Below are 57,179 nucleotides of genomic sequence, written 5' to 3'. Positions count from 1 at the left end.
GTCAGCGCGGACTCCCTGGGCATCGGCGCGGACGACGCCGCGCGCATCGCCTTCGCCTCCTGCGGCCTGTGGTGGGCGGGGTTCACCGTCCTGGCGCTCAAGCCGCTGCGCAACCGCTACGGCGCCCTGGCCGCGCGCGGCCGGGGCCGTCCGGGGGTGGGGCGGTCGCTGCGCCAGTTCGGGCACACGCTCAAGGACATGCGCAGGTACCCGAACACCATCCTCTTCCTCCTGGCCTTCATCCTGTTCAACGACGGCGTGCAGGCGGCCATCCGCTACGCCGCGCCGTTCGCCACGCAGGACCTGGGGCTGGAGCAGGACGTCCTGATCCTGACCATCCTCATCATCCAGTTCGTGGCCTTCGGCGGCGCCTTCCTGACGGGCCGGGTGGCCCGCCACCTGGGTTCGAAGAACACCGTGCTGGTCACGCTCGGGATATGGAGTGCGCTGGTGGCGTCGGCCTACTTCCTCCCGGCCGGGAACGTGCCGCTGTTCGTCACCATGGGCGTGGGCATCGGCCTGGTGCTGGGCGGCACCCAGTCCCTGGCCCGGTCTCTGTACTCCCAGCTCATCCCCAGGGGCCGTGAGGCGGAGTACTTCAGCCTGTACCAGATCTCGGACAAGGGATCGAGCTTCCTGGGATCGCTGACCGTGACCGTGGCCGTCTCGCTCACCGGCGGCTACCGCGCGGCGATCCTGTCGCTGATCGTGTTCTTCGTCATCGGCGGTCTGCTGCTGTGGCGCACGCGCATGCGCGAGGGCATCGTCGCCGTGGGCAACGAGGTGCCGCGCAACCTCTAGGGCGTGTACGGCGAGCACCCGCCCCGCTGCGCGAGGCCCCAGCGGCACCCACCGCACACGGCCCTAGCGCGGGCCCCTGGCACGCCCGCCCCCGTTGATCTTGCTCTTGGTGGCACTGTGGGGCGCCGACAGTGCCACCAAGAGCAAGATCAACGGTGAGGGGGCCCGGCGCGTCCCCAGGCTCCGGGCACCCGTGACGGGCTGTCGTCGGCTCCGGCCATACTGGGGCCCATGGTCGGCGAGGACACGGGAGGCGCGGTGCGGGTTCTGCACGGTGTGTGGACCGGGGACGCGCTGGCGGTGTGGGCCGAGACCGACCCCTCCCCCGCCTCCCCGCCGAAGGACGCGCACGGCCGGCCCCGGCCGCACCCCTTCGCTCTGGACGCCCGCGGTCTGCACGCCCTGCTGCGGACCCCGGGACCCGGACCCGTCACCGCGAGGGCCGGACACCTGGACCTGACCCTGCCGGGCGAGGTCCACGCCCCGTTCGCCTCCACCGGGGCCCCCGGCTCCGCCCCGGCGGCCCTCCATCCCTGGAGCGTGCCCGCGCTGCGGCTGGACGCCGCCTCCGCCGAGGCCCTCCTGGCCTCCGCCCCTCCCCCGCGGGCCCGGCTCGGCCCCTCCCTGGCCCACCTGCGGGCGGTCCGCGACTTCGCCGAGCGGGTGGCCGCCTCCGGGTGCGTGCTGCCCGACCTGGTGGGCGACCCGCCCCGGGCGCGCTGGCGGCCCGCGCCCCTGGACTGGGCCGAGGAGCACCTGTCCGCGCTCACCGCCGCCCTGCCGCCCTCCGCGCGCGCCCACCTGCCCGGGGAGCCCCCGGACGCGGTCGCCCGCGCCTGCGTGCTCGCCCCCCTGGAGCTGCTCACCGACGCGGTGGCCCGCCGCCTGGCACGCGGTCCCCGCCGCGGCGCGGCCCCGGGACCCGACGGAGCCGAGGAGGCCGCCCCCGGCCGGCGGCTGGCCGCCGCGCTCACCGGCGACCGTTCCCGGGTCGACGCCGACACCGCGGCCCGGCTGCGCGGTCCGCTGCGCGAGTGGCGCTCCCGGGTGCGCGGCGCGGGACGGGCGGCGCTGCTGTTCCTGCTGCGCGAACCCGACCGCGACGGGCCGTGGACGGTCGAGTTCTGGGTGCGCTCGGTCACCGACCCCGGCCTGCGCCTGCCCCTGGAACAGGTGTGGCGGGGCGAGGGCGCCGCCTGGCTGCCCGCCGACGTGGGCACCACCGCCCTGGCCGACCTGCGCCGGGCCGCACGCCACCACCCGCCGCTGCGCCGCGCGCTGCGCGACCTGGCCCCGACCCGGATGCTGCTCAGCACCGAGGGCGCCCAGGAGTTCGTGGCCGAGGCGGCGCCCCGGCTGAGCGGGGCGGGCTTCTCGGTGGTCCTGCCCGAGTGGCGGACCCGACCGGCCCTGGGCCTGCGCGTGACGGTCGAGGAGGCCCCCCGCAGGCGCGGAAGCGGCGGTGTGGGCCCCTCGGACCTGGTCAACGTGTCCTTCGAGGCGCTCCTGCGGGGCGGGGAGGACGGGTCCGCGGAGCCGCTCACCGAGGACGAACTGGCCGAACTCGCCGAACTCGCCCGCCTCAAGCGCTCCCTGGTGCGGGTGCGCGGCCGGTGGATGGAGGTGGACCCCGGCCAGGTCAGCGCCGCCCTGGACCTGCTCGAACGGCGCGGCGGCCACTGGATGCGCACCGAAGAGGCGCTGCGTACGGCCATCGGCGCTCAGGACACGGCGCCCCTGCCCGTCACCGACGTGGTCGCCTCCGGGCCGCTGGGCGCCCTGCTGGACGGGGGCGCCAAGGCCGAGCCGCGTCCCCTGGGAAGCCCGCCGGGGTTCCGGGGCACGCTGCGCCCCTACCAGGACCGGGGCGCGGCGTGGCTGCGCTTCCTGGGCGAACTGGGCCTGGGCGCGGTGCTGGCCGACGACATGGGGCTGGGCAAGACCGTGCAGCTGCTGGCCCTGCTCACCGAGGAGCGCGCCGGGAGCACCCCGCCGGGGCCGACCCTGCTGGTGTGCCCGGTCTCGCTGGTGGGCAACTGGCGGCGCGAGGCCGAGAGGTTCGCGCCCTCGCTGAGGGTGCACGTCCAGCACGGCCCGGACCGGCCCACCGGCAACGCGCTGGCCCGCCTGGTGGGGGCGTGCGACCTGGTGGTGACCACCTACGGGGTGGTCGCCCGCGACGCCGGGGAGCTGTCGGGCATGCCCTGGCACCGGGTGGTGTGCGACGAGGCCCAGGCGCTCAAGAACCACGGCACGCGCCAGGCGCGGGCGGTGCGGTCGCTGCCCGCGACCACCCGGATCGCGCTCACCGGCACACCGGTGGAGAACAACCTGGGTGAGCTGTGGTCGATCATGGACTTCGCCAACCCCGGGCTTCTGGGCACGGCACCGGCCTTCGAGCAGGCGGTCAGCGGCGAGGAGGGCCCCGACACCGGCCTCGTGCGCCGCATGACCGGGCCGTTCGTGCTGCGCCGCCTCAAGACCGACCGGTCGATCATCTCCGACCTGCCCGAGAAGCTGGAGATGCGCACCTGGTGCACGCTCACCCCCGAACAGGCCTCGCTGTACAAGGCGGTGGTGGACGACATGGGCGAGCGCATGGCCGAGGCCACCGAGAAGGAGCGCAAGGGGCTGGTGCTGGCGACGATGACGCGGCTCAAGCAGATCTGCAACCACCCGGCCCAGTTCCTGGGTGACGGCTCGGCGCTGTCGGGGCGCTCGGGCAAGCTGGAGCGGCTGGAGGCGATCCTGGGCGAGGCCGCCGCCGAGGGGGACAAGGCCCTGTGCTTCACCCAGTACGCGCGCTTCGGCGAGCGGCTGGCCCCCTACCTGCGCTCACGGCTGGGAGTGCCGGTGCTGTGGCTGCACGGGGGCACCTCGCGGGCGGAGCGGGAGGAGATGACCCAGCGCTTCCAGACCCTGGAGGGCCCGGCGGTGTTCCTGCTCTCGCTCAAGGCCGCGGGGACGGGGCTGAACCTGACCGCGGCCAACCACGTGGTGCACGTGGACCGCTGGTGGAACCCGGCGGTGGAGGACCAGGCCACCGACCGCGCCTTCCGGATCGGCCAGCGGCGGGACGTGCAGGTGCGCAAGATGGTGTGCGTGGGCACGGTCGAGGAGCGGGTGGACGAGATGATCGAACGCAAGAGCGCGCTGGCCGACAGCGCCGTGGCCACCGGCGAGACGTGGCTGACCGGGCTGTCGGTGGAGGACCTGCGCGAGGTCGTGCGGCTGTCCCCGGAGGCGGTGGCCGGATGAGTACGTGGTCCTCCCTGGTCGCCGGGGCCCTGGGAGGGCCCGGCCGGGCGCCGGGGGCCGTCCGTGTCGAGCGGCTGACAGTGCGCCCGGGCGAGGTCGCGGGGCGTGTGCGCGGCCCGGGCGTGCACGAGGTGAGCCTGATCCGCACGGTCGTCCCCGAAGCCGAGTGGGAGCGCCTGTGCGCGGCGCTGGCCTCACAGCCGGTGTTCCGTGCCCGGGTGCTGGCCGGTGAGCTGCCGGTGGCGGCGGCCGAAGTGTTCTCGCTGCTGGGGTGGGACCTGGTGCCGCGCGGATGGGACGATCTGGTGGCGACGTGCTCCTGCGACCGGTGGGACTCCAGGTGTGCGCACCTGGCGGCGGCGGTGGCGGAGCTGGGCGCCGAGGCCGACCGCGACCCGTTCGCGCTGACCCGCTGGCTGGGCCGGGAACGGCGTGCGCTCATGGCGCAGGTCAGAGCGCTTTCCGCGACCGCGGCAAAAGGATCCTCGGTCGAAGAGACGACATTCGGCGAAAACGGTGATGACGCGGTATTCGAAACCGATACCGCTCCCCCTTCGCCACCCGGCGCGGCCCCGTCCTCGGCCGCGGCGTTCTGGTCCTCACCGCCCCTTCCCGCGCCGCCGAGTCCGCCCGACGGAGCCGGAGAGCGCGTCAGAGCCGCGGCTCCCGGGGCGGTGGTCGATGACCTGCCCGGTTTCGGACACCCGTGACCAGGACTCTAATGCGAACATGAGGCAACCGAATACGCACTCTGGACTTTGTTATCGAAAACTCCGGTAAGAGTGCGTGAACACGGTTACCATTCGGCCAGAGAAAGCTCCTCGCCACTTCCTCAGATGGGTGCCCCTCTATGACCGATCACTTTCCTCCCAACATCGACATGGAAACCCCCAGTATCGCACGCATGTACGATTTCCTGTTGGGGGGCAAGGACAATTTCGAGGCGGACCGCAAGGCCTGTGAGGCGCTCGCGGACGGCATACCCGAACTGGTCTCCTTCGCCAACGACAACCGCGCCTACCTCTCACGCGCGGTCGAGCACGTCGCCGCACAGGGGGTGGAGCAGTTCCTCGACCTGGGGGCCGGCCTGCCCACCGCCAACAACACCCACCACGCGGCCCAGCGGGCCAACCCCCGCGCCCGGGTCCTCTACGTCGACCACGACCCCATCGTGCTCGCGCACGGGCGTGCGCTGATCAGCGACAGCGCCGAGACCGCCTTCCTGCTGGCCGACATCCGTGACACCGACGAGATCCTGGGGGCCCCCGAGACCACCAGGCTCATCGACATGGACCAGCCCGTGTGCGTGATGCTGGTGTCGCTCCTGCACTGCCTGCCCGACGACAGCGACCCGTTCGGCATGGTGCGCTCGCTCATGGGCCGCCTCGCACCGGGCTCGTGCGTCATCTTCTCCCACATCGTCTCCGACGACCCGGACTCCGCCACCTGGATGACCGACAAGATCCTGTCCTTCGGCACCCCCTGGGGACGCGTGCGCAGTCCCGAGGAGGCCTCCGTGGTCTTCGAGGGCCTGGAGCTGTCCAGCCCCTGGCTCGACGGGCGCGACGAGGGTCCCCGCGCGGTGGACTGCGCCACCTGGCGGATGCCCGGCTCCGAGCCCCGGTTCCGCCCGGAGAGCCCCGAGGTGAAGCTGTGGGAGCTGGCGGGCGTCGCCTTCAAGCGCTGACCCGGCACCTCCCGGGTGCCCGGCCCGAGTCCCCGGCCGGGCACCGACGCGACGGCCTCAGGCCTGCTCGGTGAAGACCTCCTGGGCGATGCCGAACGCCTTGTTCGCGGCGGGCACCCCGCAGTAGACCGCCGCCTGCAGGAACACCTCGCCGATCTCGTCCTGGCTCAGCCCGTTGCGCAGCGCCGCGCGCACGTGCATGGCCAGCTCGGCCCAGTGGCCGTGTGCGACCAGCGCGGTGAGCACCATGCAGCTGCGGGTGCGCCGGTCCAGCCCCGGGCGGGTCCAGACCTCCCCCCACGCGTAGCGGGTGATGAGGTCCTGGAACGGCTCGGTGAACGCGCTCTTGCGCGCCTCGGCCCGGTCCACGTGCTCGTCGCCCAGCACGGCGCGGCGCACCCGCATCCCCGAGGCGTGGCGGTCCGCGGACGCGAAGTGCTGGGTGAGCAGTGTGTTCACCTTCGCGCTCTGCTGCCAGGACAGCAGGTGCGCGGCGTCCTCCAGCACCGCCAGGCGCGCTCCGGGGACGCGTTCGGCGATCAGCTCGGCGTTCCCGGCGGGCGGCGTGGCCGGGTCGTCGGCCCCGGCGACCACCAGCGTGGGAGCCGTGATCCGGTGCAGGTCCTCGCGCACGTCGTAGGTCTCGATGGCACCGCAGCAGCCCGCGTACCCCTCCGGCGCCGTGGAGGCGATCTGCTCGCGCAGCAGGGAGACCTCCCGGGGGTGGCCCTCGGCGAAGTCCGGGGTGAACCAGCGCTCCACCACCGAGTCCGCCACGGCGCCGGTGCCCTCGGCGCGCACCAGGGCGGCGCGGTCCCGCCAGTTCCGGGGCGGGCCCATGTACGGGGCGGTGGCCAGCAGGGCCAGGCGGTCGATGCGCTCGGGGTGGTGGATGGCGAGCCACTGGCCGACCATGCCGCCGATGGACAGCCCCGCGTAGTGGGCGCGCTCGATGCCCAGCCGGTCCATCAGCGCGATGACGTCGCTGCCCAGGTCGGCCATGGTGTAGGGGCCCTCGGGGACGGGCGACCGCCCGTGTCCGCGGTGGTCGAGGCGGATCACCCGGAAGACGGTCGAGAGCGCCTCGACCTGTGGTTCCCACATCCGCGTGGTGGTGCCCAGGGAGCCTCCGAGCAGCAGGGGCGGCGCGTCGGCCGGTCCGCTCTCGGTGTGGTGGAGGTCAACGCTCATGAGGTGTCCGTACTCCTTCTTCGCTGTCGGTGGGTTCCGCGCGGCCGGTCCTACCCGTTCCCGCCCCGGTGACCCGGTCGGTGAAGGCCGCGGCCGAGCCCAGGTATCCCGCCGGGTCGAGCAGGCCGCGGATCCGCTCACGGTCGCGGACGCCGTCGAGGCGTTCGGTGAGGACCTCGACGAGGTCCCGTCCGGAGCCGGCGGCCTCCCGGCAGGCGTCGGTGACCAGGCTGTGGGCGTCCATGCGGCCGAGCTCGGGGGCCAGGTCGGTGGTGACGCGCTCGGACAGGGCCAGGCCGCCGGTGGCGTCCAGGTTGGCCCGCATCCGCCCGGTGTCCACGCGCAGCCGGGCGGCGCTGGTGCGCAGCCAGGCCACGGCGGAGCCGGTGCGGCGCAGCAGGTCGGTCAGGGGCAGCCACTCGGCGTGCCAGCTCCCGGCGGCCCGCTGGTGCTCCTGGATCTGTGCGGCGAACAGGTTCGCGACGAGTCCCGGGGCCTGGCGTGCGCAGGCCAGGGCGCTGACGGCGGCGACGGGGTTGCGCTTGTGCGGCATGGTGGAGGAGCCGCCGACACCGGGGCCGCCCTCCTCGACCAGTTCGCCGACCTCGGTCTGGGCCAGCAGCACGATGTCCTGGGCGGCGGTGCCGACGGCGCCGCAGATCCGTCCCAGGACGGCGGCCAGTTCGGCGATCCGGCCGCGCTCGGTGTGCCAGGGCAGGACGGGCTCGGCCAGGCGCAGGCGCGCGGCCAGGGCCGCGGTGACGGCGGGGCCGTCCGGGCCGAGGGAGGCCAGGGTGCCGACGGCGCCGCCGAACTGGACGGCCAGGCGCCCGCGCAGCACGTGGTCGAGCTGGTCGGCGGCCTCCGAGAGTCCGTTGGCCCATCCTGCTGCGACCGCCCCGAAGGTGGTGGGCAGGGCCTGCTGGAGCAGGGTGCGGCCGGGCATGGGCGTGGTGCGGTGCGTTGCGGCCAGGTCGCGCAGGTGGTCGGCGAGGGCGCGCAGTTCCGACCGCAGGGCGCCGCCCGCGCGCTGGGCCAGCAGCATGGCGCCGGTGTCCATGACGTCCTGGCTGGTGGCTCCCCGGTGCACGTGGCGTGCCGCTTCGGGGTCGGTCTCGCGTACCCGCGCGGTGAGCTCCCCGACCAGGGGGATGACCGGGTTCGCGCCGCCCGCCGCGGCCCGGCCCAGCTCGGCCGGGTCGTAGCGGTCGGCGGCACAGGCGGCGGCGATGGACTCGGCCCGCTCCGGTGGCAGGGACCCCGTGTCGGCGAGGGCGCGCGCCAGTGCGGCCTCCACGTCGAGCAGGGCCTGGAGCCAGGCGGTGTCGTCGGTGAGTCCGGCTACGGGGCCGTGGTCGAAGACACCGTCGAACAGGCCGGTCATGGGTTCCCCTCCGTGTCGTGGGCCGCCGGGCCGGTCCGTCCCGGCGTGATCCCGTACTCGTGGCGCCTCTCGAAGGGCCGACCCCGCCACAGGTACGGGATCACCGCGGAGGAAGCCCCCTGGTTCACACCGGCGACGTTTCCGGCACGTCCTCTAGATGTCGAAGAAGACGGTCTCCCCCTCGCCCTGGAGACGGACGTCGAAACGGTACCCGTCCCCCTCGCGTCGGGCGACGAGGGTGGCGCGGGCCTGCGGGTCCTCGATGCCGACCAGTACCGGGTCGGCGGCGTTGGCGGCCTCCTCCTCGGGAAAGTACAGGCGGGTGACGACCCGGTTCAGCATGCCGCGCGCGAACACCGAGATGTCGATGTGCGGAGCCTGGTCGCCGTGCGGGCCCGGAACGGCGCCGGGCTTGAGGGTGAGGATCCCGTAGCCGCCGTCGGCGTCGGTGGGGCAGCGGCCGAAGGCGCGAAAGCCCGGGTAGCTCCTGGCCCCGCGCGGGTCGTCGGGGTGGTCGAAGCGCCCGTCGGGGTCGGCCTGCCAGGTCTCGATGACGGCGTCGGGGACGACCTCGCCCGCGCCGTCGTAGACGGTGCCGCGGATCCACACGGCGCCCGGCGTGCCCTCGGCCACGGCGTAGGGGCCGTCGGGCCAGGGCAGGCCGATGTGCAGGTAGGGGCCGACCGTCTGGGCCGGGGTGGTGGGGTACGTGCTCACTCGTCGTCCTCCAGGATCTCTTCCTCGGACTCGAACGGGGTCTGTTCGCGTCCGCGCAGCACGATGTCCCAGCGGTAGGCCAGCGCCCACGAGGGTTCGGTGGTGTCGTGGTCGTAGCTGGACAGCATGCGCTCGCGGGCCCTGGGGTCGGGCACCGAGTTCCACATGGGGTCCTGGAAGAACAGCGGGTCGTCGGGGAAGTACATCTGGGTGACGAGCCGCTGGGTGAAGGCCCTCCCGAACAGGGAGAAGTGGATGTGCGCGGGCCGCCAGGCGTTGGGGTGGTTGCCCCAGGGGTAGGCGCCCGGGCGGATGGTGACGAACCGGTAGCGCCCCTCGGCGTCGGTCATGGTGCGGCCGACCCCGGTGAAGTGGGGGTCGAGCGGGGCGGGCCAGTTGTCGCGGGCGTGGCGGTAGCGCCCGCCCGCGTTGGCCTGCCAGACCTCCACCAGGGTGCTGGGGACGGGCTTGCCGCCGCTGTCGCGGACCTGGCCGTGCACGATGATGCGCTGGCCCTGGGGCTCCTCCTCGTGCTGGCGGGTGAGGTCGTGGTCGAGTTCGCCGACCCGGTCCTGGCCCAGGACCGGCGAGGTGACCTCGGTGAGCATGTGCGGGAGCAGGGTGAGCGGGCGCTTGGGGTGGCGCAGGGCCGTGCTCTTGTAGCCGGGGAAGTCCAGCGGGGGGTGGGTGTCGTGGTCACGGACGTAGCCGGGCACGTACAGACCGGACTGCGTGTGCGCCGCGTCGGGTGGAGTGGACATGACGGTTTCCTTCGTTCGTGCGGTACCGGCTTCCGGTGGCCTGGGGCGTGTTCTCCGCACCGCTCCGGGCTCGTGGGCCCCTGGTCCGGGCGGCCCCGGACCCTCAGGCCTTCAGGACGACGGCCAGGCCCTGGCCGACCCCGATGCACAGCGCGGCCAGTCCCCAGCCCCCGCCGCGCCGTCGCAGCTCGTGGGCGAGTGAACCGAGGATACGGGCACCGGAGGCGCCCAGCGGGTGGCCGATGGCGATGGCGCCGCCGTTGGGGTTGACGATGTCGGGGTCCAGCCCCTTCCAACTGCGGACGCAGGCCAGGGACTGGGCGGCGAAGGCCTCGTTGAGCTCGACGACGGACAGGTCGCCCCAGCCGATCCCGGCGCGTTCGAGGGCGATCTCGGCGGCGCAGACGGGACCGATGCCGAACACGTCGGGGTCCACTCCGGCGGCGCCGCGTCCGGCGATGCGGGCGATGGGCTCCAGCCCGGCGGCCTCGGCGGCGGCGCGGTCGCCCAGCAGCAGGGCGGCGGCGCCGTCGTTGAGGGGTGAGGCGTTCCCGGCGGTGATGGTGCCCTCGGAGCGGAACGCGGGCTTGAGCCCGGCGAGCTTGTCGGCGGAGGGCTCGCGGATGGACTCGTCGCGCTCCAGGTGCGCGCCGGGGACCTGGACGATCTCGTCGTCGAAGACCCCCTTGGCCCAGGCCTCGGCTGCCTTGGCGTGGCTGGCCAGGGCGAAGGCGTCCTGGTCGGCGCGGGTGATCCCGTGCTGTTCGGCCAGTCCCTCGGTGCCCTCGCCCAGGGAGACGGTCCACCTCCCGGGCATGCGGGGGTTGACCATGCGCCAGCCCAGGGTGGTGGAGTGCAGGGTGGCGTCGGTGGCGGGGAAGCCCTTGGCCGGTTTGGGCATCACCCAGGGGGCCCGGCTCATGGACTCCACTCCCCCGGCCACGGCCAGGGAGGCGTCGCCGACCTGGATGGCGCGGCTGGCCTGGATGGCGGCCTCCATGCCGGAGCCGCAGAGCCGGTTGACGGTGACACCGGGCACCGAGGTGGGCAGCCCGGCCAGCAGGGCGGCCATGCGGGCGACGTTGCGGTTCTCCTCGCCCGCGCCGTTGGCGTTGCCGAGGGCGACCTCGTCGACGGTGGCGGGATCCAGGCCGGGTGCGCGTTCGACGAGGGAGCCGACGACGTGGGCGGCCAGGTCGTCGGGGCGGACCTTGGACAGGCCGCCGCCGTACTTGCCGAAGGGTGTGCGGACGGCGTCGAGGATGTGGACGTCGGTCACCGTGGGCCTCCTGGGTGTGGTGCTGCCGGGACGGGTCCGGCCGTGGACGAACGTGAACCTAACAACGTCAGGCAACGGTGGGGCGCGGGTCTCCCCGCACCCTCAGGAGCCCCCGGTCAGGGACCGCACCACCGACAGCTCGGCGTCGGTGGGCTCGGGGGTGACGGCGAGGTCCCCGGCCACCGCGAGGTCCCATCCGGTCGCCTCCCGGACCGCGTCCGGCTCCACCCCCGGGTGCACGCCGGTCAGGACGAGCTCGCGGGTGAGGGGGTCGGGTTCGAGCACGCCGAGGTCGGTGATCACCCGCATCGGACCGGCACCGCGCAGGCCCAGGCGCTCGCGGTCGCCGGGGCCCGAGCCGTGGCCCACCGAGGTGACGAAGTCGACCCGGTCGACGAAGGCGCGGCGGCTGTGCCGCATGATCACGGTGACCTCGCGGCAGGAGGCGGCGATCTCGGGGGCGCCTCCCGCCCCGGGCAGACGCACCTCGGGGTCGGCGTAGTCGCCGATGACGGTGGTGTTGATGTTGGCGTACCGGTCGATCTGGGCCGCGCCGAGGAAGCCGACGTCGATCCGTCCCGCCTGGAGCCAGTAGTTGAAGACCTCGGGGACCGAGACCACGGTGTCGGCGGTGTCTGCGAGGATCCCGTCGCCGATGGACAGCGGCAGGTGGCCCGGGACGGTGCCCAGGGTGCCGGACTCGTAGATCATCCACAGCCCCGGCGCGTGCGTGCGGCGGGCCACGTTGGCGGCGGTGCTGGGCAGTCCGATACCGACGAAGCACGACATCCGGTCACGCAGCGAGCGGGCCGCGGTGACGGTCATGATCTCGTCGGAGGTCCAGGTCACGGTGGTCACAGGCCCCTCCCGGCGGGCTCGGGGGTGGTGGGGGCGGCGATGAGCTCCTCCAGCCAGGCGGTGAAGGCCTCGCGGTCGCGGCCGACGGCGTCCCAGGCGCGGTAGGCCTCGTTGTCGCGCTCGTAGTAGCCGTGGGCGTAGGAGGGCGCCGCGCCGCCGGGGGCGACGCTGACCCGGTCCACGACGCGCTCGGGCAGGATCACCTGGCCGGGGACGGGGTCGAGCGTGTCCACGACCTCCTCGACGGTGACCAGGGCGCGGTCGGCGGCCAGGACCGCCTCCTTCTGGATGCCGGTGATGCCCCACAGCTGCACGTTGCCGTCACGGTCGGCGCGCTGGGCGTGCACGACGGTGACGTCGGGGTTGAGCGCGGGCACGGCCGCCAGTTCCTGTCCGGTGAAGGGGCAGGTGACGGTCCTGATGTTGGGGTTGTTCTCGACCAGGTCGGTGCCGCTGTAGCCGCGCAGGATGGCGAAGGGCAGGCCGGAGGCGCCCGCGACGTAGCGGTTGGCCATTCCGGCGTGGCTGTGCTCCTCGATCTCCAGGGGTACGGGCCAGGAGGAGGTGACGGCGTCGCGGAAGCGGTGCAGCGAGCCGACACCCGGGTTGCCGCCCCAGGAGAAGACGAGCTTGCCGGCGCACCCGGCGCCGATGAGCTGGTCGTAGACGATGTCGGGCGTCATGCGCACCAGGGTGAGGTCGCGCAGGCCCTGGCGGATGATCTCGTGCCCCGCCGCCACGGGGATGAGATGGGTGAACCCCTCCAGGGCGATGGTGTCACCGTCGTGGACGAGTTCGCGTACCGCCTCGTCCAGGGGCACGATCATGGGGCACTCCCGTTCGGATAGCGAATGCATGTTCTCACAGCGAACATCTTGGCTATGACGTTAGCGCCGATCACAGACAGGGTCAAGAGATCGCATGTGCGACCGCTTCTGTTCGGTATGAGAACATCCCTGTGAGTTCTGGCACCGCCCCCCACACCCGAACCAGGAAGGCCCCATGCCCACCGAAGAAGAAACGGCACGCGGCGCCCACTTCGTGCAGTCCCTGGAGCGCGGTCTGACGGTCATCCGCGCCTTCTCCGCGGAACGGCGCTCCATGACGCTGAGCGAGGTCGCGCGCGAGACCGGCCTCACCCGCGCCGCGGCCCGCCGCTTCCTGCTCACCCTGGTCGACCTGGGCTACGTGCGCACCGACGGCAGGCTGTTCTCGCTCACTCCGCGCGTACTGGACCTGGGCTACGCCTACGTCGCCTCCGCCGGGCTGCCGGAGGTGGCCCAGCCCCACCTGGAGGACCTGTCCGCACGGGTGCACGAGTCCGCCTCGGTGTCGGTGCTGGAGGGCGACGACGTGCTCTACGTGGCGCGCGTGGCGACCTCGCGCATCATGGCGGTGTCCATCAGCGTGGGGACGCGCTTCCCCGCCTCGGCCACCTCGATGGGCCGCGTGCTGCTGGCCTGGCGCGACGACCGCGACATCGACGCCTACCTGGAGCGGGTGGAGCTCCGACCGCTGACCAGGTTCACCATCACCGATCCGGCCGAGCTGCGCGCCGAACTGGAGCGGGTGCGCGAACAGGGGTACGCCATCGTCGACCAGGAACTGGAGGAGGGGCTGCGCTCACTGGCCGCCCCCGTCCGAGACGGGTCGGGCAGGGTGATCGCGGCCGCGAACGTGTCCGCCCAGGCCAACCGGTCCTCGATAGAGGACGTGCGACGCGACCTGCTCCCCGCCCTGGTGGAGACCACCGCGTGCATCGAGGCCGACCTGGCCTCCGTGGCACGCCGCGACGCGGGCGCGTGAGGCACCGCGGCGCCACTCGCCCGGCGGGCGCGGCCGCTGCCGAGGGCGCCCTCGGCAGCGTTTCCGCGGAGCCGGAAGCGCCGTGGGCCCCGTGGCGTCTTGCGAGCGCACGCGCCTCCTGAGATCCTGCCCGCGACACCGCCGCGTGTGCGGATCCGCGTACGCGGGGACCACGCGGCGGAGCTCCTCCACCCACACGTTCTGAGCATGCGGCCCCAGCGCCGCCCGGAAGGGCCATCGTGACCGACCTGCACGCCACACCGCGCATCGCCGAACTGTCGGGGACCTTCTCCATCGGCGCGGACCTGCCGGTCCACCGCCTGGGCTTCGGGGCGATGCGCATCGTCGGCGAGGGGGTGTGGGGCCCGCCCCGCGACCGGGACGAGGCGCTGGCGGTACTGCGGCGCGCGATCGAGCTGGGCGTGAACTTCATCGACACCGCCGACTCCTACGGGCCGCAGATCAGCGAGCAGCTGATCCGGGAGGCGCTCTACCCCTACACCGACGACCTGGTCATCGGCACCAAGGCGGGCTTCGCGCGCACCGGCCCGGCCCAGTGGCACAAGCTGGGCCGACCCGAGTACCTCAAGCAGCAGGTGGAGCTGAGCCTGCGCAACCTGGGGCTGGAGCGGATCGACCTGCTCCAGCTGCACCGCATCGACCCGGCGGTACCGCTGGCCGACCAGCTCGGCGCCCTGGTGGAGCTGCGCGAGGAGGGCAAGATCCGGCACATCGGGCTGAGCGAGGTGACGGTGGACGAGTTGTCCGCCGCCCGCGCGATCACCCCGGTGGCGTCGGTGCAGAACCAGTACGCGCCCTCCTTCCGCCAGTCCGAGGACGTGCTGGAGCAGTGCGAGAGGGACGGGATCGCGTTCTTGCCGTGGGCTCCGGTCGGACGCGGTGAGATGGCGGGCCCGGACTCGCCGCTGGCCGCGATGGCCGCCGAGCACGGGATCACCCCGGTGCAGCTGTCCCTGGCGTGGCTGCTGCACCGCTCGCCGGTGATGCTGCCGATCCCGGGCACGTCACGGGTGGCGCACCTGGAGGAGAACACGGCCGCCGCGGCGGTGCGCCTGTCGGAGGAGGAGACCGAGCGCATCAGCCAGTTCCTCGGCACCTGAGACCGGCGGGGGTTCCTCGGCGCCGCGGCCGGCACAGGCCGCGGCGCCCGCCGGGGCGGGGCGTCGACACCGCCGGCCAGGCGCGGCGCACGGTCGGCATCGGGACAGGAGGGGTTCGCGCGGCTCAGCCCGCCGCTGTTCACGGCCGGTCGGGCCACGTAGCCGTGGTCCCCGGCGCACGGACGGGCCGGTCAGGTCGGACGCATCCGGAAGACCTGTAGGCGCATGTCGTAGTACTTCTCGGTCTCGCCGACCCACTCCATGCCCAGCCTGCGTGCCACGGCGATCGCCCGCTTGTTGTTGGGGCGCGCGACCGCGAAGACCTCCTCGATCCCCTGCTTGAACGCCCAGTCGATGACGGCCTGGCTCGCCTCCGTGGCGTACCCCTGGCCCCACACGTCCGGGCGCAGCGCCCAGGTCAGCTCGAAGTCCTCCTCGAAGGGCGGGAGCAGCTTCAACGACAGGCCTCCCACCAGCTCTTCGTCCTCCTTGCGGACGATGGCCCAGCGGCCCGCGGGAGGGACGAGGTTGGGTCCGGCCTCGATCCAGGCGTGCAGCACCGCTCGCATCGCGTCGGTGTCGTTCACCGGACGCCATTCCGGTGTCAGCCAGTGCGCGACCTCGTCGGCCCCGTAGATCCTCTGGGCCGCCTCGGCGTCGTCCAGCTGCCACTCCCGGATGAGGAGTCGATCGGTCGGCAACTCAAGGCTCATCTCTCCACGGTAACCCGGGACAAATCGCCTGGACAGGGGGGAAGGTCAACAGTCTGACCGCCCTGCGAAACAGACGCCCCGGCCCCATCAGCAGCACGTTCCGGCGGACACGGGGGTGCCGGTCCCTCGGGGACGAGCCTGGTCGGGCCGCCTCCCGGGCCGGCGAACCGTCCTCCGGCCCGGACCCGTCAGTGGCGCAGACGGGTGTTGAGCCGGGCGGCCTGGCGCGTCAGGTGGTCGCGCTCGGCGAGGTCGGGCGCCCTGTGGGCCGCCTCGGCGTACAGCCGTGCCGCCGTCGCCAGGTCGCCGTCGCGCTCGTGGAGGTACGCCGCCACCGCGGCGTGGCGGGGCAGTGAGTCGTCCAGCACCATGAGCTCCGCCAGGCCGGCGCGCGGCCCGTCGGCCTCGCCGACGGCCACCGCGCGGTTGAGCCGGACGACCGGGCTGCCGGTCAGGCGTACGAGTTCGTCGTACCACTCGACGATCTGCACCCAGTCGGTCTCCTCAGCGGTGGGCGCGTCAGCGTGGAGCGCCGCGACGGCGGCCTGGGCCTGGTACTCGCCCAGCCGGTCACGGGCGAGGGCCGCCTGCAGGATCCCCACACCCTCGGCGATCGACCCGGTGTCCCACCGGCCGCGGTCCTGCTCGGCGAGCGGCACCAGGCTGCCGTCGGGTGCGGTCCGGGCGGCGCGCCGGGCGTGGTGGAGCAGCATGAGGGCGAGCAGCCCCGCCGCCTCGGGGTGGTCGATCGCGGCCGCGAGCCGCCGGGTGAGCCGGATGGCCTCGGCGGCGAGGTCGACGTCGCCGGAGTAGCCCTCGTTGAAGACCAGGTAGAGGACGCGCAGCACGGTGGCGACGTCACCGGGCTGGTCGAACCGCACTCCGGAGACGGTGCGCTTGGCCCGGCTGACGCGCTGCGCCATGGTCGCCTCGGGCACCAGGTAGGCCCGGGCGATCTGGCGGGTGGTCAGCCCGCCGACGGCGCGCAGGGTGAGCGCGACCGCGGACGGGGGCGTCAGCGACGGATGGGCGCACAGGAAGTAGAGCTGGAGCGTGTCGTCCACCGCGGGCGCGGGCCCGGGCGCCGGCTCCTCGTCGACGAGGCCCTCACGCCGGCGTCGGGCGGAGTCCGCCCGGGCCGCGTCGAGGAAGCGGCGCCAGGCCACGGTGACCAGCCAGCCCTTCGGGTCCCGCGGAGGGTCGGCCGGCCAGGCGCGGACCGCCTCGACCAGCGCGTCCTGCACGGCGTCCTCGGCCGCCGCGAAGTCGGCTCCGCGGCGGACGAGGATCCCGAGCACGCTCGGTGTGAGGCTCCGGAGCAGGGTTTCGTCCACCTCGGAGGTCACTCCGTGATGGTGGCCGGCGCGGTCAGGAACGGGCGCACCTCGAGCCACTCGTGGATCGGCTTCCCGCCCGCTCCGGGGGCGGCCGACAGCTCCCCGGCCAGCTCGACGGCGCGCTCGTAGCCGTCGACGTCGATCACCATCCAGCCGGCGATGAGGTCCTTGGTCTCGGCGAACGGACCGTCGGTGACCGGCGGGCGGCCCTCGCCGTCGTACCGGACGAACGTCCCCTCGGGGGCGAGCGCCTGGCCGTCGACGAACTCGCCGGTCCCCTCGAGCCGGGCCGCGAAGTCGTTCATGTACCGCATGTGGGCCGAGACCTCCTCCGGCGTCCACTGGTCCATGGGCACGTCGTTGACCGGGGCCGGGGCGCCGCGGTAGTGCTTGAGCAGCAGGTACTTGGCCATCGTGTCTCTCCTCGGTGCTGGTACGACCCATTGTGGTCGCGTTCACCGCTGGGACGGAACCGGTTGCGGATCCTCGACATCACCGTCCGGGTTTTTTCCGGTTCTTCTGGAACCGCCGACCACGGGACCGCCGTGAGGGGTCCTGAGCCGCTTCGCACGCGCCCGCCCCGAGGCCGCCGGACCGGGGGACGTTCACCGTTGCCGGTGCGACGGCCCGCCGCCGGTACCGCCATGGCAGAGTGGTCGCGTTCCACTTCCACGGATCGGTGGCGCACGGGTGAGCATGTTCAAGGCGGTACTGGTGGACTGGCGCGGCACCCTGGCCGTGACTCTGACCGAGGAGCAGTGGATCGCCACCGCTCTGAACCGGCTCGACCGACCGGCGTCCCCCTCGGACGTCACGGTGGTCCGTACCCGCCTCGAGGAGGTGGACGCCGGCGAACGCCTGCTCACACCGGGGATGGACGCGGACCCGGACCTGCACCGGCGCGTCTTCGCGAAGGTCCTCTCGGACGCGGGTCTCGACCCGGATCTGTCCGAGGTGCTGTACCAGGTGGAGTCCGAACCCGCCCACGACCTCTTCGCCGACGACGCCCTCCCGTTTTTGGCCCGGGCCCGTGAGGCCGGCGTCCGGGTCGCGATCGTCAGCGACGTCCACGTCGACATCCGGCCCGGGTTCGACTCCGCCGGCCTCGGCGGCCATGTCGACGCCTACGCCCTGTCCTACGAGCACGGTGTGGAAAAGCCCGACCCTCGCCTGTTCGAGGCCGCTCTCGACATGGTCGGCGTGCGCCCGGAGGAGGCCCTGATGGTCGGCGACCGGCACACCCACGACGGTGGGGCCGCGGCCCTCGGCGTCACCACCCTCATCCTGCCTCCGCTGCGCGCCCGGGCCGACCGCCGCCTCCACTTCGCGGAGGCCCTTCTCCACGCAGCCGAGGGGCCGCTTCCCGCAGGGGATCGCTGAGCCCGGACCACGCGGAGCCGGAAGGGGTACCGGCGCTCTCCACCGGACCTCCCGCACGCTTTCGGAGCAGGTCCCGCACGGCGCGGACCCCGGGCCGGGCCGGCGGAAAAGGATTCGCGGCGCCCGGCTCCCGTTGCGATACTGGCCGCCCCGGGCCGGGCCCCGCCACTCCACGGCGGGGCCCGGCCACGCGTTCGGACCGTCAGCCCGAGGAGCCGCCCAGTGAAGTTCGTCCACGATCCCCACCACGACGGATCGCCCGACCACGTCGGCGTCGAGGACGGACGGGCGAGGCTGCGCGTGCGCGTTCCCGGGGGCGCCGACGCGGTGTACGCCCGCGTGGTGGAGGACGGCGAGGCCGTCATGCTCCCGGCCGATCCGGTACGGACCGCGGGCGACGTGGTCTGGTTCGAGGCGGCCGTGCCGCAGCGGCCGGTGGTGACCGACTACCGGTTCGCGATCGTGCGCGGCAACCGGTACACGTGGCTCGACCAGGAGGGCGCCCACGGGCACGAGGTGACCGACGCCGGGGACTTCCGCCTGATCACCGGCCCCCAGCCGCCCGCGTGGGTCGCGGGCACAAGCGTCTACCAGGTCTTCCCGGACCGCTTCGCCCGTGACGACGACTCCGTCGGGCCTCCGGCCGAACACCCCGACTGGGCTCTGCCCCGCTCCTGGGACGACGAGCCCGCCGGCTTCGGCGAGACCGCGGCCCGCGAGTACTTCGGCGGCACGCTGGACGGAGTGCGCCGCCGCCTGGACCACCTGGCCGGACTGGGCGTGGAGGTGGTCTACCTGACCCCGGTCTTCCCCGCGCGCTCCACTCACCGCTACGACGCCTCCACGTTCTCGGAGGTGGACCCGCTGCTGGGCGGCGACCGGGCGCTGCGCGCACTGGCGCGGGCCGCGCACGAGCGCGGCATGCGGGTGATGGGCGACCTGACCACCAACCACACCGGGGACGCGCACGAGTGGTTCGTGACCGCGCGCGAGGACCCCGGCTCCGCCGAGGCCGGGTTCTACCTCTTCACCGACCACCCGGACGGCTACGTGAGCTGGATGGGCGTGCCCAGCCTGCCCAAGCTGGACTACTCCTCGGCCGAGCTGCGGCGCAGGGTCTACGGCGCCGACGACTCGGTGCTCGTGGACTGGCTGACCGGGCCCGACCCCCTGGACGGCTGGCGCGTCGACGTGGCGAACATGACCGGGCGCCACGGCGCGCAGGACCTGAACCGGGAGGTCTCGGGGGAGATCGCCGCACGGATGCGCGAGGTGGACGCCCAGCGCGGCGGCGACGGGTCGTGGCTGCTGGCCGAGCACTTCCACGACGCGGGGCCCGACACCCACCACGACGGGTGGCACGGGGTGATGAACTACGCGGGGTTCACCCGGCCGGTGTGGACCTGGCTGAACACCGCGCCCGAGGGGGTGCGGTACATGCGCACCGACTCGCCGCTGCCCCGGACCGGGGCCGAGGAGGCGGTGCGGGCGATGCGCGCGACCAACGCCGGACTGCCCTGGCGGGTGCTGACGCACAGCGTGAACGCGCTGAGCACACACGACTCGGCCAGGTTCCGCAGCGTGGTGGGCGACGCCGGGCGGCAGCGGGTCGGGGTGGCGGCCCAGGTGACGCTGCCCGGCGTGCCGTTCCTGTTCGCCGGTGACGAGATCGGCTTGGAGGGCCTGGACGGGGAGAACGCCCGCAGACCGATGCCCTGGCACCGGCCCGAGACGTGGGACCGGGAGACGCTGGACGCCCACACGCGGCTGCTGTCCCTGCGCCGTGAGCTGCCCGCGCTCCAGACCGGGGGCCTGCGCTGGCTGGACGCGGGGCCGCACCACATGACGTTCCTACGGACGCTCGGCGGCCAGGTGGTGCTGGTGCACCTGGCCGACGGCCCGCACGAGACGCTGTCCGCGGCCTGCGCCGACCTGGACGTCTCCGTCGTGGAGGTGCTCCTGCGAGGAGGCCGCGCGAGCGCGCGGACGGACGGGAAGGTGGAGCTGGACGCGGACGGGCCCGGCTACGTCATCGTGGTGGGGCGCTGATCGGAACCCGGACCGTCCACGGTTCCGTCGCCCCAACGACCAGAGACAAGGGACACCTCTTGACCGACTCCACCAGCCGACACAGGACCTATCTGGAGGAGCTGTTCGGGATCACCGGCCGTCGCGCGCTTGTGACGGGAGGAAGCTCGGGCATCGGCCGCGGTGTCGCGGAGGCCCTCGGACGCGCCGGAGCGAGCGTCCACCTGGTGGCCCGCGACACCGGACGCCTGGCCGAGACCGCCGAGGCGTTCGCCGCGCAGGGCATCGTGGTCGGTACCACCTCGGCCGACGTTGCCGACCGTGACGCGCTCGACGAGCTCTGTGCGAGTGAACCGGTGCTCGACGCGGACATCCTGGTGACCGCCGCCGGGGTCAACCACCGGCCGCCGTTCGGCGAGACGTCGGAGGAGGTCTGGGCCGAGACCCTGGCGGTCAACCTCACCGCACCGTACCTGCTGGGCCAGGCGTGCGGGCCGCGGATGGCCGGGCGGGGCTGGGGCCGGATCCTCAACATCGGTTCCCAGCAGTCGTGGAGCGCGTTCGGCGACTCCGGGGCGTACGGCGTCAGCAAGGCCGCCGTCGGCGGGCTCTCCCGTTCCCAGGCCGAGGCATGGTCACCCCACGGCGTCACCGCCAACACCATCGTGCCCGGCTTCGTGGTCACGCCGATGACGCTGCCCACGGCCGCGGTGCCCGGCCGCGAGGAGGAGCTCGCGGCCCGCACCATGGTCGGCCGCAACGGCCTTCCCCGTGACTTCGCCGGACTGGCGGTCTTCCTCGCCTCGGACGCCAGCGGCTTCGTCACCGGGCAGATGCTGGCCGTCGACGGCGGTTTCAGCGTGCACTGACCAGCACCGCGGCGAACCGCCGGGGACAGAGGACATCCCCTGGTGCCGCCGAGACGGTCATCGCACTCGCCTGGACGGATGTCGCCCATGGCCTCCCCGCCCCGACCCGACGACCTGACGTCGCTGGTCCTGCGTACCGACTTGGCGGCGACACGGCATGGGCCGCGCTGGAAGCGCAGATCGACGGCTTCGAGGCCGACGGCGCGGTCTACGTCAGCGATCCCGCGTACGCGGGCGTGGGCTTCCAGGCGCTGGTCGACGCGGACGCCGCCGGCGAGGGCGACAGGCTGACCTACCTGTTCCTCGCCGATACGACCACCATGGCCGACGGGGGACTCCCCCTGCTCGCCCTCGACCTGTACGTCGGACCCGGTCGTACGTTCCGGGTGCCGCCTCGCTGGTACGCCGACGTCTCCGCCAACCTGAGCATCGGGAACATGGGCTTCGAAGAGTCCGCCGACGCCGTGGACGGGTCCGGCACGTACCGCGGTTTCGGCCAGGAGTGCCCCGAATGCTCAGGCCTGGTCCGCACTGCCGGGACCGGGATGCCCCGGTCCCCGAGCCGGTTGCGCGTCCCGGGACAGCGCGGCGTGGACGTCCTTGGTGATGCGGGTGGCCACGTCGCCGGTCCGGCCGACGAAGTAGAAGTGCCCGCCGGGCAGCAGGTGGCGCTCGACCGGCCCCTCGGCGTGGTCCTCCCACGCGGCGAGGCGCTCCGGCGGGAAACCGGGGTCGTCCTGCCCGCCGAAGACCGACAGCGGCGCCCGCAGCGGCGGAGCGGCGGGATCCGGGCGCCAGGTGTCGACCAGTCCCAGGTCGGCGCGAAACAGCGGCTCCACGGTGCGCCACTGGTCGGGGTCGGCCAGGGAGCTGGCCGGGATGCCGCCCATGCGGGCGACGCCCTCGCGCAGGCGCTCCGAGGACAGCAGGTGGCGGGGCTCGTCCCGCTCGGGCCCGGGCGCCGGGCTCCACGCCGACACCCCGAGCCAGGAGGGCCGGGACGGACCCTCGGCGGCCAGCAGGTTGGTCAGCTCGTAGGCCAGGAGGGCGCCCATGCTGTGGCCGAAGAACCCGAAGGGGCGGTCCAGTTCGGGGGCGAGGTCCTCGCGCAGGTGGCGGGTCAGTGCGCGGGCCTCACGGAAGGGTTCGGACCGCTTCGCACGCCCTCGCCCGGGCGCCTCCACCAGGCACACCTCCCAGTCGGACGGGAAGTGGCGCATCCACGGACGGTAGCCCCGGGACGACCCGCCCGCGTGGTGCAGCAGGAAGAGCCGGAAACGGGCGTGGGGGACGGGTCGGGGCCGGAGGAGGACGCCCTCGTGCACTGCTTCTCTTCCTCACTGTCCGTATCCGGCGGGGGCCGTGGGGCCACCAGGTCAGGGCAAACTTACCAGTCGGTACTACTGGCGGGTAACAAGGGTCCTCGCCTCCACCACCGCGCCGGAAAACCCCTCGCCGCATCCGGCGGAGCACCGGCACACTGGGAGCGTTTCGCCCGCGGAGGAGGTCCCGATCGGTTCACGTGTGCCCCCTCCATCTCTACGTCACCGGGGGTTCCGCTTCTTCCTCGGGGGCGGGGGCGCCGGCGAACTCGGCTCGGAGATGCTCCCCGTCGCCATGGTGGGCCTGGTCCTGGCCGAACACGGCCCTCTCGTCCTCGGCCTGGTCCTGGGAGCGCGCGGTGCCGCGGGATCCCTGTGCGCCCTGCTCTCGGGCGCCCTGCTCAGCAGGGTCCGCAAGTCCACCGCGCTGGCCGCCGACGGCCTGGTCCAGTGCGCGTCCGTGCTCGGATTCGCCCTCGGCCCCGACACGGCCGCCTGGTTCCTCGGCCTGGCGCTGATCGGCGGCGCCGCCGGTTCGGTGAGCGAGCCCGCCGCCGTGTCGGTCACGCCGCTGCTGGTCCCCGGCCAACGCCTCCAGGAGGCCAACGCCCTGCGCAGCGTCGTGGGGCGCACCATGGGCGTCACCGGCCCCGCGGCGGCCGGGGTGCTGCTCGCCGTCCTGGACGCGCGGACGGCCTTCCTGGTCGTCGCCGGCGCCTTCGCCCTCGGTGCCGCCGCGCTGCTGTGCGTCCGTGAGGAGGCGCCCGGCCCCGACCGGGTCTCGCAGCCGATCGGCGCGAACCTCCGCGCCGGGCTCCGCGAGGTGGTGCGGCGTCCCTGGGTGCTGGCGATCATCGCGGTGGCCACCGTGCAGGCCCCGGCCACGCTCGCCCCCGGTTTCACCCTGCTGCCGATCGTGGCCGCCGACTCCTACGCCGGACCCGTCTACGGGCTGGCTCTGTCGTGCATGTCGGCGGGCCAGCTGCTGGGCGGACTGGTCGCCGCACGCTGGAGCCCCGCGCGCCCCGGCCTGGTGTCCCTGACGGGGGTCCTGGCCTACCCGCTGGTCCTGCTGGGGCTGGCCGCGACCGTGCCCGCCTGGCTGCTGCTGGCCGGTTACACCGTCACGGGCGCGGGCTTCATGCTCTTCGGCGTGTACTGGTACACCGCCCTACAGCGGGCCGTCCCACAGGACCTGCTCGGCGTGGTCGTCGGCGTCGACCAGGTGGGCAGCTTCGGGCTCGAACCGGTCGGCTACGCGGTGGCCGGCGCCCTGGCCGAGACGGTCGGCCCGCGCCCCGTACTGGTCGGCGCCGCCGCGGTCGGACTCCTCACCGCGCTCGTCCCGCTGGCCGTGCCGGGGGTGCCCCGCCTGGCGGACTCCCCCGCCGCAGCGGCCGTGCGCTGACCCCGGGTCGAGCCCGCTGCCCGGCCGGACGGGCCGGAGCACTCCGCGCCGGTCCTCAGACCGAGCGGTCGACGCGGCCGCGCAGCCATCCCAGGGCGGCCGCCGCGGAAGCGTGCACTCCCCCGGCCGCCCCGCGCAGGCGGCGGCGCCACGCGGGCACCACGGGACCGTCCTCCACCTCCGTCGGCAACGCCGTCCCCGAGGCCTCGGCCAGGGCGACGCGCTCGCGCAGACGCTCCCTGACCTGCTCGGGCGTGTAGGCATGACGCTGCCGCTGGTCCCGGACGATCACCGCACCGGTCGCCGCGACACCCACGAAAGCGGCCACTCCAAGGGCCTTCCACCAACGCATGTGCCTAGGCTATGTGCTGTGGCAGAAACGAGCATGTCCCTGAGCGAGGCACTGGAACTCACCCGGACCGGCGACGTCTGGGTCTTCCGGGGCACCAGCGCGGCGGACCGCGCCATCCAGATCACCACCAACAGCCCCGTCAACCACGTCGGCATGTCCGTCGTGGTCGACGACCTGCCGCCGCTGATGTGGCACGCCGAGCTCGGCCGCTCCCTGCCCGACGTGTGGACCGGGAAGCACCAGCGCGGCGTACAGCTGCACGACCTGCGCGACGCCGTCATGGTCTGGGGGCGCAGGTACGGCCAGCGCGGCTGGCTGCGCCAGCTCGACCCCGAGGCGGACGCGCCGATGGAGGACGCGGCCCTGCGCACCGTCGCCCGGCTCGACGGCACCCCCTTCCCCTCCACCGCCCAGTTGGCCGCCCGCTGGGCGCGCGGACGCCTGCCCCTGCGGCGCCTGCCCTTCGGCTCCCGCTCGCGCGAGCGGGCCCTGGAGACCGCCTACTGCGCGGAGGTCATCGCCCTGACCTACGAGGCGATGGGGCTGCTGCCCGCGGGGAAGCGCCCCGGGTACTACGACCCGGGGCGCTTCTGGAGCGGTGACGACCTGGAGCTGGAGGGCGGCGCGGCCCTGGGCGGGGAGATCCGCGTGGACCTGCCCGCCGGCTGAGCGACGCCGCCGCCCGCCCCCTCCGGTCAGCCGAGCTGGAAGTCGGCCACCCGGATCGGTGTGGAGGAACCCGATCCGGCCTCCTGGTAGAAGACGGACAGCACCCCCTCCGAGGCCACCCGGGACTCGTCCACCAGCACCTCACCGAAGGCGTCGATGTCCGAACCGTCGTGGACCATGGTCCACTCGCTCCACCCGGTGTCGGCCCCGGCGGCCATGATGCGGCCGAAGGGCATGACCACGTAGGCCGTGTCGTCGTCGGTGAGCACCAGCCGGGAGCGGCCGAAGGCGCTCAGCGGCTCGGGCAGTTCCACCTTGCGCCACGTCCCCGCGTCGTCCTGGTGCAGGTGGAAGGTGCGCCCCTGCCGCCTGCGGTCCTCGACGAAGTCGGTCGAGCAGTGCCCGAAGCGGCCCGGCCGGTAGCTGACGACCACGTGCGGGTTGCCCGCGGAGTCGATCGCCTGGGACTCCTGGTTCATGAGCGCGTAGTTGGGTGGCAGGGGGTCGACGACGTGGCCGCGGGTGTCCACGGACACGCGGTGCGGGGTCCCGGTCACCGCGGCCACGGCACCGTTGCCGGTGCGCCAGGTGTGTCCCCCGTCGTCGCTGTAGACGTATCCGGTGTCGTGGTTGGACAGCCCGCCGGGGTGGCAGAGGATGTCCCCGCCGGCCGCGGTCTCGCGCCAGGTGAAGGAGGCGTGCAGCCGCCCGTCGTCGCCGTATCCGATCCCGTGCAGGTACATGTTGCGGCTGTCGCTGACCGCCCCGTTGGCCTCGTAGGTCCCCTCCGGTGAGGACCAGGCGCCCAGGTGGGTCCACTCCCCGCCGGCGTACTCGGCGAGCTCCTGTGTCCCGTCACCCGAGCCGCCGGTGCGGTAGGCGAGCTGGAGTCCGCCGTCCGGTGTGGGGACGAACCTGGGATAGGTGATCGAGCCGATGTCCAGTCCGGCCAGGTCGCGCTGGACCGGCTCGAAGGAGTCGGCGCTCCAGGGCGCCCCGCCCGTGACCAGGCCCGGGGACGACCTCGTGTAGAAGACCGGGGTGTTGTGGGTGTCCATGCCCACGTGCAGGCGCCCGTCCTCGGCGGAGACGCCCAGCGAGATGGAGTTGTGCGAGTCGTCGACCGTGAGCCGGTGGGGCAGGCGGACGGTCCGCCACCCGCCGTCACCGCCGCCGTCGAGGGAGCGGCGCGCCAGGACGGCGTGGCGGTCCCCGGTGTACCAGGCGGCGTACTGGAAGCCGCCGTGGGTGAGGATGCCCGACTGCTGGTAGGAGCCGTTGTTGACCAGGCCGTCGTAGGAGACGAAGTACAGGGCGTTCTCGTCCAGGGTCCGGCTGCCCAGGGGTGTGGCCGAGGGCGCGTCGGCCGCGGTGGCCGTGTCGGCCGGGGTCGCGGCGGTGGCGGCGGACGGTCCGACGAGTGCGGCGGACAGTGCCAGCGCCAGCGCGCCGGGCACGGTGGCGGCCAGGGTGCGAAGCGGCGATCGGGGGGTGGAGTGCAAGGCGGTACCTCTCCGGTGGGGATCAGGCCAGATGGAAGATCTCGGTCAGCGGGACCATGCCCTCGTCCGGGCGGCCGGGCAGGTTCTCGAAGAAGGGCGCCATCTCGGCCTGCCAGCGGTCATTGACCTCGGTCCCGGCCATCTCCTCGCGGGCACGGTCGAAGTCCTCGGTCTCCAGGTAGCCGACGACCATGCCCTCCTCGGTGCAGAACAGCGAGTAGTTGTGCCAGCCGGCGGCGCTGAGGGCCTCGCGCATCTCCGGCCAGACCTCGGCGTGGCGCTCCCGGTACTCGGCGAGGCGTTCCCTCTTGACCTTGAGGATGAAGCAGACGCGCTGCACGGGCGTCCTCCCGTCACATCGGATGGTCGGATCCGGCCGGATCACCACGGACCGGATCCAGTACAGGCAGAGCGGTACGTGTTCGCACGGACAGGGGCGGGCGGGGTGTCCCCGGCCCGCCCCGAGTGCGTCAGGGCCGCGTGCGCCGGCCCCGGGCGGGGATCAGAAGTCGAAGTCGTCGATGTTGTCGGCGTCGAAGACCGTCGGCGGGCCGAGCACGACCTCCTGGTCCGCCTGGACGGTGAACTCGCCCAGGTCACCGGCGGTGAAGGTCTCGCCCTCGGCGCCCGTGATCTGCCCCGCCCTGAGCGCCGCACCGGTGTACCCGGCCAGGTAGCCCAGCTCCTCGGGGTTCCACAGGGCGAACTGGTTGACGGTCTCGTCCTTGACGAACTCGCGCATCTGGTTGGGGGTGCCCAGGCCGGTGACGGCGACCTCCCCCTTGTACTCGGAGTCGCTGACGTAGCGGGCCGCCGCCGCGATGCCGACCGTGGTCGGCGCCACCACCCCGTCCAGGTCGGGGTAGGACTGCATGAGGCCCTGCATCTCCTGGAAGGACTCCAGGTCGTCGTCGTTGCCGTAGACGGTCTCGACCAGCTCCAGGCCGGCGTGCTCCTCCTCCTTGAGCACCTCCTCCATCGCCGCGATCCAGGCGTTCTGGTTGGTGGCGTTGGGGGTGGCCGACAGCACCGCGAAGGTGCCCTCGCCGCCCAGGTCCTCGGAGATCATCTCGACCAGGGTCTGGCCGATGAGCTCGGTGGAGGACTGGTTGACGAAGATGTCGGTGCAGCTGGCGTTGGAGTCGTAGCCGACGATGGCGGCGCCGTTCTCCCTGGCCTGGTCGAGCGAGGGGCACACCGCGTCGGGGTCGTTGGCGGCGATGACGATGACGTCGCTGCCCGCCTGGCTGGCGGCGTTGATGTACTCCACCTGCGCGTCGGCGGTGGGCTCGGTGCCGCCCCGCTCGGTGAACTCGCCGGCCAGCTCCTCGACGGCGGTGGCGCCGCCCGCGTTGACGATGTCGGAGTAGGGGTTGTTGAGCTGCTTGGGCAGGAAGTCGATCTTGAGGCCCTCGGGGATCTCGGCGTCCGGGTCGGCGGTGCCGGTCGGACCCGAGTTCTCCTCCTCCTGGGCGTCGTCGATGGTGGTGCCGCCGCAGGCGGCGGTCATCAGCACGGCGAACGCGGACGCGGCCAGGAGCAGGTGGCGTGGACGGGGTTCGGTCATGGTGCTTCTCCCTTGGTGGGGGCGGACGCGGGGGATGGCGCGGACGCCGGTACTGGGCCGGGGGCCGGGGCGGGCGCGCGTCTGGCGCGTGTCCGGGCCACGAGGTTGGGGGTGACGACGGAGGCGATGAGGATCAGGCCGGTGACGATCTGCAGGACCTCGCTGCTGATGCCGAACAGCTGCAGGGCGTTGCGGATGGCGCCGAGCAGCACCACGCCGCTCATCACGCCGAGGATCGAGCCGACGCCGCCGAAGATGGACACGCCGCCGAGCAGGACGGCGGCCACCACCTGGAGTTCCAGGCCGAAGGCGGTGTCGGCGCGCGAGGTGCCGTACTGCAGGGTCCAGAAGACCCCGGCGCCGGAGGCGACCACGCCGCTGAGCGTGAACAGCCAGAACTTGGTCCAGCGCACCGACACCCCGGTGAAGCGGGCGGCCTCGTCGTTGTTGCCGATGTCGAACAGGGACCGGCCGAAGGCGGTGGCGTGCAGCAGCACCCCGAAGGCCGCGGACAGGAGCAGGATCGCCACGGCGATCCACGGCAGGCCCTCGACGCCCAGGAAGGGCGCGCGGACACCGCCGACCCAGTCCCGGGGGTAGCTGGCCACGGCCCGGTCGCCCAGCAGCACGTAGGCCAGGCCCCGGTACAGGGCCATGGTGCCGATGGTCACGGCCAGGGACGGCAGACCGCACACGGTGACCAGGAACCCGTTGAAGGCTCCCAGGGCCGCGCCGACGGCGAGGCAGATCCACAGCGCCGTCTCGATGGGCACCCCGGACTCCCAGAGCACGCCCAGGGTGGCGCTGCTCAGGGCCAGGGTGCTGGCCACCGACAGGTCGATCTCACTGGTGATGACGATGAGCGTCATCGGCAGGGCCATCAGGGCGATGGCGGCCACGCTCAGCACCAGGAAGTCGATGTTGCGTCCGGTGGCGAACATGTCCACGAACAGGCCGGCCCCCAGCAGGGTGACGACGAGCGCACCCACGACCGGGGTCTCGCGGGCCGACAGCAGCGACCGGATCCGGGCGGCGGGCCGCCGCCCGGACGGATCCGGGGCGCCCTCGGGGGCCCGGTCCGGAGCGGGAGCGGTGACGGTACGTTCAGGCGCCACGGGCACCTCCTCCTCGAAGCCTGCGCGCGGTACGCAGCGCGAGCAGCCGGTCCAGTCCGATGGCGGCCAGGATGAGCGCGCCCACCACGGCCTCCTGCCAGAACTGGTTGACCTGCCAGATGGGCAGGGCGGCGGTGATGGTGGTGAGCAGGACGGCGCCGAGCGCGGCGCCGTAGACGGTGCCCACACCGCCCGCGATGGCCACACCACCGACCACGGCCGCGGCGACGACCTGGAGCTCCATGCCGGTGCCCACGGTGGAGTCGACGGTGCCGTAGCGGGCGGCGAAGAGCACCCCGGCCAGTCCGGCCAGGGCTCCGTTGGCGGCGAAGGCCAGGGTGACCCTGCGCGCCGCGGGGATGCCCGACAGCCGTGCGGCGTCGGCGTTGGAGCCGATCGCGTACAGTTCCCGCCCCGAGCGGTAGCGGGCGAGGTAGAAGCCCACCGCGGCGACCACGGCGATGGCGATCGCGGCGGGCAGAGGGACCCCGAGGACGCCGAAGCTGCCCAGGAGCAGGAAGGCGTCGGGCATGTCGTGGGCGTTGACCTGTCCGCCGTCGGCCCACCAGTGGTTGAGGCCGCGGTAGGCGTACAGGGTGCCCAGGGTGACGACGAGGGCGGGGACCCGGGCGGTGGTGACCAGCAGGCCGTTGAGCAGTCCCGCGACCAGGCCGACGAGGACACCGGCGAGCATGACGACGGGGACGGGCAGGCCGGGGAAGGTCACGAAGAGCAGTCCGGTGCCGAAGGCCGACAGTCCCATCACCGACCCGACCGACAGGTCGACGTTCTTGGTGATGAGGACCAGGGCCTGGCCGACGGCGAGGACGGACAGGACGGTGGCGCCCAGGAACAGGTCGTGTACGCCCTGGCTGGACAGGAACCCGGGGTTGTACATCCAGGTGGCGACGACGAGGACCACCACGGCCAGGAGCACGCCGAGTTCGCGGAACTGGATCCCGCGGTGCGCGGGACGGGCCCCGTCCCGGGGCGGTGCTCCGGCGGTGGGGGTCTCGGGGGCGGCGCTGGGTGCGTTCATCAGGCGGCCTCGCTCGGTCGCTGTCCGGTGGCCGCGTACATGACCGACTCCTCGTCGGCCTCGTCGCGGTCGAGTTCGGCGGTGACCCGGCCCTCGTGCATGACCAGGACGCGGTCGGCCATCCCCAGGACCTCGGGGAGTTCGCTGGAGACCATGACGATGGCCAGCCCCTGGCCCGCCAGGGTGGAGAGCAGGCGGTGGACCTCGGCCTTGGTGCCCACGTCGATGCCGCGCGTGGGCTCGTCCACGAACAGCACGCGGGGCTCGGTGGAGAGCCACTTGGCCAGGACGACCTTCTGCTGGTTGCCGCCGGAGAGGGTGGAGACCGGCTCGGCGAGCCCGCCGGACTTGAGGCTGAGGCGTTCTCCCCACTCCCGGGCGGATTCGCGTTCGGCGCTCCGGCGCAGCAGTCCGAGCCTGCTGAGCGGTCCCCGGCGGGTGGCGGTGGCGTTGCGCTCGATGGAGGACTCCATGACCAGGCCCTGCTGGCGGCGGTCCTCGGGCACCAGGGCGACTCCGGCGTCCATGGCGGCCTTGGGCCTTCCCGGGGGCAGGGGCCTGCCCTGCACCCGCACGGTGCCTGCGTCGTAGCGGTCCACGCCGAACACGGCGCGGATGACCTCGCTGCGTCCGGCTCCGACCAGTCCGGCCAGGGCGACGATCTCCCCGGCGCGCACCTCGAAGGACACGTCGGCGAACACGCCGTGGCGGGTCAGGCCGTCGACCTCCAGGACGGTCTCGCCGCGCTCGGCGTCCTCCTTGGGGTAGAGGCTGCTGACGTCGCGGCCCACCATGCGCCGTACGACGGTGTCCACGTCCAGGTCGGCGGTGGGGTCGCAGGAGACGAACGCGCCGTCGCGGACCACGGTGATGCGGTCGCACAGCGAGAAGACCTCGTCGAAGCGGTGGGAGATGAACAGCAGCGCCGCACCGGAGTCGCGCAGTGTGCGGGCCACGGTGAACAGGCGCTCGGCCTCCACGCCGGACAGGGCGGCGGTGGGCTCGTCCATGACCAGTACCCGCGCCTTGCGGGTGAGGGCCTTGGCGATCTCCACGAGCTGCTGGTCGGCGATGGAGAGTCCGCGTGCGGGTCTGTCGGGGTCCATGTGGACTCCCAGGCGCGTGAAGACCTCCTCGGTGTCCCGGCGCATGCGCCCGCGGTCGATGGTGCGCAGGCGGGTGCGGGGCTGGCGGCCGACGAAGATGTTCTCGGCCACCGACAGGTCGGGGAACAGGGTGGGTTCCTGGTAGATGACCGCGACCCCGGCGCGCTGTGCGTCCACGGGTGCGGCGAACTCGGTGGGACGTCCGTCCACCAGCACCCGCCCGCCGTCGGGCCGGTGCACCCCGGCGATGGTCTTGACCAGGGTGGACTTGCCCGCCCCGTTCTCACCGACCATCGCGTGGATCTCTCCGGAGCGCAGTTCCAGGGACAGCCCCCGCAGGGCCCTGACGCTCCCGAAGGACTTGGTGACGTCGACCAGGGCGAGGGGTGGGGGGACCTCTTCTGGATCCACGTGCGCCCTCCTTCTCCGGTGCCGGTCCGGCATTGTTACCGAACGCGGAAAAACGTTTTAATATGAAACGGATGTTAAGTGTCACACACCCTACCGTCAAGGGGACCACCAAGAATTCGCAGGTATCGCCCTGGTAACGAGTCCCGGTGTCGCACCGGGTCGACCCTCGCACGAAGGGTCATCACACCTCTGTGGCCGAAGGTTATTGACACGTTTCAATCCGGGTGTGAGCATGAGGCCTCCGACCGCGGAACCGTGTACACGCCCTGGAGGCCACGGCCGGATCAGTACGATGCGACGCGTTGTCACCTGACGGCCCGTCCGCACACGCCCGGGAGAAGCCCCTTGTCCACCAGGTCCCGATCCGCCCACCCCGTCGTGGGCATCACCGAGGTCGCCCGGCACGCCGGGGTCTCCCCCGGCACCGTGTCCAACGTCCTCAACCGCCCCGAGCGCGTCGCCGAGGCCACCCGGCTCAGGGTCGAGGCGGCCATCGCCGAACTCGACTACGTGCGCAACTCCTCCGGCAGCAGCCTGAGGTCGGGGCGCAGCGCGTCGGTGGGGCTGCTCGTCCTGGACGTCACCAACCCCTTCTTCACCGAGGTGGCGCGCGGCGTGGAGGACGAGGCGGCCGCGTCGGGGCTGGCCGTGGTGCTGCTCAACTCCGCCGAGGCCCGCGAGCGCCAGCGGCGCAACGTGCGCCTGCTCGCCGAGCAGCGCGCGGCCGGGGCCGTGGTGATGCCCGTCGACGACGACCTCTCCGACCTCCTGTGGCTGAGCCGCCAGGGCACCTCCTGGGTGGCCCTGGACCGGGGCGACGTCGCCGAGGACGTGGGGTGCAGCGTCAGCGTGGACAACCACGCCGGAGGCATGGCCGCCGGACGGCACCTGATCGGGCTGGGGCACGAGAGCGTCACCTTCCTGACCGGCCCCTTCGCCATCGAACAGGTACGCCGCCGCCACGAGGGGCTGCGCGCCGCCTTCGAGGAGTCCGGGATGGACCCCGACACCGCGGTGCGGGTGATCGAGCAGCCCCTGCTCAACCCCGCGCAGGGCGAGCGGGCCGTGGACACGATCCTGGCCGGAGGGCCCAGGCAGCGCCCGCGGGCGGTGTTCTGCGCCAACGACCAGCTGGCGCTCGGCGTGATGAAGGGCCTCGGGCAGCGCGGCCTGCGCGTGCCCGACGACATGTCGGTGGTCGGCTACGACAACGTCGACCTCGCCGACCTGGTCCATCCCGGGCTGACCACCGTGGCCCAGCCCAAGTACGAGCTGGGCCGCGCGGCGATGCGGCTGCTGGACTCGGAGCTGAACGGGGCCGGCCACGTCCACGAGCGGGTGCTGTTCACACCCGAGCTGGTGGTGCGGGGTTCCACGGCCGCCTACCGGTCCTGACCCGGTACGGGCCCCGCCCCCGAACGCGGCGGACGGGGCCGACCACCCCCCGAAGGAGACAGGCATGACCACCGCAGCGCAGACCGCCGGCGGCACCGGAACCCGACGCCCCAGGCCCACGGTCGGCCTGGTCGCCGGAGGGCTGGGCGCCTACTGGCCGCAGTTCCCCGACCTGCTCCCCCAGCTGCGCGCCTCCGCCGAGGCGGTCTCGCGCAGGATGCGCGGCTTCGACGCCGAGGTGGTCGACACCGGGTTCGTCTCCGACGCCGAGGAGGGCGGGGCGGCGGCCGACCGGCTGCGCGCGGCCGACTGCGACCTCATCGTCTGCTTCCTGACCACCTACATGACCTCCTCCATGGTGGCTCCGATCGCCCAGCGCTGCCAGGCGCCGGTGCTGTTCGTCAACCTGCAGCCGACCGAGTCCATGGACCACGCCGCGTTCGACACGGGGCAGTGGCTGGCCTACTGCGGGGCCTGTCCGCTGCCGGAGATGGCCAACCTGTTCGAGCGGCTCGGGGTGGACTTCCGGTCGGTGTCGGGCTACCTGGAGGACGAGCGGGCCTGGGAGCGGATCGGCCGGTGGATCCGCGCGGCCGGGGTGCGCTCGACCATGCGCGACGCCCGGCACGGGCTCATGGGGCACCTGTACCCGGGGATGATGGACGTCTCCACCGATCCCACCCTCATCACCCGCAACTTCGGCGGGCATGTGGAGGTCCTGGAGTTCGACGACCTGCGCGAGCGCGTGCCCGGGCCCGAGGAGGCGCCCGTCGCGGCCAAGCTGGCCGAGGCGCGCGAGGTGTTCGAGCTGACCGATTCGGTGGTCGAGGACGAGCTGCGCTGGGGCGCCCGGGTGGCGGTGGGCCTGGACCGCCTGGTGGAGGACTTCTCCCTGGACAGCCTGTCGTACTACCACCGCGGGCTGGCCGGTGAGCTGCACGAGCGGCTCGGGGCCGGGATGATCCTGGGTGCGTCGCTGCTGACCGCGCGCGGGGTTCCGGCCGTGGGCGAGTACGAGCTGCGCACCTGCACGGCGATGCTGATGATGGACCGGCTCGGCGGGGGCGGGTCGTTCACGGAGCTGCAGGCGCTGGACTTCACCCGGGGCCACGTCGAGATGGGGCACGACGGCCCGGCGCACCTGGCCATCAGCGCGCGCAAGCCGCTGCTGAGGGGGCTGGGCGTCTACCACGGCAAGCGCGGATACGGCGTGTCGGTGGAGTTCGACGTGAGGAAGGGCCCGGTGACCCTGTTCGGGGTCGTCCAGCGCAGGGACGGGTCGTTCGCGCTGCTCACCGCCGAGGGGCGCACGGGTGAGGGGCCGCTGCTGCGGATCGGGAACACGACGTCGCGGGTGGACTTCGGGTGCGATCCGGGTGAGTGGGTGGACGCCTGGAGCGCCACCGGGATCTCGCACCACTGGGCGCTGGGCGTGGGGCACCACGCGGCGCAGATCAGGGCGGTGGCGGAGCTGATGGGGTTGGAGTTCGTCCAGCTCAAGCTCTGAGACCCGGCGGATGACGCGAAAGACCCCGGTCCACCCGTGTGGAGCGGGGGCCACGTCGTTCGAGCGGTCCCTTCGGGACGCCCCGGATCACGCATACAGGCGGGAGGCCCGCGGCCCCCGCGGTCGTCCGACCATGCCCGGACCAGTCGCCCTCGCGCAGCGGTCGCGTGGTCCAGAAGCTGAGCACCGTCCCGCTTCGGGGTCGATGCACCACTCTCCCACCGGAAGGCGGAAGCGGAGGAGGTCCCCGCGCGGGAGGCCGACTGTCGCCGCGCCGGCCCTGCGAGTTCGCGTGCTCCGACCAATTGCTCCGGAAACAGCACTCCGCTCGTGTTCCAGAACCAGCCGGACCGACACAGGCGGCGCCATGGCTTTACGGCGGCAATGCCGTCGCTAGCGAATCGAAAGCGCTTCACCCGAGTCTGGACACATGCAGAACCGAGCGAAGCAGGATCCGGACATGTTCGCTGCGGCCATCACCGCCTTCGAGGACCAGCGGGGTCTGTCCTTCGCCGTCGAGTGGCGGCGCTTCCCCTGGACCTACGGCCCGGACGTCGAGCGTGCGCTGGTCGGCCCCTCCTACCTGGGCAACGTCGCCATCGGCCTCAAGGACGGCTTCTCCTGGGGCTACCAGGACCGGCACGGCAAATGGAAGTACGTACAGCGCGACCGCCTCGACATTCTCGTCGAAGCAGTCATATGGGACAGGGCGGGATTCCAGCCGTCGCTTCCAAGCCGTTCCGCGCGCGGACAGGACCGAGGAGCAAAATAGGACCTGGCAGACAAAAACCGAGAAAACGGCACCAGGAACAGAATCCGTTCTCCGCCGACCCCGCTGAGGAGAGGCGACGCGGCGCCGCCCTCGGTATGCGCGTCCGGCTCCTGCCGGACGACAGGAGCCGCCGGTCCACGGCGCCCGCGGCTCCTCCGGCGGTCAGGACGAGTACGCCGCCGCCCTGCGCAGCAGCTCGCCGGGGTCGACCGTGGAGTTGACCCCGGCCGCGACCTCCTCGGTCAGGGGCCGGCCCTCGAAGACGGCGCGCACGGAGTCGAGCCCGAGGGAGCACCCGTAGTAGTCCTGGAAGTGCTCGTGGTGGTACGCAGCGGGATCCCCGTCGCACAGGCCGCCCAGCAGCCACCCGGAACCGTCGTCCCGTTCCCCTTCGACCCCGGTGCGCCAGGAGGCGTCCCCGGGCAGACGCCACAACAGTGCGCTCACCGACAACTCGTCACCGCCGTTGAAGTCGGGATCGGCCAGGAAGGGCGTGAACTCCGCGGGCAGGGCGTCGACCGTCCCCGGCCAGAACTCCTCGTCGTTGGCGTAGGGGCTCATCTGCGACTCGTGGTCGAAGCAGCGGATGACACCGGCCGTGTCCGAGAGCGCGACGGCGTACTCGTCGCCCCCTCCGTTGTCCATCGTCGCCAGGTCCCATCCCGGCCGCCAGCCGGAGGTGAAGCCGTACTTGCGGTAGTGGCCGTCCGGGTTGACGAGGAACTCCAGCAGCGCCGTCCTGCGGGACAGGTCGCGTACGGTGGCCGGGTCGGGCAGGTGGCGGGCGGTCTCGGGTGCGTTCATGCACGTATCGAAGCACGCGCCTGCGACAGGGTCCGACCGCGGTCACACCGGCGGCCGCGCGGAAGGTGGTCCGCGCGGCCGCCCCGTTCCCCGTCAGGGGTCGGCCACGGGCAACGGCTCTCCTCGCCCGCCGGGGCCGCGGGTCACCGCGGCGGAATGGTCACGGGAGAACAGCCGACCCCGCCGATGTAGTGGGACCCCCTGATGAACCAGGTGTCCCCGAGGACGGTGTCGCCCGGGGCCACGCACTGGTAGCTCTTGCCCCCGAACACGTTGGTGGTCTCGATGCGGACGGTGGTGTTCCCACAGTGACGGTAGACGGCCTTCCCGTTGTCGTTGTCGTTGTAACCGCACGACAGGGCCGAGGCGGGTGAGGCCATGGTCGCGGTGAGCAGCCCCGCCGCGACCGCTCCCCCCGCCAGAACCGACACGTAACGTCGCCACTTACCAGACACAGGCACCCCCGAAGAACAGCGGTTATTACCGAGAGCGACATTACATTCACCCGAGCGCGCGACGTGTTCGCCGGCCACGTTCGGCCACACGTCCTCCGCGGGGTTTGGGCCCGCACGGGAGCGCCCTCCGCCTCCGTGTATCCGGCCGCCGGCCCCACCGCGTCCTCGTGTCGGCGCGCGAAGGCGGGTGTCCGAGGGCGGCGGTCGACGGCCCACACGAGCAGGGTGGGGCCCGCGTCGGGGCCGAGCAGGGTGATCCCCTCCCGGCCGGTAGATGTGGCTGTCGATGGTGGAGGTGACCGATGCGACGGTCGCGGCGGGATGTGAGCCGAAAACGGGCTGCGCCCCGACCACGGACCTGGGATCGTCGTGCACCGTGGACAGTGACGAGGTCGTACTCCGACGTGCCGGTGAGTCCGACGCGGCCGGCATGGCCGACGTGTGGCTGCGCTCCTTCGCCGCCGCGCTGCCGACCGTGCGCCGCGCGCACGGCGACGACGCGGTACGGAACTGGTTCTCCTCCGTGGTCGTGGCGCAGGCCGAGAGCTGGGTGGCGGTCGCCGGGGACCGTGTGGTCGGGATCCTCGTACTGGAGGGCACCGAACTGGAACAGCTCTACCTCGATCCGTCATGGCGCGGCCGGGGCCTGGGGAACCGGTTCATGGCCCTGGCCAAGCAGCGGTGCCCGAAGGGACTGGACCTGTGGACGTTCCAGATCAACGAACCGGCACGGCGGTTCTACGAACGGCATGGCTTCGTCGCCGTGGAGCGCACCGACGGGCTTCGCAACGAGGAACGCGAACCCGACATCCGCTGTGCCTGGCGCCCAGGGAGGTAGGACGAGGGCGAGGCCCTTCGGACAGCCGCCGGCGGGCCGGGGTCCGGCACCGGTCCTGATGGTGCCCTGTCCGCAGGCGGGCCTGTCCACGCGGCCGTGGCGGACGACGGCCTGGCCCGGTCTCCTGTCGCCGCAGGGGCGCGTCACCCGTCGCCCAGGGCCAACAGGCCGCGCCGGAAACCCGCCGCGACGGCGGCGGCCGCGGCCCTTGGCGGAGTATCCGTCCCTTCGCTCGCCCAGCGTTCAGGGTGCGTCGGTACCCGCGTCCGGACTCTCCTCCAGGAGGGAGGACAAACGCTTCAGTACGCGTAGTTGCGCGGGGTTGTACAACTGCACGATCGCCTCGGCTATCGTCTGCTCGGCACGCTTCGTGCCACGTGGCGCGGCCGCCGCCATGTCCGCCAGGTGCGGACTCTTCTCGCGGGCTCTGAGGACGACCGGCCGCATGCGCGCGGCGAGGCGTTCGACCGCGCCGTCGTCCGCGTCCGGAGGAAGGGCCTCGAACTCCTCCTCCGTTTCGTCACCTTCGCTGATCTGTGCGCGGAACTCCTCCAGGGACTCCTCGCTGAGGACGCTGGAGTAGACCATCAGCAAGGACCGCTGTCTGTCGGAGAGGTCGCGGGAGACCGGAGCGAAGGCGGGCGGAACATAGGCCGGCGCGCGGTGACGCAGGATGACGGCGAGTTCCGCCCGCACGCGGTTGAGCCGGTCGACCGTCGCTTCCAGCTCCGCGTCCAGCACGCGGATCGCCTCGTCCGGGTCCTCGTCCGCCCGCCCCATCGCCGCCACTTCCGACAGTGGGACTCCCAGATCACTCAGTCGCTTGATCTGTAGCAGGCGGACCAGGTGTGGGACCTCGTACTGCTTGTATCCGTTCGCTGTTCGCTCCGGCACGTCCAGCAACCCGATCTGGTGGTAGTACCGGACGGCCTTCACCGTCGTCCCTGCGAGCTCGGCGACCTGCTGAGTACTCCACGCCACGCGATGCCTCCTGTTGCGCCATAACCGCGCGTGGCCCCGCCCACGCATACGCCAAGCCCACACCCTGCCCCAAGGGCACAGTCAAGTGCACCTCCCGTGTGGTCGGGCGGTTGACTCTGCCCCGAGGGCAGCCCTTGCAATGGGGGCGAGCGCTGGTCGTCGACAGGTTCCGGCTCGGCGCCGGCCACTGACCGTTGCGAAATGACACGGAGCCCGAAGTGATCAAGGACTGGAAGCGGCGCAACGCCGCGCGACGGATCAAGGAGGGAAACGGTCGTCCGCTGAAGCCCTTCCGCTCGTGGCAACCGCTCTCCCGCGCCTTGTTCTACCTCCCCTTGACCAACGATGACGGACGTCAGGCGGTCTACGCCGTCGACGTCCCGTACTGGCAGCAGTTCCTGACACAGGACGGCAAGGGCAGGGCCCACCTCTACCTCGACGGCAGGCATCACTCCGAGTCCACGCTTCCGGCGATGTTCCCCGTACCGGGAGGAATGATCGAGGTGGCGTCCACGACCTTCGGACTCAAACGATGCCACCACGTCACCGCCGAAGGTGCCGCGCGCCGACTCACCCCGGACGAGCGTTCGGCGGAGGGGCGCCGTGCTCGTCTCGACCGCGATCATCCCGCGCTGAGTCGCTGGATCGGCGTGTTGTCGCTGGTCCTGCTCATCGTTCCGGTCCTTCTGGTCATCCCACAGGTCATCGAAGCTGTCTCCCACGTGCCACCGATGGCGCAGCGCTTCGGCACCTTCACCTCGCCCGTCGACCTTCCGCTGTGGCTCAACTCGGCACTCGGACTCTGCGCCTCGACGGCCAGCATCGAGCGCGCGACGCGACTGCGCTGGAACGCGCTGCTGGACGGCAGTAACTGACGGCGGCAACTGATCGACCACCACGCGCCGCGGGGAAGGCCGAGGCGGCCCTTCCGGTAGCGGACGGAATGCCCGGTCACGGGTCCCCGGCGGCTCATCAGCCATCTCGACCACGGAGCAACACGCATGCGAACCCTTCGTCAGCCGTTCCAGATCATCCGCGCGAACCTCCGCGCCTACCTCGCGATGAACGCGCTCATGTACGGCCTGTTCCTCATCGGCATGGGGGCGGCACTGCTCTTCCCCGAACTGAACGCCGCCCAGATCGCCGACCAGCAGGAGAACGGGACAACGGATCTGGTGGTGTCGCTGCTCAGCAACGTCTGGCTGTTCAGCCTGACCATCCTCCTGGTCAACGTGGTGACGGTCGCCGTGCTGACGATCCTGCTGCCCTCGATGGTCGTGCCCTTCGCCGGCATCGTCATCTTCATGTACCGCGCTTTCAACTTCGGCGTGGTCCTCGCTCCGGTCGACGAGACCACGGCGAAGATCCTGATCCCGCACTCCCTGACGATCCTCATCGAGTTCCAGGCCTACGTCCTCGTCATGCTCGCCGCCTACGTCCTCGGAAAGGCCTGGCTGCGCCCCAGGACGGTCGGCGCTCGCAACCGTCGTCAGGGGTACGTCCTCGGGCTGCGGCAGATCGGTTGGCTGGGCTTGCCCGCCATGGTGCTGTTCGTCATTGGTGCGGTCTACGAGGCCTTCGAGATCATCTACCTCGTTCCCCCGCTTTTGGCAGGGTGACACCCGGGCACCGGAGAAAGGAGGGCTGGTGTCGCCGCTTCGGCCAGTCGTGCGTGAGCCCACCGGCCGGAGGCGAAACGAACACCCACCGCCCCCAAAAGAGCCCGCACATGAACACAGATGCCGTGACCGAGAAAGCAAAAGTGCCGACAAGGTTGTTTTACCCATGGGAGAGGTCTTCGATCCGTTAATTAGAATTTACCCCCACATGATTACAGCAAGAGCCGAGCACTTGAATTGACATGCATCAGTCAGCGACACCTTGCCACCCCTCATTGAGAGCACCCCAAGAGAGGTCGGCGGCATGGAAAGTGTTGAGCGCCTTCCATGCCGCCCACCGAGGTTTCCTCAGTGCTCTTGGTGGCGGCTTGCGCGAGGCGACCGGCGAAGAACTGGGCCGGCTCGTCTGGCCGCCCGAAAACGTGGCGCCACAGCCGCTGGCCCAGCCCATCTTGAGTGGGTCGCTCTTACAACTCCGACCGTGCCCGATGGTGTACCCAAGCACCAGTCACACAGCGAGGACCCCGCGAGGTGCCATCGGACGCCACCAGAGGCCGGCGGGTGCTCCGTTTGTGCTCCGCAGTTCCGGACTGCCACGACACCGAGCGACACCCCTTGGCACAAAATGACAGCGGCGATCGGATGGCATGGGACAGATCGGCATGAAGTGACACGTGGCGGCACCAGGGCGCCGGACTTCTCATCCACGGGTTCAGGGCTCGGCCCCTGGAGGCTTCCCTTTCCCACGCAGGCGTTCCTCCTCCGCGAGGGACGCCTTTCGTTTCCGGAGACTTGGGAGCTCGTAGGGAGTCCGGGAGTGCGGAGAGTGTTCCCCGACAGCGCACCGAGCCGGCCAAAGCCGTCGGCACCGAAGCCGCCGTCCATGCGCCGGCCCGGGCTCCCACCGGTACGGCCCTCGGCCATCCGGGTCACGAACTGACCGCAGACGGACCCGGACGCCGCGGCGCCTCGGTCGCGACCGGCGCGGCACGCCGACTGCGCACCAGCATGGTCGCGGGCACCGCAGCGAGGACGAAGAGCATCCCGGCCATCAGGACGTAGAGGTGCACGCCGGCCGCCGTGCTCACCGAGGCGCTGTCGGCGACGGTCCCGGAGATACGGGTGGCCTTGAGGATCTCGCCTCCGGCGAAGCTGAAGACGACCGAACCGAGAGCGAACATGACCGACACCAGGCCGGAGATCGTGCCCTGCCGCTCGGGCGGTGCGAGATCGGTCGCCAGGTTGTAGCCGGACGTCGCGATCGCGCCGGCTGCCAGGCCGACCATAGCCCAACAGGCGATCGCCAGCGGGAGCACCGACACGCCCGCCAGCATCATGAAGGTCGCCACCGTCCCGACGGTGATGGCGGCGAGGAGGGGCCGTTCGGGGCCGAACCGCCCTGCGAACCATCCGGCGAGCGTACCGCCGACCACGATGCCGAACGAGGAGGTGGCGAGGAGTACTCCGATCGCCTCTCCGTCGCCCAACCCGTAGCCGAGCCCCAGGTCAGAGGGCACCTGGGCGATGACGCTCGTCAGTTGCAGCATGCTCCGGAAGGAGCCCGCGGCCAGCACCAAGGCCAGCAGCGTCAGCAGGACCGGTCGGCTGAGGGCACGAATGTCGATGATGGGCTCGGCGACCCTCAGGGCGAGGACCGCCCAACCGGCCAACGCGCCGGCACCGACCACCAACAGCACGAGCATGCCCGCGGACAGCCACCCGGAGTCCCCGCCGAGACTGGCGTAGGCGAGCACCGCGCCGATCCCGCCGCCGAGCAGCAGAGCCCCGCCCACGTCGATCCGGCCGGTGCCGCGGACCGACGGCTCCGGGATGAAGGAGCGCACGCACAGCGCAGCCGCCATAGCGAGCAGGCCTGCCACGACGAACACGCTCCGATAGCCGAACACGTGGATGATCGGCTGCATCACCAACGGCTCGATGATCCCGACGATCGACGAGCCCGAGGTCACGAGTCCGATCGCGGGCATGGCCACCCGCGGGGCGCAGAGTCGGCGGATGAGGGCCACCGTGATGAAGATCGCCCCGAGGGCGGCCCCCTGGAGGAAGCGCCCCACCAGAAAGATCCAGACGTTGGGTGCGACGAGACAGACCAGCGCGCCTACGCATGCGGTCGACAGCGTGATGACGAGCAACCGGCGCTGACCGAAGACGTCGGAGCTCTTCGCGAGCAGCGGCGACCAGATGGCCCCGGCCAGCATCGCGCTTGCGTTCAGCCACGCGACCTGGTCGGTGCCGAAGTGTTCGAGCAGCTGGGGCAGGACCATCATGGGGGAGGCGATGGCCACGTCGGCCAGGACGTTGGCGAGGATGAGGACGGCCGCCCAGAGGATGAGCCGCCTACTCCATCGGTGCTCCCGGGCGCCGGGAGCGGGCTCTTCCAGTGTGTCTTTCACATGTATCCTCTCCAGCGCATCAGGGGTGGGCAACTCTCCGCACCGGGTTCAGCGCGTGTCGGTGCCCGCTGCTTGCAGGGCCTCGTTGCGGGCGGCGATGGCGGACCAGCTGGTCGGCAGCATGCGGTCGCGACCACCGTTGACACTGTCCTGGGCGAAGGCGACGTAGGGGCGCTGCCGGGCCTCGTACCGTTCGAACGCGGCGGTGTGATCGCCGCCGAACCGGTCGAGTTCCTCGGCGAGAATGCGGGCGCCGGTGAGCGCGAGTGACGTACCCCGGCCGGAGAGGAAGGCCGGGCTGTAGCCGGCGTCCCCGACAAGGACGACGCGGCCGCGGTGCCAGGAGGGCAGGTGGATCTGGCTCGCGGAGTCGAAGAAGAAGTCGGGGTCGGCGCGGACCGCGTCGAGCAGTTCCGGGATCTTCCACGACCGGTAGTCCGCAAAGGCGTCGATGACGATCCTCTTCTGGGCGTCCAGGTCGTGGCGATCGTAGGTGAGCGGTTCCGAGAGGAACTGGAAGACCGCGACGGCCTTGTCCTTGTACCAGAAGGTGCCTGCCAGCCTGCGGGGGACGTTGTGTATCGAGTTGACGCCCTCGGACCGGGCTTCGCCGGGGAGGGCGGCGAGCGCGATGTAGACCCCGAGGTGGCGAAGGTGGTTCTCCTCGGGCCCGAACACCAGCCTGCGTACCGCCGAGTGCTGCCCGTCGGCACCGATCACGAGGTCGTACCGCCTGGTGCGGCCGGAGGCGAAACGCACGCTGACGCCGTCGCTGCTTTCGGCCAGTGTCCCGATCGAGTCCCCGAAACAGATCTCCGCGGTGCCCGGGAGCGCGTCGGCGAGGATGCGCATGAGGTCCTCGCGGAGGATCTCGATGTCGTCCTCGGAGTCGCTTATCTGAGCCACGGGGATGCGGCCCACCGGCTCGCCGTCGCTGTCGACGAACCGGGTGGACTCGGTCATCCGCAACCGTTGCTCCTGAATCCTCGGGAGCAGTCCCATCTTCTCCGCGGTTTCGACCGCGTCACCGCGGATGTCGATGGGTGTGCCCGCGAATCGGAGATGACGGCCGTACTCGACGACGGTGACGTTGTGGCCGCGGGTGCCGAGCTCAAGTGCGGCGGCGAGGCCGGCGATACCGGCTCCGGAGACAAGGATGTTCACGTTGGGTGCTCCAGGTGTGTCTGGGTGGACGTGCCGGTCGGGTCGGTGACGGCCCTCCGGTGGGCAGCGGGGAGGCACAGGGCAGTGTGGTCGGCGGATGGGCCACAGCCGTGACGACCGAAGGTTAAAGCAACTAAACGTTGCTTTTACGGAGCTTACTTACGACCGACTTGCACCGCAACGCCACCCCTGGCGACAATCGGCACCCGAGCAGAGGAACAGGAGGTGAGCGCGTCGATGGCCAACGGGAACGCGGACCGCCCGCCCGCACGGCGTCCCGGTGGCCGCAACGCGCGGGTACGGGCGCGGATTCTCGCCGCGACCGCTGAGCTCGTCGCGCGCGACGGCATCGTGGGCTTTCGCTACGAGGAGGTCGCCGAGCTGGCCGGCGTGCACAAGACCAGCGTCTACCGCAACTGGCCCGACCGCGAGGAGCTGGTCGTCGACGCCCTGCTGCGCTACGCCGAGGACCTCGCGTCGGTCGCCGACACCGGCGACCTCCACCGGGACCTGGCGGACTTCCTGATGGGCATTGCCGGTGGCCTGGAAACGCCGTTCGGCCGGACGCTCGAACAGGCCGTCCAGCCCGCCCACCAAAGCCCTCCGGTCCGGCAGGCGCTGGCCAGGATCCTCGACCAGCGCGTGGCCGCCATGCGACGGCGGGTGGACACCGCCGTCGACCGGGGCGAACTGCCCCCGGTCGACAGCTCCTTCCTCGGCGAGCTGATCTCCGGCCCCGTACACCTCATCGTCAACCGCGGCCTACGCGCGTTCACCCGCACGGACGCGGAGCGCATCGTCGCCGTGGTGCTCGCCGGCATCCGAGCCACGGCACCGCTCGACTGAGCACTCGCCGCGCCGACTGACCGGAAGAGCGGCTCGCGCCCGTGCCGAGAAGGTCCGTCAGGAACGCCGACGCCCGCATGGATTCGGATGAATTCCCGCATGCCGGACCATAACGCCCGCGCACCCACGGACTTTTCACCCGTGAGTTCAGGGTTCGCTGGCCTTTGCTCACCGGTTGTGAACGCAGTGCGTACGCTTCTGGCCACCGTGCGGAACTCGCGCATGAGCAGTTCGTGGGCACCGATCAAGGCGAACGAAGGCCAGGCGTGGACGATCCGCGACCACACCGTGGGGTCGGCCACCGCGACGTTGGCCGCCGAAGACACGCCGGTGCCGACGCTCAGCAGCGTCCAGGGCCAAGAGACCGCCCTTGCGGCCGTGTCGGACGTCATTGGGCAGTGTCATGGAGGCGCCCACGACCATGCCGTCCACCGAGAGCGGAAGCAGGGCCGCCCTCCACTCGGCCTCGCCGTGGCGCGGGGCGAGTTCGTACATACGGGAGCAGGACACCACCGCGGCGACCAGCGCCAGGACCGGCACCGTGCCTACCGTGACCCGGCGCGACCAGGTGGAGGCCGCCCCGTCGTCACCGTCCCTCACAGGTCATGGACCGTGTGAGGGGGCCGCACGGCCCACCTCCGAGGCACGGAGAGGAACCCGCGGATCCTCCCGCGTTCATGTTCGCCCCCTCCGGTGTGTGCCACCCCTGGAGGGACCACCCTTCGTGGAGGATGTGCACGGCCCGAGCACCGGGCGCATCGCTCGCCTCCCGGACGAGCCCTCACACGAAAGGGTGCCCCCGTGAACCTGTGCCGACCGAGGCCCTCGTGTCCCGTCCGCTCGGCGGCCGTCCCCGTGGTCGCCGTGCTGGTCGCACCCATGGCCCTGCTCGCGCCGGCGCCCCGGGTGACGGCCGACGTCGTCCCGCCCGCGTCCGGGATCGCCGGGGCCGTGGAGGAGCGGGTCGCCACCGGGGTGGACCTCGTGTCCGGCCCCGTCCCCGGCCCCGAGGGCGGCGGGGAGCAGTTCGCCAGTGTCCTCACCGTCGATCTCACCGAGGAGGTCGGGATCGAGTACGTCGACGGAGGCGGTCTCACCTCACCCGCGACGGTCGCGGACATGGCGGCCGCCGCCGAGCCTCCCGAGGGCTCCACCGTCGTCGCCGCGGTCAACGGCGGCTACTTCGACATCGGCGCGACCCAGGCTCCCATGGGCGCGGGGATGCGCGACGGACGCGTGCTCACCTCACCGGGCGAGGGGTTCGCCCACGCCGTGGTCATCGACGCCGACGGCACGGGCAGTGTGCGGCGGGTGGACTTCGAAGGGACCGTTTCCCTGCCTACCGGGGACCTCGACCTCGACGCCCTCAACGCCCCCACCGTCCCCGCGGACGGTATCGGCCTGTACACGTCGGACTGGGGCGGTCACCCCCGCGAACACGTCGTGTACGAACCGGGGACCGATCCCGGGGGCACGGCCGCCGCCCCCGTCGCCGAGGCCGTCATCTCCGAGGGCACCGTCGAGCATGTCGACGACACCCCCGGCAGCGGCCCGATCGACGAGCACGACCAGGTCCTGGTGGCGCGCGGCTCCGCGGCGGAGCGGGTCGCCGCCCTGTCCGAGGGCGACCCGGTCGGCCTGGAACACACCCTCACCGCCGAGGGCGCCGACCCCCGCGTCGTCCTGGGCGGACGGCACGTGCTGGTCCGCGACGGCGAGCCCGTCCCCGTCGACGACGACTCCCGCGCGCCGCGTACAGCGATCGGGTTCTCCGAGGACGGCGAGGCCATGCACGTGGTGACCGCGGACGGACGCAACCCCGCCACCGCCGGGTCCACGCTCGCGGAGGTCGCCGAACTGCTCGCCGCGTCCGGGGCCGCCCAGGCGCTGGAGCTGGACGGCGGCGGGTCCTCGACCCTGCTCGTCCGCGAGCCCGGGGGCGTCCGCCCGGTGCTGCGCAACCGCGCCGGGGACCAGCTCCGGGAGGTCCCCGACGGCCTGGTGATCACGGCGCCCGAGGGCTCGGCCCGGACCTCGGACCTGTGGCTGCGGCCCGCGCTGGAGCCCCGGCCCGAACACGGCTCCCCCACCCCGTCCCAGGAGGATCCGCGCCGCGTGTTCACCGGCATGAGCCGTACCCTCGCCGCCACCGGGCACGACGAGGCCTTCGGTCCGTCCGGTCCCGGTGCGCCCGACACCCCCGACGACCGCACCGGCGAACTCACGCTGTCCGCGCCCGCCGGGCACGGTGACGGCCCCCGGTTCGTCGCGGGAGGCCCCGGTCCGGTGACCGTCACGGGGCGGGCGGGCGCCCTCCGGAGCACCGTCGACCTGGAGGTGCTGCCCGTCCCCGACACACTTCGGGCCACGCCGGGACGCCTGGGCCTGGCCTCGTCCGACGACACCGCCTCCTTCGTGCTCACCGGGGTCACCGAGGACGGGGAGCGGGCGCCCGTCGAACCGGTCGACGCCGAGGTCGAGGCCGTCCCCGACCTGGTCGAGGTCGTGGGCCGCGACGACGGCCGCTTCGAGGTGCGGCCGCGTACCGGGGAGGGGGCGGGCACCCTCACGGTGACCGCCGGCGGAGTGAGCACCGAGGTGCCCTTCTCCGTCGGCGCGCGGACGGTCTCCGTGGCGGCCTTCGACGACGCGCGGGAGTGGACGGCACGGTCCGCACGCGGCGAGTCCGGTGTGCGCCCCGTGGCCGGGCGCGACGGCCCCGGACTGGCGCTGGCCTACGACTTCACCCGCGACATCCGCGTCCGTGCCGCCGCCGCCCACCCGCCCGAGCCGATCACCCTCGACCGCCAGGCCTTCGCGTTCACCGTGGGTGTGCACGGCGACGGCAACGGTGCCCGCCTCAGGCTCGGCCTCACCGACGGCCACGGTGTCGGCCACTCCCTCGAGGGTCCCGCGGTCGACTGGGAGGGCTGGCGCGACGTGCGCGTCGAGGTGCCCGACGGTGTCGGACACCCGGTCACGGTCTCCCGTGTGTACCTGGTGGAGGACGACCCGGGCCGCGCCTACGCCGGCGAGGTGGTGCTCGACGGCCTCACCGCCACCGGTCCGCCGTCCCGGCCGGACGCCTGAGCCGGGACCGGAGGCCCCTCGGCACAGCAGGGCGTCCGGGCCCGCCGAAGAGGTGGCCGCGGCACGGCCTCCGAGCGGGTCCGTGTGGAGGATCTCCGGAGAGGGCGGGAGCCCGGACTGGCGGGTGACACCGGTGGGCGGGCCCGGTCTCCGCCGCCTGGAACACGGGACTTCTTCGCCCCGCCCCAGGCGGGGCCTCCGCGAGGTGGCGGAGAAGGTCCGTTCCCCGCCCGTCGCGGGCGGGGCGGCCCGGACACGCCCCGCCCGCTCCCTCAGGACAGGCGCGGGGTGCGGGGCGGCTCCCTGCGCCGGTCACCGGTCGCCTCGAAGGCCGCCGCGATCCTCAACAGCCGTGCGTCGTCGTAGGCCCGCCCGGCGAAGGTCAGCCCCACCGGCATCCCGGTGTCGGACATCGTGCCCATCGGCACCGTCACCGTGGGGATCCCCAGATGGCGCCAGACCAGGTTGCCGTTGGCCACCCACACACCGTTGCGCCAGGTGAGGTCCGCCGACTCCGGGTCCACGTCGGCGTCGGAGGGACCGACGTCGGCCACCGCGGGGAAGGCGATCGCGTCCAGGCCCAGGTGGTCCAGCCAGTCCTCGAAGTCCACACGGCGCGTCCTCTCCAGTCCCTTCACCCCCTCCTCCATGTGGGGGATCTCGGTGAGGGAGGTGACGCCGGTGCGGCGCGCGAACTCCGGGTAGGCGGCGATGTCGTCGTCGAACCCGTCGTAGCGGTCCGGAAGGGTGCCCGGCTCGTGCGGGAAGATACGGGCACCGTCGACCCGCCCCAGGTCGTCCAGGTGCGGATCGCCGTTGGCGCGCAGGAAGTCGTGCCAGGCCCAGGCGGACAGGTCGAGGATCTCCCGGTCCAGGTACTCCCGGCTCACCAGCCCCCGGGTCCTGATCGTGGGCGCTCCGGGCCGGTCCCCCTCGTAGTTGGTCACCACGGGAAGGTCGGTGTCCCGCACACGGACGCCGGAGGCCTCCAGGTCGGCCCGGGCCTCCTCCCACAGCCGCAGCACGCTGGGCCGGGTGAGCACCGGCTGCCCGGTCGGGCCCCCGATGCCGGGGTTCTGAGCGGTACCGGCCTCGGTGTCGGTGCCGGTGTACAAGCGGGGAGCACCGATCCGGAGCCCGTCCAGGGCCCGGCGTCCCGCGTCCGCGCCGTCCACGCCCAGAGCGGTGAAGGAGGCCGGACGCACCCGTGAGGCCGCCGGGACGTCGATCCAGGGCTGGAGGCGCCAGAAGTCCCCGCGCGGCTCGGGGTCGTCGGCGACGATGACCTCCAGGAGTTCGAGCATGTCGGTCATGGTGCGGGTGTGGGGCACCACGACGTCCATGGTGGGCACCAGCGGCCAGTTCCCGCGGATGGAGATCACGCCCCAGGACGGGGTGTAGGCGCACAGGGCGTTGTTGGAGGCGGGGGCGCGCCCGGAGGACCAGGTCTCCTCGGCCAGCCCGAAGGCGGCGAAGCTCGCGGCCGTGGCCGTGCCCGAGCCGTTGGAGGACCCCGAGGCGAAGGCCGAGGTCAGGTAGTCCCCGTTGTAGGGGCTCTCCGCCCGCCCGTACACCCCGCGCTGCATGCCGCCGTTGGCCATGGGCGGCATGTTGGTCAGCCCGAGCAGCACGGCCCCGCTCTCCCGCAGGCGCGCCACCGTGAACGAGTCGCGCTGGGCGACGAGGTGTTCGAAGGCCGGTGATCCGGCCGCGACCGTCAGTCCGCGGGCCTGGTAGCTGTCCTTGGCGGTGTAGGGGATGCCGTCGAGCGGGCCCAGGGTCCGCCCACGCGCGCGCCGGGCGTCGGAGGCACGCGCCTCCTCGACGGCGTGGGGGTTCATCACCACCACGGAGTTGAGCGTGATGCCGGTGTGGTCGTAGGCGGCGATACGGGCCAGGTGGGCGCGCACCAGCTCCTCACTGGTGACGCGTCCCCTCCGAAGGGCCTCGCGCATCTGCGGGATCGTGGCCTCGACCACGTCGAAGGACTCCATCAGTGCCCCCTCCTCGGTGCGCCGCCGCGCGGGGCGGGCTGCTGTTGGGTGATGCAGTGGATGCCGCCGCCGAAGCGGAAGACGTCGCGGGCGTCGACCTGTTCGACGGCCCGCCCCGGGTAGGCCTCGGCCAGGATCCGCGCGGCGGCCCCGTCGTTCGGGTCGTCGAAGGAGCACAGCACCACGACCCCGTTGGCCACGTAGTGGTTGATGTAGGACCAGTCGACGAACGCCCCCTCCTCGTCGGTCAGGGTCCGGGGGGCGGGAACGTCGACGACGCGCAGGGGGTTGCCGCGTGCGTCGACGGACTCCTCCAGCACCCGGCGCAGGTGCCGCGTGACCTCGTGGTCGGGGTGTCGGGGGTCGTCCTGCCGGTGCAGCAGCACGGTGCCCGACTCGGTGAAGCTCGCCACGATGTCGACGTGCCCCCTGGTGCCGAACTCGTCGTAGTCGCGGGTCAGGCCCCGGGGCAGCCAGACGGCGTGGCTGGTGCCCAGCCGCGCGTGGAGCAGCTCCTCGACCCCGTCCCTGGTCAGCCCCGGGTTGCGGCCCGCGTCCAACTGCACGGTCTCGGTCAGCAGGACCGTGCCGGCGCCGTCGACGTGGAAACCGCCGCCCTCGTTGACCAGGCTGCTCGCGACATGGGGCGCGCCGGCCAGCCCGGCCACCCTGCGGCCCACGAGCCGGTCCTTCTCCCAGGCCGCCCACCCCTGGGCGCCCCAGCCGTTGAAGACCCAGTCGACGGCGGCCACCCCGCCGTGGGGGTCGTGGACGAAGGTGGGACCGGAGTCGCGGAGCCAGGCGTCGTCCAGGGGGACCTCGACGGTGTCCACCCCCGGACCCAGCAGCTCCGCGGCCGTCCCGGCGTCCTCGGGAGCGACGGCGACGGTGACCGGCTCGTACCCCGCGACCGTGCGGGCCACCGCCGCCCAGGCGGCGCGGGCACGGCCCAGGGACGCGCTCCCGGGCGGGCCGAAGGTGTCGTTGGCCGGAGGGAAGGCCATCCAGGTGCGGTCGTGCGGCGCCCACTCCGGCGGCATCACCGTGGCGGACGGCTCGTCGGCCGAGCCGTGAGCGAACATGTCGGTCCTTGTCGTCGAAGAAGTCGGAACTTGGGGTACCCGCTCTAGGCGGAGTACTCGGTGGTCGCGAACCGGCGCCGGAAGAACCCGGGTTCGCGCAGGTACTGCACGACCATGGCCACGGCGCCCAGGACGAAGACGGCCACACCGAGGACGAACACCAGCCCGACACCGCCGATCTGCGATCCGGAGCCGTAGGCGGGGTCCATGGAGTCCCAGGCGGTCTGGAAGAAGAACACGAGCAGCAGGATCCCGCCGAGCAGGGGCGCCACCAGCTTGGTCACCAGGCTGCCCGGCGAGGAGGCCGCCTCGCGGCGGAAGTACCAGACGCAGGCGAGGGCGGTCACCCCGTAGTAGAAGCAGACCATCATGCCCAGCGTGGTGATGGTGTCCCACAGGACGTTCTCGGAGAGCACGCGCATGACCGCGTAGAAGACCGAGGCGATGACCACCGCCACGACCGTGGCGTAACCGGGGGTGTGGTGGACCGGGCTGACCCGTGCGTATTTGGCCGGGAGGGCCCCGTAGTGGCCCATGGCGAGCATGGTGCGCGCGGGCGAGATCATCGTGGACTGGAGCGAGGAGGCCGACGAGGACAGCACCGCCAGGGACATCAGGACGGCGAAGGGGCCCATGACCGGGCCCGCCAGAGCGGCGAAGACGTTGCCCTGGATGTCGGGGTTGCCCAGCCCGAGCTCACCGGTGGAGACCCCCGAGAAGGAGAGCGTGGCCACCGACACCAGGGTGTAGAGCGTGACGACCACGAGGATGGTGACGATGGCGGCCTTGCCCGGTGTGGTCGTCGTGCCGCGGCTCTCCTCGTTCATCGTCACGACCACGTCCCAGCCCCAGTAGACGAAGACGGACAGGGACACACCGGCGGCGAAGGCGGAGAAGGAGTCGACGCCGAACGGGTTGAACCACTCCAGGCTCACGGCTGCGCCGTCGAAGGCCGCCCCGGAGGCGACCTGGGAGAACGCCGCGACGGAGAACCAGAGCAGCACCACGACCTGGAGCGAGACCAGGACGTACTGGAACGTCTTGGTGGCCTCCATCCCCCGGTAGGAGATCCAGGCCGCGGCGGCCATGAACGCCAGGCAGGTCACGATGTTGACCGGCACGTTGCGCGTGAGACCGGCGATCCACTCCTGGCCGCTGATCTGGGAGATCGCCAGGTAGAAGAAGTCCACGGCGATCCCCGCGAGGTTGGACAGCACCAGGATGGTCGCGGCCAGCAGGCACCAGCTCCCCATCCAGCCGACCCAGGGGCCGAAGGCCCGGGAGACCCAGGTGAAGGTGGTGCCCGAGTCCGGCATGGCCTTGTTGAGCTGGCGGTAGCCGATCGCCACCAGCAGCATCGGGACGAACCCGACCAGCAGGATCGCGGGCAGGTGGTCGCCGACGGCCGAGGCCGTCGGGCCCAGGGAGCCCGAGAGGGTGTAGGCCGGGGCGATGGTGGAGACGCCGATGACCACACCTCCCAAAAGCCCGACGGTTCCCTTGCTGAGGCCCTTCCAGTGGGTCCTGTCGTCGGTACCCGCCTTCGCGGGCTGTTCGGTCGTGTCCGTCATGACTGCTTCCTGTCGTCGCCGTCGGTCTCGGCGCCGAGGCCGGCGCCGTGGGAACCGGTGAGTCCGGGCGGACTCACCAGGGGGTGGGGTTCGTGCGCCGCGCGCCGGCCCCGGAGGCGGGTCACCCGATCGGTGCCTCGGTGTCGACGGGCGCCCCGAGGATCTCCTCGGCGGCGCGGCGGCCCTGGCGAAGGGCCCCGTCGACGTGCTGGTAGCCCTCGGCCGCCAGGTCCGAGCAGGCCCAGTGGAGGGGGCCCACGGGCTCCCTCTGGTGGGCGCCGTAGCGGTGCAGGCCGCCCAGGTCGAAGCTGGCCGCGTACGCGCCGCGGGTCCACTCCTCGGAGACGAAGTCCGACTCGTAGTAGACGAGGGGTTCGAGCGCCTCCTCGCCCAGGTAGCGGGAGAGGGAGCCCAGGACCGCTTCGCGGCGCGCCCCGGCGTCCTGGCTCAGGGCCCGGTCTGCGAGCTCGTCCGAGACGAAGGCGACCAGGGTGCCCCGGGTGTCCCCGTGGTTGGTGTTGTCGTAGACCTCCTGGCAGAGCTCCCTGGCCCCGAAGCCGGTGCCGGAGAGGCCCTTCTCCCGCCAGAAGGGCCTGTCATAGACCGCGTGGACCTTGATGACCAGACCCATCGAGGTGTGCTGGTGCATCTGCTGCTGCAACCACGGCAGGGCGGGCTCGAAGGAGATGCGCGAGTAGAGGGTGGGCGGCACGGCCACGACCACGCGGCGGGCCCGCACGGTGAGGCGGTCGGACCACACCGTGACCCGGCCGTCGGCGTCCCCGTCCCAGCGGATGGCCCGGACCGGGCTCCCGAGGTGGACGGTGCCCTCGTCCAGGGCGTCGGCCATCGCCTCGGAGACCGACTGCATGCCCCCGACGACACGGCGGTCGAGGATGAAGTCCTCGTCCACGAGGCGGGAGAAGGAACCGGCCGAGGCGGCCATGAGGACGGCCTGGAGCGCGGAGAAGGCGTGGACGGGTTTGGTCAGCATGCCCCCGGCCATGAAGATGCCGAGGTTCTCCCGGGCGGTCGCGTCGTCGGTCTGGCCGCGCATCCACTCGTCGAAGGTGACGGTGTCGAGTTCGCGGGCGAGCGGGTGGTCCCAGGGGCGGTGCGGGCCGATCTGTTCGGCCAGGTCGTCCAGGGCCCCGATGACGCGCTTCATCTCCGCCTCGGTGGCCTCGCCCGCGGGGATCATCGTCCCGGTGAACTCGTGGCGGCGGCCGTCCGGGTCGAGGTAGACGTCGGCACCGTCGCGGTGGCGCGGGAAGGTGCTCATGCCCAGCTCGTCGAGGAGTCCGAGCAGCTCGGACTGGTCGGGCGAGACCCACTGCCCGCCGACTTCCAGGAAGGCCCCGTCGATCTCCCGGGACCAGGTGCGCCCGCCCACACGGTCACGGGCCTCCAGGACCGCGACGGACCGGCCCGCGGCCCGGAGGGTGCGCGCGGCCATCAGCCCGGCCGGTCCGGCGCCCACGACGACGACGTCGCGTTCGAGCGCCTCGGCGCTGCCGATGACGTGTGTGCCACTCATGGGTGTGCTCCTTCGAACATCAAAATGAACATCATTCATTAACGGGGAAGACGTCCCCGCTGTCAAACTGCGGCTGGTAGGACAGCCACAGGTCAGCGGCCCGCACCGCGCCGAACCGTCGGCGCCGAGCCGCTTCTGATGCTCTCTCCGAGAACGTTTCGGCCTTCAGGCCAAAGGTGTGTCCGACCCGAACCCCCGACCAGCTCTCAGATCGGACGTTGTTGCTGTTCGACGTATTCACGCACGACAGTCAGCGGCGCTCCGTCACATGATCCGGCGAAATAGGAGCCGGACCAGAATCGGCCGCCCCACAGGTACCGGCCCACATGCTCCTCGTGCTCCTGGCGAAGCCTGCGGGAGCTGACCCCCTTGAGGCTGTTGACCAGCTTGGAGAGCTGGACCTTCGGCGGATAGCGCACCAACAGGTGGACGTGGTCGTCCTCGCCGTTGAACTCGACCAACTCGACTTCGAAGTCCGCGCACACATCGCGCATGATCTCCTCACACCTGAGGAGCAAGGGGTCGGTGAGCGCCCCACGCCGATACTTCGTGAGAAAAACCAAATGGGCATGAAGAGAGCAGACGACGTGGCGCCCGGTTCGCACATCAGGATTTGGTGTCCATCTTGGTGACATAAACCAATGCTATGCTCGCTACCGTGAGTCACGACATCTTGGTCAAGCGGCAGGTCGGGCACCGCGCCCGGCTGGTGCTGTCGCCTGCTCACGTGTCGACGTTGGACGGTCAGGCGCATGCCGCCCGCGCCCTGTGGAACATGCTCCACGAGTGGTGGACCATGGTCGGGGAGAACCGGCGTGTGGATCTCAGGGATGCCGACGCCGCGATCCGGCGGGCCCGCAAGGACATGGACTTCCTGGCCGTGTTGCCCGCGCAGGCCGCGCAGGCGGTGTTGAAGACGTACTTCCGGGCGTGGCGCAACTGTTGGGCGGGCCGCGCCGACGAGCCCACCTTCAAGTCCCGCATCCGGTCGGTCATGTCGGTGGACGTCCCGCAGGGGCAGCATCTGAACATCGTCCGCGTGCACCGCCGCTGGGGGATGGCCAACCTGCCCAAAATCGGTCGGGTGCGGTTTCGGTGGACCAAGGACCTGCCGGTGGGCAAGCGCGCCAACGCCGAGAACCGCATCACCGGAGCACGGCTGATCAAGGACGCGCTGGGCTGGCACATCGCCTTCCGCGTCCAGACTCTGGAGGCCGAGCCGGAGGCGCACACCGGCCCCGAGGTCGGCGTTGACGTCGGGGTCACCGTGCCGTTGGCCCTGTCGGACGGCAACCACCAAGGCCACGGACGTCCCGCCAGGACCGAGGACGGTACGGCTGACCGGGACAAGTGGCTGAACGCGAAGGAGAAGACCAAACTCCTGCGTCTGGAGCGGCGCGCCGCCCAGCGCAAGCAGCACCGCAAACCCGGCGAGCGCACCTCACACCGGTTGCACCGCACCTATGACCAGATCCGCGGGTTGCGCGCAAGATCCACGCGACGCCACCAGGACTGGCAGCACAAGACGACCACCGCTCTGGCCCAGCAGTACGGGACGGTCGTGGTCGAGGCCCTCACCATCACGAACATGACCCGCTCCGCCAAAGGTACTGTCGAAGAGCCAGGGGCCAACGTCGCACAGAAGTCGGGCCTGAACCGCGCCATCGCCCAGGAGGCGTGGGGGCGCACGGTCACGATGCTGGCGTACAAACTCGCCTGGCGGGGTGGCACCCTGGTCAGGGTTCCCGCCCCGGGCACCTCCCAGCGCTGTTCGGAGTGCGGGTTCACCACACCCGGCAACCGGGAGGATCAGGCCACGTTCGTGTGCAAGAAGGAGGGCTGCGGTTTCGAGGCGAACGCCGACGACAATGCGGCCCTCAACATCTTGCATCTGTACCGGATCGGCCACGTCGTGGAGGTCCCGGCTGCCGGGAGGGCAGTCGTCAGGCGCGCTCGCCGCGTCAAGCCCACCACCGAAAGGTAGGCGAGAATCCCCTAGATTCACCCGGGGAGCACTTCAAACTTGAGGAAGATCGCGCCGGTGCCTCGCGGCGACAACAGAAGGAAGGCCTCAGTGAGCCAGCAACCGCCCAGCACACGAGGCAGGGGCAGACCCTCCTCCCCCGTCCTGTCCCGCGAGCGGCTCACACAGGCCGCGATACGGATCGTGACCGAACAGGGTTACCGGCGCCTGACCATGGCCTCGCTGGCGCGCGAGCTCGGGGTCTCGGCCTCAGCGCTCTACAACCACGTCTCCTCCAAGCGCGACGTGCTGGTGCTGATCCAGGACCGCGTCAACGAGCAGATCGACTGCTCCCCCTTCAACACACGGCCCTGGGACGAGGCCCTGCGGGAGTGGGCGCGCTCCTACCGGCGCTGCTTCGCGCAGCACACCGCGCTCATCCCGGTCATGGCGGTCCTGCCCGTGGCCGACTCCCCCCAGACCCTGCGGATGTACGAACGGGTCGCCCGCGCCCTGTGCGACGCCGGGATCGACGGCGCGGACGCCGTGGACATCATCGTCGGGGTCGAGGCCCTCGTCTTCGGGGCCGCCTACGACGTCCTCGCGCCGACCGACATCTTCGACCCCGGCGGCCTGGAGGAGTTGGCCCCGACCTTCACCCGGTTCGCCGCGCAGCGGCCGCGGGACCCCCGCGCGGCCGCCGACCGGGCCTTCGAGCTCGCGCTCGACTCCCTGATCGGGGGCCTGCGGCAGAGGTTCACCGGCGCCGTCGGCTGAGCGGGGCCGCCTCGGGCGCACCGGCTCACACTCCGAGGGCGTGCATGACGTGCTTGACCCGGGTGTACTCCTCCACCGAGTACAGCGAGAGGTCCTTGCCGTAGCCGGAGGACTTGAAGCCGCCGTGGGGCATCTCCGCGGCCAGCAGCACGTGCGTGTTCACCCAGACGCAGCCGAAGTCGAGGGCGCGCGTCAGGCGCATGGCGGTGCCGTGGTCGGAGGTCCAGACGCTGGAGGCCAGGGCGTAGTCGACGTCGTTGGCCAGCGCCACGGCCTCCTGTTCGGAGGAGAAGGTCTGTACCGTCAGGACCGGCCCGAAGGTCTCCTCCTGGACCAGTTCGTCGTCCTGGCGGAGGCCGGTGACCACCGTCGGCTCGAAGAAGTAGCCCTCGGAGCCCTCGACCGGCGCGCCCCCGGCCACCACGGTGGCGTGCCCGGGAAGCCGGTCGAGCTTGTCCCTGACCGACGCGAAGTGGCGCGCGTTGTTCAGCGGACCGAAGTCGTTCTGGGACTCGTCGGCCCTTCCGGTGGTGGTTCCCCGGGCGGCGTCGGCGAGCAGTTCCACGAACTGGTCGTGCGCGCTCTCCTCGACCAGCACCCGGGTGACGGCGGTGCAGTCCTGGCCGGCGTTGAAGGTCCCGAACTCGACGAGCGCCTTGGCGGTCGCGGCCAGGTCGGCGTCGGCGAAG

At 72.1% G+C, this 57,179-nt stretch carries 51 protein-coding genes and 1 pseudogene (2 of these 52 cut by a window edge); 22 read left to right on the top strand and 30 right to left on the bottom strand.

Features of this window, described 5'->3' with window-relative positions; genetic code table 11:
* The 4 genes from NOSIN_RS07975 to NOSIN_RS07960 form a co-directional block, all read left to right on the top strand.
* Positions 1–801 carry the 3' portion of an MFS transporter gene (locus NOSIN_RS07975; RefSeq protein ID WP_077690115.1) on the top strand. Its footprint begins 597 nt before the window's first position, so 801 of the gene's 1,398 nt are visible here — the last part of the coding sequence; its start codon lies beyond the left edge, outside the window; it ends in the stop codon at positions 799–801.
* Between the two features lie 231 nt (positions 802–1,032).
* Positions 1,033–4,059, top strand: a complete 3,027-nt coding sequence (locus NOSIN_RS07970; RefSeq protein WP_227014432.1) for a DEAD/DEAH box helicase — start codon at positions 1,033–1,035, stop codon at positions 4,057–4,059.
* Positions 4,056–4,769 (top strand): SWIM zinc finger family protein, encoded by a 714-nt coding sequence (locus NOSIN_RS07965; RefSeq protein WP_077690114.1) that lies wholly within the window; start codon positions 4,056–4,058, stop codon positions 4,767–4,769. Before NOSIN_RS07970 ends, NOSIN_RS07965 begins: the two co-directional genes overlap by 4 nt.
* Positions 4,770–4,909: 140 nt before the next feature.
* A complete protein-coding gene (locus tag NOSIN_RS07960; protein ID WP_077690113.1) occupies positions 4,910–5,746 on the top strand; it encodes an SAM-dependent methyltransferase in 837 nt (278 codons plus the stop codon).
* Between the two features lie 57 nt (positions 5,747–5,803).
* On the opposite strand, the gene pcaDC is transcribed toward NOSIN_RS07960, so the two are convergent.
* The 7 genes from pcaDC to NOSIN_RS07925 form a co-directional block, all read right to left on the bottom strand.
* Positions 5,804–6,937 (bottom strand): bifunctional 3-oxoadipate enol-lactonase/4-carboxymuconolactone decarboxylase PcaDC, encoded by a 1,134-nt coding sequence (gene pcaDC / locus NOSIN_RS07955; RefSeq protein ID WP_077690112.1) that lies wholly within the window; start codon positions 6,935–6,937, stop codon positions 5,804–5,806.
* Positions 6,927–8,321, bottom strand: coding sequence for a 3-carboxy-cis,cis-muconate cycloisomerase (gene pcaB, locus NOSIN_RS07950; protein ID WP_171986568.1), 1,395 nt, complete (start codon positions 8,319–8,321; stop codon positions 6,927–6,929). The genes pcaDC and pcaB overlap by 11 nt, the downstream gene beginning before the upstream one ends.
* A gap of 153 nt (positions 8,322–8,474) precedes the next feature.
* Positions 8,475–9,038, bottom strand: a complete 564-nt coding sequence (gene pcaG, locus NOSIN_RS07945; protein WP_077690111.1) for a protocatechuate 3,4-dioxygenase subunit alpha — start codon at positions 9,036–9,038, stop codon at positions 8,475–8,477.
* Entirely contained in the window at positions 9,035–9,799 is a 765-nt protein-coding gene (pcaH, locus tag NOSIN_RS07940) for a protocatechuate 3,4-dioxygenase subunit beta (RefSeq protein WP_077690110.1), read from the bottom strand. Before pcaH ends, pcaG begins: the two co-directional genes overlap by 4 nt.
* A 103-nt stretch (positions 9,800–9,902) precedes the next feature.
* Positions 9,903–11,078 carry a thiolase family protein gene (locus NOSIN_RS07935; RefSeq protein ID WP_077690109.1) on the bottom strand — a complete coding sequence of 392 codons (1,176 nt, stop codon included), beginning with the start codon at positions 11,076–11,078 and terminating at the stop codon, positions 9,903–9,905.
* A 102-nt stretch (positions 11,079–11,180) separates the two neighbouring features.
* Positions 11,181–11,936 carry a CoA-transferase subunit beta gene (locus NOSIN_RS07930; protein ID WP_077690108.1) on the bottom strand — a complete coding sequence of 252 codons (756 nt, stop codon included), beginning with the start codon at positions 11,934–11,936 and terminating at the stop codon, positions 11,181–11,183.
* On the bottom strand, positions 11,933–12,763 hold the full coding sequence (locus NOSIN_RS07925; RefSeq protein ID WP_077690107.1) for a CoA transferase subunit A: 831 nt from the start codon (positions 12,761–12,763) through the stop codon (positions 11,933–11,935). The genes NOSIN_RS07930 and NOSIN_RS07925 overlap by 4 nt, the downstream gene beginning before the upstream one ends.
* A 175-nt stretch (positions 12,764–12,938) precedes the next feature.
* Between NOSIN_RS07925 and NOSIN_RS07920 the strand changes: the two genes are divergently transcribed.
* Both NOSIN_RS07920 and NOSIN_RS07915 read left to right on the top strand, forming a co-directional pair.
* Positions 12,939–13,742 carry an IclR family transcriptional regulator gene (locus NOSIN_RS07920; protein ID WP_077690106.1) on the top strand — a complete coding sequence of 268 codons (804 nt, stop codon included), beginning with the start codon at positions 12,939–12,941 and terminating at the stop codon, positions 13,740–13,742.
* Positions 13,743–13,981: 239 nt separating this feature from the next.
* The gene (locus NOSIN_RS07915) at positions 13,982–14,863 is read left to right on the top strand and encodes an aldo/keto reductase (RefSeq protein WP_077690105.1); all 882 of its coding nucleotides are present in this window, start codon (positions 13,982–13,984) and stop codon (positions 14,861–14,863) included.
* A gap of 191 nt (positions 14,864–15,054) precedes the next feature.
* Here the strand turns inward: NOSIN_RS07915 and NOSIN_RS07910 are convergent, their stop codons facing one another.
* The 3 genes from NOSIN_RS07910 to NOSIN_RS07900 all read right to left on the bottom strand — a co-directional run bounded on the left by NOSIN_RS07910 (position 15,055) and on the right by NOSIN_RS07900 (position 17,326).
* A complete protein-coding gene (locus tag NOSIN_RS07910; protein ID WP_077690104.1) occupies positions 15,055–15,576 on the bottom strand; it encodes a GNAT family N-acetyltransferase in 522 nt (173 codons plus the stop codon).
* A 188-nt stretch (positions 15,577–15,764) separates the two neighbouring features.
* On the bottom strand, positions 15,765–16,910 hold the full coding sequence (locus tag NOSIN_RS07905; RefSeq protein ID WP_077693482.1) for an RNA polymerase sigma factor: 1,146 nt from the start codon (positions 16,908–16,910) through the stop codon (positions 15,765–15,767).
* Between the two features lie 8 nt (positions 16,911–16,918).
* On the bottom strand, positions 16,919–17,326 hold the full coding sequence (locus NOSIN_RS07900; RefSeq protein WP_077690103.1) for a YciI family protein: 408 nt from the start codon (positions 17,324–17,326) through the stop codon (positions 16,919–16,921).
* 283 nt (positions 17,327–17,609) lie between these two features.
* Between NOSIN_RS07900 and NOSIN_RS07895 the strand changes: the two genes are divergently transcribed.
* From NOSIN_RS07895 to NOSIN_RS28165, 4 genes and pseudogenes are all read left to right on the top strand, one after another.
* Entirely contained in the window at positions 17,610–18,293 is a 684-nt protein-coding gene (locus NOSIN_RS07895; RefSeq protein WP_077690102.1) for an HAD family hydrolase, read from the top strand.
* Between the two features lie 222 nt (positions 18,294–18,515).
* The gene (locus NOSIN_RS07890) at positions 18,516–20,342 is read left to right on the top strand and encodes a glycoside hydrolase family 13 protein (RefSeq protein WP_077690101.1); all 1,827 of its coding nucleotides are present in this window, start codon (positions 18,516–18,518) and stop codon (positions 20,340–20,342) included.
* A 59-nt stretch (positions 20,343–20,401) separates the two neighbouring features.
* Positions 20,402–21,190, top strand: a complete 789-nt coding sequence (locus NOSIN_RS07885; protein ID WP_077690100.1) for an SDR family NAD(P)-dependent oxidoreductase — start codon at positions 20,402–20,404, stop codon at positions 21,188–21,190.
* Positions 21,187–21,672, top strand: a pseudogene (locus NOSIN_RS28165) (DUF6924 domain-containing protein); the annotation flags it as partial. The gene NOSIN_RS07885 and the pseudogene NOSIN_RS28165, both read left to right, overlap by 4 nt.
* Positions 21,673–21,705: 33 nt before the next feature.
* Here NOSIN_RS28165 and NOSIN_RS07880 read toward each other — a convergent pair.
* Positions 21,706–22,515, bottom strand: coding sequence for a thioesterase II family protein (locus tag NOSIN_RS07880; protein WP_077690099.1), 810 nt, complete (start codon positions 22,513–22,515; stop codon positions 21,706–21,708).
* Between the two features lie 199 nt (positions 22,516–22,714).
* On the opposite strand from NOSIN_RS07880, the gene NOSIN_RS07875 reads away from it, so the two are divergent.
* Positions 22,715–23,920: an MFS transporter gene (locus tag NOSIN_RS07875; RefSeq protein ID WP_236743327.1), complete on the top strand. Its 1,206-nt coding sequence runs from the start codon at positions 22,715–22,717 to the stop codon at positions 23,918–23,920.
* Positions 23,921–23,975: 55 nt separating this feature from the next.
* Here NOSIN_RS07875 and NOSIN_RS07870 read toward each other — a convergent pair whose 3' ends face one another.
* Entirely contained in the window at positions 23,976–24,272 is a 297-nt protein-coding gene (locus NOSIN_RS07870; protein WP_227014433.1) for a hypothetical protein, read from the bottom strand.
* A 33-nt stretch (positions 24,273–24,305) separates the two neighbouring features.
* Here NOSIN_RS07870 and NOSIN_RS07865 point away from each other — a divergent pair, with 33 nt between their 5' ends.
* Complete coding sequence (locus NOSIN_RS07865; protein ID WP_077690097.1) at positions 24,306–24,941, top strand: hypothetical protein; 636 nt, start codon at positions 24,306–24,308, stop codon at positions 24,939–24,941.
* A 26-nt stretch (positions 24,942–24,967) separates the two neighbouring features.
* Here the strand turns inward: NOSIN_RS07865 and NOSIN_RS07860 are convergent, their stop codons facing one another.
* The 6 genes from NOSIN_RS07860 to NOSIN_RS07835 all read right to left on the bottom strand — a co-directional run bounded on the left by NOSIN_RS07860 (position 24,968) and on the right by NOSIN_RS07835 (position 31,681).
* Entirely contained in the window at positions 24,968–26,443 is a 1,476-nt protein-coding gene (locus tag NOSIN_RS07860) for a BNR repeat-containing protein (protein WP_077690096.1), read from the bottom strand.
* A gap of 22 nt (positions 26,444–26,465) precedes the next feature.
* Positions 26,466–26,783 carry an L-rhamnose mutarotase gene (locus NOSIN_RS07855; RefSeq protein ID WP_077690095.1) on the bottom strand — a complete coding sequence of 106 codons (318 nt, stop codon included), beginning with the start codon at positions 26,781–26,783 and terminating at the stop codon, positions 26,466–26,468.
* 162 nt (positions 26,784–26,945) lie between these two features.
* Positions 26,946–28,010 carry a rhamnose ABC transporter substrate-binding protein gene (rhaS, locus tag NOSIN_RS07850; protein ID WP_077690094.1) on the bottom strand — a complete coding sequence of 355 codons (1,065 nt, stop codon included), beginning with the start codon at positions 28,008–28,010 and terminating at the stop codon, positions 26,946–26,948.
* Complete coding sequence (locus NOSIN_RS07845) at positions 28,007–29,131, bottom strand: ABC transporter permease (protein ID WP_077690093.1); 1,125 nt, start codon at positions 29,129–29,131, stop codon at positions 28,007–28,009. The genes rhaS and NOSIN_RS07845 overlap by 4 nt, the downstream gene beginning before the upstream one ends.
* Complete coding sequence (locus NOSIN_RS07840; protein ID WP_375539646.1) at positions 29,115–30,164, bottom strand: ABC transporter permease; 1,050 nt, start codon at positions 30,162–30,164, stop codon at positions 29,115–29,117. Before NOSIN_RS07840 ends, NOSIN_RS07845 begins: the two co-directional genes overlap by 17 nt.
* Positions 30,164–31,681 carry a sugar ABC transporter ATP-binding protein gene (locus NOSIN_RS07835; protein ID WP_077690092.1) on the bottom strand — a complete coding sequence of 506 codons (1,518 nt, stop codon included), beginning with the start codon at positions 31,679–31,681 and terminating at the stop codon, positions 30,164–30,166. Before NOSIN_RS07835 ends, NOSIN_RS07840 begins: the two co-directional genes overlap by 1 nt.
* 345 nt (positions 31,682–32,026) lie before the next feature.
* Here NOSIN_RS07835 and NOSIN_RS07830 point away from each other — a divergent pair, with 345 nt between their 5' ends.
* The 3 genes from NOSIN_RS07830 to NOSIN_RS07820 all read left to right on the top strand — a co-directional run bounded on the left by NOSIN_RS07830 (position 32,027) and on the right by NOSIN_RS07820 (position 35,355).
* Positions 32,027–33,076 (top strand): LacI family DNA-binding transcriptional regulator, encoded by a 1,050-nt coding sequence (locus NOSIN_RS07830; protein WP_077690091.1) that lies wholly within the window; start codon positions 32,027–32,029, stop codon positions 33,074–33,076.
* A 64-nt stretch (positions 33,077–33,140) separates the two neighbouring features.
* Positions 33,141–34,583 (top strand): L-fucose/L-arabinose isomerase family protein, encoded by a 1,443-nt coding sequence (locus tag NOSIN_RS07825; protein WP_077690090.1) that lies wholly within the window; start codon positions 33,141–33,143, stop codon positions 34,581–34,583.
* A 430-nt stretch (positions 34,584–35,013) separates the two neighbouring features.
* A complete protein-coding gene (locus NOSIN_RS07820) occupies positions 35,014–35,355 on the top strand; it encodes a hypothetical protein (protein ID WP_077690089.1) in 342 nt (113 codons plus the stop codon).
* Positions 35,356–35,517: 162 nt separating this feature from the next.
* Here the strand turns inward: NOSIN_RS07820 and NOSIN_RS07815 are convergent, their stop codons facing one another.
* Together NOSIN_RS07815 and NOSIN_RS07810 are read right to left on the bottom strand one after the other, a co-directional pair.
* A complete protein-coding gene (locus NOSIN_RS07815) occupies positions 35,518–36,159 on the bottom strand; it encodes a hypothetical protein (protein WP_077690088.1) in 642 nt (213 codons plus the stop codon).
* Between the two features lie 143 nt (positions 36,160–36,302).
* Positions 36,303–36,590 carry a DUF6355 family natural product biosynthesis protein gene (locus NOSIN_RS07810; RefSeq protein WP_077690087.1) on the bottom strand — a complete coding sequence of 96 codons (288 nt, stop codon included), beginning with the start codon at positions 36,588–36,590 and terminating at the stop codon, positions 36,303–36,305.
* Between the two features lie 400 nt (positions 36,591–36,990).
* Between NOSIN_RS07810 and NOSIN_RS07805 the strand changes: the two genes are divergently transcribed.
* The gene (locus NOSIN_RS07805; protein WP_077693479.1) at positions 36,991–37,452 is read left to right on the top strand and encodes a GNAT family N-acetyltransferase; all 462 of its coding nucleotides are present in this window, start codon (positions 36,991–36,993) and stop codon (positions 37,450–37,452) included.
* 243 nt (positions 37,453–37,695) lie between these two features.
* On the opposite strand, the gene NOSIN_RS07800 is transcribed toward NOSIN_RS07805, so the two are convergent.
* Positions 37,696–38,433, bottom strand: a complete 738-nt coding sequence (locus NOSIN_RS07800; RefSeq protein ID WP_077690086.1) for a MerR family transcriptional regulator — start codon at positions 38,431–38,433, stop codon at positions 37,696–37,698.
* Positions 38,434–38,651: 218 nt separating this feature from the next.
* On the opposite strand from NOSIN_RS07800, the gene NOSIN_RS07795 reads away from it, so the two are divergent.
* Positions 38,652–39,308, top strand: a complete 657-nt coding sequence (locus NOSIN_RS07795) for a hypothetical protein (protein WP_077690085.1) — start codon at positions 38,652–38,654, stop codon at positions 39,306–39,308.
* Positions 39,309–39,434: 126 nt separating this feature from the next.
* The gene (locus NOSIN_RS07790; protein ID WP_077690084.1) at positions 39,435–40,052 is read left to right on the top strand and encodes a stage II sporulation protein M; all 618 of its coding nucleotides are present in this window, start codon (positions 39,435–39,437) and stop codon (positions 40,050–40,052) included.
* A 929-nt stretch (positions 40,053–40,981) separates the two neighbouring features.
* Here NOSIN_RS07790 and NOSIN_RS07785 read toward each other — a convergent pair.
* Entirely contained in the window at positions 40,982–42,466 is a 1,485-nt protein-coding gene (locus tag NOSIN_RS07785) for an MFS transporter (RefSeq protein WP_077690083.1), read from the bottom strand.
* Positions 42,467–42,514: 48 nt separating this feature from the next.
* Positions 42,515–43,630: an FAD-dependent monooxygenase gene (locus NOSIN_RS07780; RefSeq protein WP_077690082.1), complete on the bottom strand. Its 1,116-nt coding sequence runs from the start codon at positions 43,628–43,630 to the stop codon at positions 42,515–42,517.
* 225 nt (positions 43,631–43,855) lie between these two features.
* Here NOSIN_RS07780 and NOSIN_RS07775 point away from each other — a divergent pair, with 225 nt between their 5' ends.
* On the top strand, positions 43,856–44,476 hold the full coding sequence (locus tag NOSIN_RS07775) for a TetR/AcrR family transcriptional regulator (RefSeq protein WP_236743326.1): 621 nt from the start codon (positions 43,856–43,858) through the stop codon (positions 44,474–44,476).
* 168 nt (positions 44,477–44,644) lie between these two features.
* On the opposite strand, the gene NOSIN_RS07770 is transcribed toward NOSIN_RS07775, so the two are convergent.
* Entirely contained in the window at positions 44,645–44,971 is a 327-nt protein-coding gene (locus NOSIN_RS07770; RefSeq protein ID WP_301549285.1) for a DUF2637 domain-containing protein, read from the bottom strand.
* A 369-nt stretch (positions 44,972–45,340) separates the two neighbouring features.
* Between NOSIN_RS07770 and NOSIN_RS07765 the strand changes: the two genes are divergently transcribed.
* Positions 45,341–47,566 carry a phosphodiester glycosidase family protein gene (locus NOSIN_RS07765; RefSeq protein ID WP_236743325.1) on the top strand — a complete coding sequence of 742 codons (2,226 nt, stop codon included), beginning with the start codon at positions 45,341–45,343 and terminating at the stop codon, positions 47,564–47,566.
* Positions 47,567–47,838: 272 nt separating this feature from the next.
* Here the strand turns inward: NOSIN_RS07765 and NOSIN_RS07760 are convergent, their stop codons facing one another.
* From NOSIN_RS07760 to tnpA, 5 genes are all read right to left on the bottom strand, one after another.
* Complete coding sequence (locus tag NOSIN_RS07760; RefSeq protein WP_077690079.1) at positions 47,839–49,560, bottom strand: amidase; 1,722 nt, start codon at positions 49,558–49,560, stop codon at positions 47,839–47,841.
* Positions 49,560–50,642 carry an agmatine deiminase family protein gene (locus NOSIN_RS07755; RefSeq protein ID WP_077690078.1) on the bottom strand — a complete coding sequence of 361 codons (1,083 nt, stop codon included), beginning with the start codon at positions 50,640–50,642 and terminating at the stop codon, positions 49,560–49,562. The genes NOSIN_RS07760 and NOSIN_RS07755 overlap by 1 nt, the downstream gene beginning before the upstream one ends.
* Positions 50,643–50,686: 44 nt before the next feature.
* On the bottom strand, positions 50,687–52,213 hold the full coding sequence (locus tag NOSIN_RS07750; RefSeq protein ID WP_077690077.1) for an APC family permease: 1,527 nt from the start codon (positions 52,211–52,213) through the stop codon (positions 50,687–50,689).
* Between the two features lie 121 nt (positions 52,214–52,334).
* Entirely contained in the window at positions 52,335–53,750 is a 1,416-nt protein-coding gene (locus NOSIN_RS07745) for a flavin monoamine oxidase family protein (RefSeq protein WP_077690076.1), read from the bottom strand.
* A gap of 206 nt (positions 53,751–53,956) precedes the next feature.
* The gene (tnpA, locus tag NOSIN_RS07740) at positions 53,957–54,385 is read right to left on the bottom strand and encodes an IS200/IS605 family transposase (protein ID WP_077690075.1); all 429 of its coding nucleotides are present in this window, start codon (positions 54,383–54,385) and stop codon (positions 53,957–53,959) included.
* Positions 54,386–54,408: 23 nt separating this feature from the next.
* On the opposite strand from tnpA, the gene NOSIN_RS07735 reads away from it, so the two are divergent.
* Together NOSIN_RS07735 and NOSIN_RS07730 are read left to right on the top strand one after the other, a co-directional pair.
* A complete protein-coding gene (locus NOSIN_RS07735) occupies positions 54,409–55,734 on the top strand; it encodes an RNA-guided endonuclease InsQ/TnpB family protein (RefSeq protein ID WP_077693478.1) in 1,326 nt (441 codons plus the stop codon).
* A 90-nt stretch (positions 55,735–55,824) separates the two neighbouring features.
* Entirely contained in the window at positions 55,825–56,490 is a 666-nt protein-coding gene (locus NOSIN_RS07730) for a TetR/AcrR family transcriptional regulator (RefSeq protein WP_077690074.1), read from the top strand.
* A gap of 25 nt (positions 56,491–56,515) precedes the next feature.
* Here the strand turns inward: NOSIN_RS07730 and NOSIN_RS07725 are convergent, their stop codons facing one another.
* Positions 56,516–57,179 carry the end of a gamma-aminobutyraldehyde dehydrogenase gene (locus NOSIN_RS07725; protein ID WP_077690073.1) on the bottom strand. It continues 770 nt past the right edge of the window, so the window shows 664 of its 1,434 coding nt (coding positions 771–1,434); the start codon falls outside the window, past its right edge; its stop codon occupies positions 56,516–56,518.

Origin of the sequence: Nocardiopsis sinuspersici (genome assembly GCF_001998325.1) — a bacterium.
Taxonomy (GTDB): domain Bacteria; phylum Actinomycetota; class Actinomycetes; order Streptosporangiales; family Streptosporangiaceae; genus Nocardiopsis; species Nocardiopsis sinuspersici.
Note: the sequence above shows the minus strand (reverse complement) of the source record. Positions and strands in the feature narration are given on the sequence as shown.

Excerpts from the sequence above, each read along its gene's own strand:
- NOSIN_RS07825 (WP_077690090.1), top strand. The coding sequence starts at position 33,141 with ATGACCACCGCAGCGCAGACCGCCGGCGGCACCGGAACCCGACGCCCC.
- NOSIN_RS07970 (WP_227014432.1), top strand. The coding sequence starts at position 1,033 with ATGGTCGGCGAGGACACGGGAGGCGCGGTGCGGGTTCTGCACGGTGTG.
- NOSIN_RS07910 (WP_077690104.1), bottom strand. The coding sequence starts at position 15,576 with ATGAGCCTTGAGTTGCCGACCGATCGACTCCTCATCCGGGAGTGGCAG.
- NOSIN_RS07745 (WP_077690076.1), bottom strand. The coding sequence starts at position 53,750 with ATGAGTGGCACACACGTCATCGGCAGCGCCGAGGCGCTCGAACGCGAC.
- NOSIN_RS07865 (WP_077690097.1), top strand. The coding sequence starts at position 24,306 with ATGTCCCTGAGCGAGGCACTGGAACTCACCCGGACCGGCGACGTCTGG.
- pcaH (WP_077690110.1), bottom strand. The coding sequence starts at position 9,799 with ATGTCCACTCCACCCGACGCGGCGCACACGCAGTCCGGTCTGTACGTG.
- rhaS (WP_077690094.1), bottom strand. The coding sequence starts at position 28,010 with ATGACCGAACCCCGTCCACGCCACCTGCTCCTGGCCGCGTCCGCGTTC.
- NOSIN_RS07965 (WP_077690114.1), top strand. The coding sequence starts at position 4,056 with ATGAGTACGTGGTCCTCCCTGGTCGCCGGGGCCCTGGGAGGGCCCGGC.
- NOSIN_RS07820 (WP_077690089.1), top strand. The coding sequence starts at position 35,014 with ATGCAGAACCGAGCGAAGCAGGATCCGGACATGTTCGCTGCGGCCATC.
- NOSIN_RS07815 (WP_077690088.1), bottom strand. The coding sequence starts at position 36,159 with ATGAACGCACCCGAGACCGCCCGCCACCTGCCCGACCCGGCCACCGTA.
- NOSIN_RS07770 (WP_301549285.1), bottom strand. The coding sequence starts at position 44,971 with ATGTACGAACTCGCCCCGCGCCACGGCGAGGCCGAGTGGAGGGCGGCC.
- NOSIN_RS07760 (WP_077690079.1), bottom strand. The coding sequence starts at position 49,560 with ATGGAGTCCTTCGACGTGGTCGAGGCCACGATCCCGCAGATGCGCGAG.
- NOSIN_RS07920 (WP_077690106.1), top strand. The coding sequence starts at position 12,939 with ATGCCCACCGAAGAAGAAACGGCACGCGGCGCCCACTTCGTGCAGTCC.
- NOSIN_RS07790 (WP_077690084.1), top strand. The coding sequence starts at position 39,435 with ATGCGAACCCTTCGTCAGCCGTTCCAGATCATCCGCGCGAACCTCCGC.
- NOSIN_RS07925 (WP_077690107.1), bottom strand. The coding sequence starts at position 12,763 with ATGATCGTGCCCCTGGACGAGGCGGTACGCGAACTCGTCCACGACGGT.
- NOSIN_RS07960 (WP_077690113.1), top strand. The coding sequence starts at position 4,910 with ATGACCGATCACTTTCCTCCCAACATCGACATGGAAACCCCCAGTATC.
- NOSIN_RS07895 (WP_077690102.1), top strand. The coding sequence starts at position 17,610 with ATGTTCAAGGCGGTACTGGTGGACTGGCGCGGCACCCTGGCCGTGACT.
- NOSIN_RS07870 (WP_227014433.1), bottom strand. The coding sequence starts at position 24,272 with ATGCGTTGGTGGAAGGCCCTTGGAGTGGCCGCTTTCGTGGGTGTCGCG.
- NOSIN_RS07840 (WP_375539646.1), bottom strand. The coding sequence starts at position 30,164 with ATGAACGCACCCAGCGCCGCCCCCGAGACCCCCACCGCCGGAGCACCG.
- pcaDC (WP_077690112.1), bottom strand. The coding sequence starts at position 6,937 with ATGAGCGTTGACCTCCACCACACCGAGAGCGGACCGGCCGACGCGCCG.
- tnpA (WP_077690075.1), bottom strand. The coding sequence starts at position 54,385 with ATGTCACCAAGATGGACACCAAATCCTGATGTGCGAACCGGGCGCCAC.
- NOSIN_RS07900 (WP_077690103.1), bottom strand. The coding sequence starts at position 17,326 with ATGGCCAAGTACCTGCTGCTCAAGCACTACCGCGGCGCCCCGGCCCCG.
- NOSIN_RS07750 (WP_077690077.1), bottom strand. The coding sequence starts at position 52,213 with ATGACGGACACGACCGAACAGCCCGCGAAGGCGGGTACCGACGACAGG.
- pcaB (WP_171986568.1), bottom strand. The coding sequence starts at position 8,321 with ATGACCGGCCTGTTCGACGGTGTCTTCGACCACGGCCCCGTAGCCGGA.
- NOSIN_RS07755 (WP_077690078.1), bottom strand. The coding sequence starts at position 50,642 with ATGTTCGCTCACGGCTCGGCCGACGAGCCGTCCGCCACGGTGATGCCG.